Origin of the sequence: Amycolatopsis vastitatis (assembly GCF_002234595.1) — a bacterium.
GTDB lineage: Bacteria > Actinomycetota > Actinomycetes > Mycobacteriales > Pseudonocardiaceae > Amycolatopsis > Amycolatopsis vastitatis.
Window position 1 is genome coordinate 56,760 of the sequence record NZ_NMUL01000051.1, and the last position, 54,532, is coordinate 111,291.

The 54,532-nt window shown below is 68.2% G+C and carries 45 protein-coding genes (1 of these 45 running past the window's edge); 14 read left to right on the forward strand and 31 right to left on the reverse strand.

The window, feature by feature from the left end:
* A protein-coding gene (locus CF165_RS40060) for an MFS transporter (RefSeq protein ID WP_093952805.1) crosses the window boundary here: on the reverse strand, positions 1–949 show its 5' portion. The gene continues 353 nt to the left of window position 1, outside the view; 949 of the gene's 1,302 nt are visible here — the first part of the coding sequence; it begins with the start codon at positions 947–949; the stop codon falls past the left edge of the window.
* A 161-nt stretch (positions 950–1,110) separates the two neighbouring features.
* A complete protein-coding gene (locus CF165_RS40065) occupies positions 1,111–2,274 on the reverse strand; it encodes a LacI family DNA-binding transcriptional regulator (protein WP_276209761.1) in 1,164 nt (387 codons plus the stop codon).
* A gap of 147 nt (positions 2,275–2,421) precedes the next feature.
* Between CF165_RS40065 and CF165_RS40070 the strand changes: the two genes are divergently transcribed.
* Positions 2,422–4,611 (forward strand): alpha-L-rhamnosidase-related protein, encoded by a 2,190-nt coding sequence (locus tag CF165_RS40070; RefSeq protein ID WP_240522006.1) that lies wholly within the window; start codon positions 2,422–2,424, stop codon positions 4,609–4,611.
* Between the two features lie 34 nt (positions 4,612–4,645).
* On the forward strand, positions 4,646–7,630 hold the full coding sequence (locus tag CF165_RS53005; protein WP_240522007.1) for a glycosyl hydrolase: 2,985 nt from the start codon (positions 4,646–4,648) through the stop codon (positions 7,628–7,630).
* A 104-nt stretch (positions 7,631–7,734) separates the two neighbouring features.
* Here the strand turns inward: CF165_RS53005 and CF165_RS40080 are convergent, their stop codons facing one another.
* From CF165_RS40080 to CF165_RS51430, 6 genes are all read right to left on the reverse strand, one after another.
* Positions 7,735–10,101 (reverse strand): beta-glucosidase, encoded by a 2,367-nt coding sequence (locus CF165_RS40080; protein WP_093952806.1) that lies wholly within the window; start codon positions 10,099–10,101, stop codon positions 7,735–7,737.
* Entirely contained in the window at positions 10,098–10,268 is a 171-nt protein-coding gene (locus CF165_RS40085; RefSeq protein ID WP_143268783.1) for a twin-arginine translocation signal domain-containing protein, read from the reverse strand. Before CF165_RS40085 ends, CF165_RS40080 begins: the two co-directional genes overlap by 4 nt.
* Before the next feature lie 25 nt (positions 10,269–10,293).
* Positions 10,294–11,913 (reverse strand): carboxylesterase/lipase family protein, encoded by a 1,620-nt coding sequence (locus CF165_RS40090; RefSeq protein WP_093952808.1) that lies wholly within the window; start codon positions 11,911–11,913, stop codon positions 10,294–10,296.
* A gap of 19 nt (positions 11,914–11,932) precedes the next feature.
* Complete coding sequence (locus tag CF165_RS40095; RefSeq protein WP_093952809.1) at positions 11,933–14,629, reverse strand: alpha-L-rhamnosidase; 2,697 nt, start codon at positions 14,627–14,629, stop codon at positions 11,933–11,935.
* Between the two features lie 85 nt (positions 14,630–14,714).
* Complete coding sequence (locus CF165_RS40100; protein WP_093952810.1) at positions 14,715–14,912, reverse strand: LuxR C-terminal-related transcriptional regulator; 198 nt, start codon at positions 14,910–14,912, stop codon at positions 14,715–14,717.
* Positions 14,913–14,960: 48 nt separating this feature from the next.
* Positions 14,961–15,101 (reverse strand): hypothetical protein, encoded by a 141-nt coding sequence (locus CF165_RS51430; RefSeq protein WP_205661107.1) that lies wholly within the window; start codon positions 15,099–15,101, stop codon positions 14,961–14,963.
* A 207-nt stretch (positions 15,102–15,308) separates the two neighbouring features.
* Between CF165_RS51430 and CF165_RS40105 the strand changes: the two genes are divergently transcribed.
* Together CF165_RS40105 and CF165_RS51435 are read left to right on the forward strand one after the other, a co-directional pair.
* The gene (locus CF165_RS40105) at positions 15,309–16,307 is read left to right on the forward strand and encodes a LacI family DNA-binding transcriptional regulator (RefSeq protein WP_093952811.1); all 999 of its coding nucleotides are present in this window, start codon (positions 15,309–15,311) and stop codon (positions 16,305–16,307) included.
* Positions 16,308–16,325: 18 nt separating this feature from the next.
* A complete protein-coding gene (locus CF165_RS51435; RefSeq protein ID WP_158226901.1) occupies positions 16,326–16,487 on the forward strand; it encodes a hypothetical protein in 162 nt (53 codons plus the stop codon).
* Between the two features lie 569 nt (positions 16,488–17,056).
* Here CF165_RS51435 and CF165_RS40110 read toward each other — a convergent pair.
* From CF165_RS40110 to CF165_RS40125, 4 genes are read right to left on the reverse strand one after another with little or no spacing between them, the layout of a single operon-like run.
* Positions 17,057–17,974: a hydroxymethylglutaryl-CoA lyase gene (locus CF165_RS40110; RefSeq protein ID WP_093952812.1), complete on the reverse strand. Its 918-nt coding sequence runs from the start codon at positions 17,972–17,974 to the stop codon at positions 17,057–17,059.
* The gene (locus tag CF165_RS40115) at positions 17,971–19,194 is read right to left on the reverse strand and encodes an acetyl-CoA hydrolase/transferase family protein (RefSeq protein WP_093952813.1); all 1,224 of its coding nucleotides are present in this window, start codon (positions 19,192–19,194) and stop codon (positions 17,971–17,973) included. The genes CF165_RS40110 and CF165_RS40115 overlap by 4 nt, the downstream gene beginning before the upstream one ends.
* Positions 19,191–19,763, reverse strand: a complete 573-nt coding sequence (locus tag CF165_RS54140; RefSeq protein WP_205661108.1) for a beta-ketoacyl-[acyl-carrier-protein] synthase family protein — start codon at positions 19,761–19,763, stop codon at positions 19,191–19,193. Before CF165_RS54140 ends, CF165_RS40115 begins: the two co-directional genes overlap by 4 nt.
* On the reverse strand, positions 19,763–20,929 hold the full coding sequence (locus tag CF165_RS40125) for an acyl-CoA dehydrogenase family protein (protein ID WP_093952814.1): 1,167 nt from the start codon (positions 20,927–20,929) through the stop codon (positions 19,763–19,765). The genes CF165_RS54140 and CF165_RS40125 overlap by 1 nt, the downstream gene beginning before the upstream one ends.
* Positions 20,930–21,776: 847 nt before the next feature.
* On the opposite strand from CF165_RS40125, the gene CF165_RS40130 reads away from it, so the two are divergent.
* Positions 21,777–22,556, forward strand: coding sequence for a FadR/GntR family transcriptional regulator (locus CF165_RS40130; RefSeq protein ID WP_205661109.1), 780 nt, complete (start codon positions 21,777–21,779; stop codon positions 22,554–22,556).
* A gap of 768 nt (positions 22,557–23,324) precedes the next feature.
* On the opposite strand, the gene CF165_RS40135 is transcribed toward CF165_RS40130, so the two are convergent.
* The 8 genes from CF165_RS40135 to CF165_RS40170 all read right to left on the reverse strand — a co-directional run bounded on the left by CF165_RS40135 (position 23,325) and on the right by CF165_RS40170 (position 33,312).
* Positions 23,325–24,131: an alpha/beta fold hydrolase gene (locus tag CF165_RS40135; RefSeq protein WP_093952815.1), complete on the reverse strand. Its 807-nt coding sequence runs from the start codon at positions 24,129–24,131 to the stop codon at positions 23,325–23,327.
* Positions 24,132–24,569: 438 nt separating this feature from the next.
* Complete coding sequence (locus tag CF165_RS40140; protein ID WP_093952816.1) at positions 24,570–25,748, reverse strand: thiolase family protein; 1,179 nt, start codon at positions 25,746–25,748, stop codon at positions 24,570–24,572.
* A gap of 105 nt (positions 25,749–25,853) precedes the next feature.
* On the reverse strand, positions 25,854–26,774 hold the full coding sequence (locus CF165_RS40145; protein ID WP_093952817.1) for an alpha/beta hydrolase fold domain-containing protein: 921 nt from the start codon (positions 26,772–26,774) through the stop codon (positions 25,854–25,856).
* Between the two features lie 33 nt (positions 26,775–26,807).
* On the reverse strand, positions 26,808–28,448 hold the full coding sequence (locus CF165_RS40150) for a flavin-containing monooxygenase (RefSeq protein WP_240522008.1): 1,641 nt from the start codon (positions 28,446–28,448) through the stop codon (positions 26,808–26,810).
* Between the two features lie 51 nt (positions 28,449–28,499).
* A complete protein-coding gene (locus CF165_RS40155; protein ID WP_093952818.1) occupies positions 28,500–30,038 on the reverse strand; it encodes a class I adenylate-forming enzyme family protein in 1,539 nt (512 codons plus the stop codon).
* Positions 30,035–31,375 (reverse strand): MFS transporter, encoded by a 1,341-nt coding sequence (locus CF165_RS40160; RefSeq protein WP_093952819.1) that lies wholly within the window; start codon positions 31,373–31,375, stop codon positions 30,035–30,037. The genes CF165_RS40155 and CF165_RS40160 overlap by 4 nt, the downstream gene beginning before the upstream one ends.
* Entirely contained in the window at positions 31,375–31,575 is a 201-nt protein-coding gene (locus CF165_RS40165) for a hypothetical protein (RefSeq protein WP_093952820.1), read from the reverse strand. Before CF165_RS40165 ends, CF165_RS40160 begins: the two co-directional genes overlap by 1 nt.
* Before the next feature lie 114 nt (positions 31,576–31,689).
* On the reverse strand, positions 31,690–33,312 hold the full coding sequence (locus tag CF165_RS40170; protein WP_093952821.1) for a class I adenylate-forming enzyme family protein: 1,623 nt from the start codon (positions 33,310–33,312) through the stop codon (positions 31,690–31,692).
* Between the two features lie 202 nt (positions 33,313–33,514).
* Between CF165_RS40170 and CF165_RS40175 the strand changes: the two genes are divergently transcribed.
* The 7 genes from CF165_RS40175 to CF165_RS40210 all read left to right on the forward strand — a co-directional run bounded on the left by CF165_RS40175 (position 33,515) and on the right by CF165_RS40210 (position 40,500).
* Positions 33,515–34,162: a TetR/AcrR family transcriptional regulator gene (locus tag CF165_RS40175; RefSeq protein WP_158226903.1), complete on the forward strand. Its 648-nt coding sequence runs from the start codon at positions 33,515–33,517 to the stop codon at positions 34,160–34,162.
* A 243-nt stretch (positions 34,163–34,405) separates the two neighbouring features.
* The gene (locus tag CF165_RS40180) at positions 34,406–35,116 is read left to right on the forward strand and encodes a nitroreductase (RefSeq protein ID WP_093952823.1); all 711 of its coding nucleotides are present in this window, start codon (positions 34,406–34,408) and stop codon (positions 35,114–35,116) included.
* Positions 35,113–36,042, forward strand: coding sequence for a MaoC/PaaZ C-terminal domain-containing protein (locus CF165_RS40185; RefSeq protein WP_276209762.1), 930 nt, complete (start codon positions 35,113–35,115; stop codon positions 36,040–36,042). Before CF165_RS40180 ends, CF165_RS40185 begins: the two co-directional genes overlap by 4 nt.
* A gap of 234 nt (positions 36,043–36,276) precedes the next feature.
* Positions 36,277–37,377, forward strand: a complete 1,101-nt coding sequence (locus CF165_RS40190) for a CaiB/BaiF CoA transferase family protein (protein ID WP_240522009.1) — start codon at positions 36,277–36,279, stop codon at positions 37,375–37,377.
* Between the two features lie 579 nt (positions 37,378–37,956).
* The gene (locus CF165_RS40200; protein ID WP_093952826.1) at positions 37,957–38,277 is read left to right on the forward strand and encodes a carboxymuconolactone decarboxylase family protein; all 321 of its coding nucleotides are present in this window, start codon (positions 37,957–37,959) and stop codon (positions 38,275–38,277) included.
* A gap of 118 nt (positions 38,278–38,395) precedes the next feature.
* Positions 38,396–39,382, forward strand: coding sequence for an aldo/keto reductase (locus CF165_RS40205; RefSeq protein WP_093952827.1), 987 nt, complete (start codon positions 38,396–38,398; stop codon positions 39,380–39,382).
* A 260-nt stretch (positions 39,383–39,642) separates the two neighbouring features.
* A complete protein-coding gene (locus CF165_RS40210) occupies positions 39,643–40,500 on the forward strand; it encodes an aldo/keto reductase (protein WP_205661110.1) in 858 nt (285 codons plus the stop codon).
* A 648-nt stretch (positions 40,501–41,148) separates the two neighbouring features.
* On the opposite strand, the gene CF165_RS40220 is transcribed toward CF165_RS40210, so the two are convergent.
* Positions 41,149–41,880, reverse strand: a complete 732-nt coding sequence (locus CF165_RS40220; protein ID WP_093952829.1) for an SDR family NAD(P)-dependent oxidoreductase — start codon at positions 41,878–41,880, stop codon at positions 41,149–41,151.
* Positions 41,881–42,163: 283 nt separating this feature from the next.
* Complete coding sequence (locus CF165_RS40225) at positions 42,164–43,042, reverse strand: helix-turn-helix transcriptional regulator (RefSeq protein ID WP_093952830.1); 879 nt, start codon at positions 43,040–43,042, stop codon at positions 42,164–42,166.
* Positions 43,043–44,012: 970 nt separating this feature from the next.
* Here CF165_RS40225 and CF165_RS40230 point away from each other — a divergent pair.
* On the forward strand, positions 44,013–44,885 hold the full coding sequence (locus CF165_RS40230) for a helix-turn-helix transcriptional regulator (RefSeq protein ID WP_093952831.1): 873 nt from the start codon (positions 44,013–44,015) through the stop codon (positions 44,883–44,885).
* Between the two features lie 187 nt (positions 44,886–45,072).
* Here the strand turns inward: CF165_RS40230 and CF165_RS40235 are convergent, their stop codons facing one another.
* The 6 genes from CF165_RS40235 to CF165_RS40260 form a co-directional block, all read right to left on the reverse strand.
* Entirely contained in the window at positions 45,073–45,522 is a 450-nt protein-coding gene (locus CF165_RS40235; RefSeq protein ID WP_093952832.1) for a nuclear transport factor 2 family protein, read from the reverse strand.
* Between the two features lie 75 nt (positions 45,523–45,597).
* Positions 45,598–46,740, reverse strand: a complete 1,143-nt coding sequence (locus tag CF165_RS40240) for an SMP-30/gluconolactonase/LRE family protein (protein ID WP_205661111.1) — start codon at positions 46,738–46,740, stop codon at positions 45,598–45,600.
* A gap of 1,270 nt (positions 46,741–48,010) precedes the next feature.
* A complete protein-coding gene (locus CF165_RS40245) occupies positions 48,011–48,382 on the reverse strand; it encodes a DoxX family protein (protein ID WP_093952834.1) in 372 nt (123 codons plus the stop codon).
* A 9-nt stretch (positions 48,383–48,391) separates the two neighbouring features.
* Positions 48,392–49,069, reverse strand: a complete 678-nt coding sequence (locus tag CF165_RS40250; RefSeq protein WP_093952835.1) for an SDR family NAD(P)-dependent oxidoreductase — start codon at positions 49,067–49,069, stop codon at positions 48,392–48,394.
* A gap of 33 nt (positions 49,070–49,102) precedes the next feature.
* Positions 49,103–49,537, reverse strand: coding sequence for a nuclear transport factor 2 family protein (locus CF165_RS40255; RefSeq protein WP_093952836.1), 435 nt, complete (start codon positions 49,535–49,537; stop codon positions 49,103–49,105).
* Positions 49,534–50,427, reverse strand: a complete 894-nt coding sequence (locus tag CF165_RS40260; RefSeq protein WP_158226904.1) for a dioxygenase family protein — start codon at positions 50,425–50,427, stop codon at positions 49,534–49,536. The genes CF165_RS40255 and CF165_RS40260 overlap by 4 nt, the downstream gene beginning before the upstream one ends.
* A 91-nt stretch (positions 50,428–50,518) precedes the next feature.
* Between CF165_RS40260 and CF165_RS40265 the strand changes: the two genes are divergently transcribed.
* Positions 50,519–51,199, forward strand: a complete 681-nt coding sequence (locus CF165_RS40265; RefSeq protein ID WP_093952837.1) for a TetR/AcrR family transcriptional regulator — start codon at positions 50,519–50,521, stop codon at positions 51,197–51,199.
* Positions 51,200–51,542: 343 nt separating this feature from the next.
* Here CF165_RS40265 and CF165_RS40270 read toward each other — a convergent pair whose 3' ends face one another.
* The 3 genes from CF165_RS40270 to CF165_RS50665 form a co-directional block, all read right to left on the reverse strand.
* Entirely contained in the window at positions 51,543–52,592 is a 1,050-nt protein-coding gene (locus tag CF165_RS40270) for a tyrosine-type recombinase/integrase (RefSeq protein WP_167441719.1), read from the reverse strand.
* Positions 52,589–53,149, reverse strand: a complete 561-nt coding sequence (locus CF165_RS40275) for a hypothetical protein (RefSeq protein WP_093952838.1) — start codon at positions 53,147–53,149, stop codon at positions 52,589–52,591. Before CF165_RS40275 ends, CF165_RS40270 begins: the two co-directional genes overlap by 4 nt.
* Before the next feature lie 607 nt (positions 53,150–53,756).
* The gene (locus CF165_RS50665; protein WP_143268787.1) at positions 53,757–54,227 is read right to left on the reverse strand and encodes a hypothetical protein; all 471 of its coding nucleotides are present in this window, start codon (positions 54,225–54,227) and stop codon (positions 53,757–53,759) included.
* Positions 54,228–54,532: the final 305 nt, after the last annotated feature.

Below are 54,532 nucleotides of genomic sequence, written 5' to 3' on the forward strand. Positions count from 1 at the left end.
CGGCGATCAGCAGCTGGCAGGCGGTGAAGACGGCGACACCGAAGGCGAAGAACCGGCTGCGCCACTTCGTATCGGCGATGCGGGTGAACACGATCGTACCGACCAACCCGATCAGCGTGGTGCCGAACGACAACCCCGTGGCCACGGTCTGCGTCGTGCCACCGACCGTGACGAGGAAGTAGGTCTTGAAGGACCCGAAGGTGTTCGCCACGAGGGTGAAGAACAGGTAGAAACCCGCGGTGAGGGCGATCAGCACCAGCGACGTCCGGTTGCGGAGCAGGGTCGCCAACGGCACGGCCTTGGCGGGGTCGACGCCCACCGTCTCGTGCCGTTCGAGGGCTTCCTCCTCGAGCCGGTGGAACGGTGGGTAGAAGGCACGGAAGGCGAAGGTCGCGACCGCCAGCACGGCGAGCAGGCCGAAGATCATGCTGATTCCGGGCACGCCGAGCCCGGAGACGGCGAAGCCCAGGAGGGTCGCCACCACGACGCCGACCGTCCACATGACGTGCGTGAAGGCGACGAGCCGGCCCTGCGTGCCCTCAGGGGCGCGCTCGGAGAGCACCGCGAGCGAGATGGGCAGGTCCGCGCCGGCGGCCACGCCGAGCACGATCACGCCGGCGACCAGCACGGAGGCGTTCTGGGCCAGCGCGATCGTCGCGGCCGCGGCCGCGTAGAGCAGGATCGTCAGGGAGAACATCCGGCCGCGGCCCACCAGGTCGGCCAGCCGGCCGCCGACCAGCGAACCGACGGCGATGAACAGCGTCAGGGCCGAACCCAGCACGCCGACGGTCCAGACATCGAGGTCGAATGCCTTCTTCCACAGGGCCAGGCCCAGGCCGACCGAGATGATCGCGCCCGAGTCCAGCAGCGACGCCATGCCGGCGGCGACGGCGAGCATCCAGTGTCTGCGGTCGAGCCCGGTGGGCGGCTTGGCGGTGTTCGCGGCCATGGGGTCTCCTTCTTCGTCGAAGCAGCGCGCCGGCCTGGTAACACGTTTTACCTCGGCGGCGACGGGATCACACCACATGACCTCCTATAACTGTCAAGTCCTACAGAGCAACTTGGTAAAACGATTTAATCTGCCGGTGCGCTACCCGCTGCGGGAGTAGCTCACTGCCGGACGGTCGACGCCCGCACGACCAGCTCGGGCGAGAACTCGATCTGCGGCCGGGGCAGGTGCGGGGTGCCGCGCTCCCCGGCCGAGCCGAGCGCGTCGATCTCGGCGAAGAGCAGGTCGGCCGCCGCCGTGCCCAGCTCGGCGTGCGGCGTCCGGATGGTGGTGAGCGGCACGATCGTCGATCGGGCGAACTCGATGTCGTCGTAGCCCACCACGGCGATGTCGGACGGTACGCTGACGACCTTCGAGGACACAAAGGCCTGGACGACGCCGATGGCGAGCAGGTCGTTCGCGCAGAACAGCGCGTCGGGACGCTCGGAAGGCGGTCGTCTCGCGATCGCGTCCGCGCAGGCGATCCCGGCCTCGACCGAGCGCTCGGGCACCGGGATGACTTCCAGGGTGACGCCGGGGGCCGAGTGGACCGCCGACAGCGCGCCGTTGAGCCGGTCGGCCACCTGCTTCAGCGCGAGCGAGGACGAGACGAACCCGATGCGCTTGCGGCCCAGCTCGACGAGGTGGGCGGCGGCCAGCTTGCCGCCGGCGACGTGGTCGATGGACACGGACGCCTGCTCCGGCGATTCGGCGTGGCGCGCACTGAGCACGCTCGCGATGCCGAACGAGCGCATCCGGGCCAGCTCGGCCTCGACGTTGCCGACCGGCGCGATGATGACCCCGCTGACCAGCTGCTTGGCGAACAGCTGCAGGTAGCTGCGCTCGCGCTGCTCGGAGCCGGTGTCGTTGGCCATCAGCATGTACATGCCCTCGGCCGAGACCCGCCGCTCGATCGCCGCGGCGATCTCGGGCGTAGTGGCTCCGGCCAGTTCGAACGCGATGTAACCGATCACCGGGCTGACGCCGGTCCGGAGGGTGCGGGCGGCGTCGTTCGGCACGAACCCGAGAGCATCAACGGCCTGCTGGATCCGCTGCCTCGTCGCGTCGGACAGCTTCCGCGGCTTGTGGAAGTAGTTCGACACCGAGGCAGGCGACACCCTGGCCAGCTCGGCGACGTCGCGAATCGTGACCCTGTTCAGCCGACTGTTCCTCTCGCACGCCCATGGACTCGCGGCCCATGTTAGTGCAGACGCGTGAACGGCGGCCCGCCGCTGACCAGGGCGGAAGCCGCGGGCGCGTCCGGTATCGGACAAACGCTTGCCCATCCCGGCGACGCGTCCGCAAGATGCCCTCCTGGCCTTGTCTCCGGCCGCCCCCGCAACCCTCCACTCAACGGGGAGAGGAAGGCATCGGAATTGAAACGATTCACTTTGACGAGAGCGACACCGCTTCGCCGTCTGGCGACCGTCGGAATGCTCACCGCCATCGTTCCCGTACTCGCCGCCACGCCCGGTCAGGCTGATCAGGCTTTCGCCCGCCCGGACGCCGCGGCGTGGAAGTCCTACGTGCTCGGGCCGTCGAGCTCCGACGTCCACGCGAATCGAGTGGACGGCCGCGGCGACGTCAAGCACCCGCAGTCCCTCGTGAGCTCCCACGGGCCGGCGACGACGCTCACCACGGTGGCGGGTGGCACGCCCGCTTCGGTGCTGCTGGACTTCGGCAAGGAGATCGGCGGCACGCCGTACCTCGACCTCACCCGCGTCACCGGCTCCCCCACGCTCACCCTGGTCACCGCCGAAGCCCGCCAGTACATCCGCACCCCGGCCTCGACGACGGTGCCGGCGGCGGTACCCACCGGGACGACCCAAGTTCCACTGGCCTCCGCGGCGAACCTCGAAGTCGGCAACACGATCACGTTCACGGCCGCGGGAGGTACGCCGGTCACACGCACCATCGCAGCCTTCGACGCCACGGCCCGCACCGTGACCGTCAAGCCCGCGCTGCCGGCCGATCTCCCGGCGGGTACCGCCGTCAAGACGTCGCCTGGAGCGCCGAGTTCGGACGAGTCCCGCGGCCTCGCCGGTGTCGGCGGCCCGGACACCTTCCAGCCCACCGCGCCCGGCCGGCTGACCGGCGGGTTCCACGGGGGTTTCCGGTTCGCCCTGCTCACCCTCTCCACCCCCGGCAGCGTCAGCCTTTCCTCGCTGGGCGTGACCTTCCAAGCGTTCCGCGCGACCCCGGCCGACTACCAGGGCTGGTTCCTCTCCAGCGACGACCAGCTCGACCGGATGTGGTACTCCGGTGCGTACACCCTGCAGATGAACCTCAAGGCGCCCGGGGTCAACGGGCTCCCGGACGCCCGGATCTACGACGGCGCCAAGCGCGACCGCAGCATCTGGACCGGTGACCTGCTCGTCCAGATCCCCACCCTGCTGACCAGCCTCGGCACCGCCGGGGCGCCGTATGTGAAGTCCTCGCTCGACACGTTGCTGGCGACCCAGCGGGCCGACGGCGCGTTCCCGGGCTCCCCGGACTTCTCGAAGCGCACCAACCCGGCGGGTTCGCCGCTGTTCTACTCGAACAACTACTCCGGCTACGGACTTCGCGCCTTCGTCGACTACTACCGCTACACCGGCGACAGGGCCTACGTCACCGCCGCGCTTCCCGCGCTGCGCAAGGAACTCGCGTACAACGACAGCTTCCTCAACGCGAACAACCTCGTCGTCTCCAACGACGGCGACTACTGGCAGGCGACCCAGACGGGGGAAGTCACCAAGTACAGCATCGACTACTACATCGTCCTGCGCGAGATGTCCTGGCTGGAGCGCACCGCCGGTTCCCCGGCCCTGGCCGACGGCGACGACGCCAAGGCCGACGCCATCAAGACCGCGGTCATGAGCAAGCTCTGGAACCCGACGCTGGGCGCGTACGGGCAAAGCAGCACCAAACCCGACGTCGTCGTCGAGGACGCCAACGCCCTGGCGCTCCAGTACGGCTTCGTCCCGGCCGGTCAGGAGGCGAGGGTCCTCGCCGCGCTGAAGACGCTCTGGACGCCGTACGGCGCCATCATGGGCCCCGGCCTGCAGGACCCGACCGGGCACACGATCGAGCCGTTCGGCAACGGCATGGAGACGGCCGGCCGATTCTCGACCGGGGACACCGCCGGGGCGCTGGAGCTCATGCGGCGCACCTGGGGTCCCATGGTGGACAAGCAGAACCCGCTCTACACGGGAGCTTTCTGGGAGTTCAAGAACAGCACCGGCGGCGTCAACCGCGCGACCGCCAGCCTCGCGCACGGCTGGGCCGCGTCCCCGTCAGTCCAGCTGACCGAGCAGCTCCTCGGGGTCAAGCCGGTCGGTGCCGGCTACCAGACCTGGAGCATCGCACCCAACCCCGGCACGGTTCGCTCGGCCGCCGGCGCGGTCCCGACCGCGTTCGGCACCATCAAGACACAGTGGACCAACGACCCGCACTCCGGCCGGTTCACACTCACCGTGCAGGCCGCCCGCGAACACTTCGGGCACCATCACGGTTCCCGTCGGTCGCGGCTCGGTGGTCACCGTCAACGGCTCCAGGGCGAAGTCGGCAAGCGGTTCAGCAACCTTTGCCGTGCCGGGTGGCACTTACCGGATCACCGTGTCCCAGCGCTGATGGAGGTGTGACATGCGCTTGTCCGCAACACCGAGAAAACACTTCGTGTCCCTCGTGGCCGTCGGCGTTCTGGCCGCGTTGACCATGGTTCCCGCGGCCGCCGCGGGACCGGAGCCCGACGCGTCGATCGCAGGCACGGATTCTTTGCAGACTCTCGCCGGCGGCCTCTCCCCCACCCAGTTCGCCCACCCGGACAACCACTTCAAGCCGGCCATGCGCTGGTGGTGGCAGAAACCGCTCGACGACACCGAAGCGCTGCGCGAACTGCAGGTGATCGCCGACGCCGGGTTCGGCGAAATCGAGATCGCGTTCTCCGCCGGAGCATGGGCCACCGACGAACAGCGCACCATCCTCGGCCACGTCCTGGACAAGGCCGCGCAGCTCGGCATCAAGATCTCGATGACCATGGGGGCGGCGTGGCCCGTCCAGACCCCCAGCACCGGTGCCGGGTCGGGCTTCGCCTCCCAGGAACTGCAGTACGGCCGCGTCCACCTGACCGGCGGGCAGAGCTTCTCCGGCCCCGTCACCCCACCGATCGACGCGGCCCAGCTGCCCCAAGCCCGGAAGCTGGTCGCGGTCACCGCGGCCCGGGTGGTCGACGCCGGCCCCGACGTGACGACGCCCGGGCAACCACCGGCGAAGTCCACCGTCCTCGATCCCGCGTCGCTGACCGACCTCACCGCCCAGGTCAAGGACGGCAACCTCACCTGGCGCGCCCCGGACGGCGGCAACTGGGACTTGTTCGCCTTCTGGTCCCGGGAAAACAAGGGCAACTACACGAACCCCTTCGACGCGGACGCCTCGCGCAAGGCCGCCCAGGACCTCGACCAGATCCAGATCGGCCAGGACAACGCGCCGAAGCTGAGGAAGGCGGGCGCGGACCTCTTCGAGGACTCCCTGGAACTGCACGGCACGTCCATCTTCTGGACCCCCAAGATGGAGAGCGAGTTCCGCGGCCGCCGCGGCTACGACATGGCCAAGTACCTGCCGCTTATGTTCGTCCAGGGCGAGTCGGACTTCCCGGTGCCCCCGAAGGAGCCGAACGCCGACTTCGCGCTGTCCGACGGGTCGGCGGGCAAGATCCGTCACGACTACTACGAGACGCTGACCGACCTCTACATCGGCAACCACTTGCAGGTGTTCCAGGATTGGGCGAAGCAGTACGGCATGCAGTACAAGGCCCAGGCCGCCTACCTCCAGGACCTGGAGCCGATCCGGAGCTTCCGGTCCCTGCAGAGCTTCGGGGCCCGGTCGGAAACGGAGTCACTCGACGCCGGTGAGAACCTGCCCATCTCGACCGACGATCCGGCGTGGCGGAACTCCCTCGCCTTCCAGCAGACAATCGCCTCCAGCGTGCACCAAACGGGCGGCGACCTGCTGAGCGTCGAGCTCGGCGCGTTCTTCAAGCCCGCGTACAGCATGAACCTCGACAACTACCGCGACCTGATGGGCAAAGAGTGGGCCGCGGGCGTGTCGCAGCCGTTCATCCACGGCTTCGCGCTGCAGACCGCGGGTGCGGCGTGGCCCGGAACGACCCGCTTCGGCGAGACGGTCACCGACAGCTGGAACGACAAGAACTTCCCGCAGTGGTCGAGCTGGGCCGCTCTCAACGGCTACTTCGCCCGCGGAACCAGCGTCCTCGAAACCGGGACGGCGAAGACCGACGTCGCGGTCTACAGCGACTCGTTCCTGTCCCCGCGGGGGAACCAGTCGCCGTTCGACGCTCATCGCCTCGAAGAACAGGGCTTCTCCGTCGAATACCTCGACCCGCAAGGCCTGGCGCGAGACTCCCGGCCGGCCAATGGTGAGCTGTTCCCCCGCACCAGTGGTTACCACGCCTTGGTGGTCGACCAGCGGGCGATCGGTCACGACGCGGCGGCGGCGATCCTGCGTGCCGCCCACGCGGGCGTCCGCATCGTGTTCGTCGGCGCACTACCCGATCACGACACGACTTTCGCTTCGGGCGGTCGCGGCGACGCCGACGTCAAGAACAGTGTCGCCGAGACGCTGAAGCAGCCGTCGGCGGCTCGGGTGGCGTCCCAGAACGACGTCGCGGGCGCGTTGAAGCGGCTCGGTCTGGCGCCTCGGATGGCCTCCGGCGGTACCCAGGTCCTGTCCCAGTGGCGCGAGGTCAAGGGCGGGGCGTACGCCTACCTCTACAACCCCAGCGACCACCCGGTGACCTTCACGCCGTCGTTCGGCGTCCAGGGCGTGCCGTCCGAGATGAACCTCTGGAACGGCACGGTTTCCCCACTGGCCCAGTACACCACGGGCAACGGGCGCACTGCGCTGCCGATGACGCTGCAGGGTCGCGAGGGCAAGGTGATCGCGATCGACAAGGACGCACGGTCCGCGGTCCACGTCGTCGGCTCCAGTGCGCCCGAGGGCGGGCAGCTGGCGATCAGCGGCGGGAAGATCGTGTTCCGGGCCACCGAGTCGGGAACGCAGGCGTTCCAGCTGTCCACCGGCCGCACGGTCGACGTCACCACCGAAGTCCCTGACTCCGACCGGCCGCTGTCCGGGCCGCCGTCATCCCGTCCGTCGGTGATCGAGCCGTGGAGCCCGTGGTCGCTGTCGGTCAAGTCGGTGACCCCCACGGGCGGCGCGACGGTGACGGTACCCAGCGGTCTAGGCGACTCGCAGTTCCAGCAGTTCCGGCTCAAGGACTGGCGGGACATCACCGACCTGTCCGGTGAGTCCGGGGTGGGCACGTACACGGCGAACACAGTCTTGCCGGACGGCTGGCGCAATGCCGGCGGCGTGCAGCTGGACCTCGGGCACGTCGACGGGACGGCCGACATCTCGGTCAACGGCCAGCTCGTCGGCAACCAGATCACCGACGGCAGGCAGTGGGACATCGGGCGCTGGCTGCATCCGGGGACGAACACCGTCCAGATCACGGTGCGGACGACGCTGCGCAACGCAGTGTCCAAGTACAACAAGAAGTCGACGGCGAGCCAGCCGTACGGTCTTCGAGGACCGGTGACGTTGACGCCGTTCCGCGACGCGGTGGTCTTCGGCGGGAGGTAGCCGAATCCGTGCAGACTCCGAGGAGGCGCCGATCCTGCGCCTGCTCGGCTTTACGAACCGAAGCGGCGCCGAGGAGTCCTCGGCGCCGCTTCGTCCGACACGGTTCAGGACAACGCGATGCGCCCTCGGAGCGGCAGGTCAGCCGACGAAGTGCCCACTCCGACGGTGTAGTTCCCCGGCACCACCGTCCACCCGGTGCTCGAGTTGAGCCACACCGCGAGTTCCTCCCGCGGCACGTCAAGGGTCACCGTCGTGCTCTGTCCCGGCTTGAGCGTCACCTTCGAGAACGCCTTGAGCTGCGGAGCCGGCTCCCGAGCCGCGTCCGGAGCCGCGACGTAGAGCTGGACGACCTCGGACCCGACGCGGCGGCCGGTATTGGTGACCGACAACGAAGCTCGCAGCCCGAAAGGCGTACGAGACACCCGCAGCTCGCCGAGCCGGAAGCTCGTGTACGACAGGCCATATCCGAAGGGGAACAACGGCTTCTCCCCGGAGTGCCGATACCAGCGGTACCCGATCGCCAGCCCCTCGTCGTAGAAGACGTGCACCCCGTCGCCCGGGAACTCGACACCCGTCTTCGCCGGTCCCTGCCGGTCGGTCGCGGGGAACGTCTCGGGCAGCCGGCCACCCGGCTCGGCGTCACCGAACAGCATCGCCGCCACCGCGTTGCCCTGTTCCTGCCCCGCGTACCAGTTGGTGATGACGCCCCGCACGCTTCCCAGCCACGGCATCAGCACCGCACCGGAAGTGTTCAGCACCACCACCGTCCGAGGGTTCGCCGCGGCGACCGCCGCGACGAGCTCGTTCTGATCGGCCGGCAACGCCAGCGTCGAGCGGTCCATCCCTTCGCTGGTGACGTCCGCGAGAACCACGACGGCCACGTCGGCGGCGCGCGCGGCCGCGGCGGCTTCCTGGTGCAGCTGGTCGTACCCGGCCTGGAAGCCGAGCACCAAGGACGTGCGAGGAGCGCGGCCACCGGGTACGGGCGCGGCCGAGACGTACGTGACCTCGATGGCGTGGTCGCCCGCGGTCAAGCCGACGAACCCGTTTTGCACGGATTCACGGCCCGGCGTATACGTGAGCACGACCTTGCCGTCGATGGTCAGCGTCGTGAGCCCACCGGCGGTGAGGCTGAACCGGTAACCCCCGGCAACGTCGGCGTGGAAGGTGCCGGTGTAGCGCGCCGACCAGCCGTCCGTCTGGCTCGCGACGGCCGCCGGGGTCGCCGTGACGTTCAACTGCGGAACGGTCTCGGTGCCCAGGGGGTCGCCGGTCAGGTCCGTCGACGCGTAGTACGTCGCCGTCAGCCCCGCGCCGAACGCCGAGGGCGGGACAACCGGCAGCGCCGCGATCCCCAGCGTCCCCCGCGCGTAGGTCACCGGGATCGACCCGGCCCGGGCGCGGATGCCGGCCAGCGGCGTCACGACCGGGCCGTGGGAGGTGACGCTGCCGGAGCCGCCGCCGTGGGTCTGGGCTCCGGCGTCGGCCGCGTCGCCGATGACCGCGATGCTACGCGGGCGCGCGAAGGGCAGGAGACCGTCGTTTTTGAGCAGCACGCTGCCTTCGACGCCGATCCGGCGCGCCAGGTCGAGGTGCGCCGGGGTCGAGACGACGGTGTCGACGACCGCCGCCGGGTCGGGTAGCGGGTGGTCGAACAGCCCGACGCGGATCATCGGCGTCAGCACCTGGGTGACCATCGTGTCGAGCTGTGCCTCGCCGACGGCGCCGGAAAGCACCGCCGCCTTGAGCGCGTCACCGAGGTAGGTGCCGCCGGGCATCTCGGTGTCCGAGCCCGCCTTGGCGGTCTGGACGGTGCTGTGGGTGCCGCCCCAGTCCGACATGACCCAGCCGTCGTAGCCCCACGCGTCGCGCAGCACGTCCTGGACGTTGATCCGGTTCTCGTGCGCCCAGGTCCCGTTGATCTTGTTGTAGGACGTCATGACGGCGCCGACCCCGGCTTGGACGGCGGACCGGAAGCCCGGGTAGTAGATCTCCTGCAAAGCGCGGTCCGAGACGACGACGTCGATCGAGTTGCGCAGGATTTCCTGGTTGTTGGCGACGAAGTGCTTCACCGTCGCGATGACGTGGTTGGCCTGGACACCGCGAATCGTCGCGGCCGCGAGTTGCCCGTTCAGGTAGGGATCCTCGGTGTAGGTCTCGAACGAGCGGCCCCAGTGTGGCACGCGCAGGACGTTGATGCAGGGCGCCAAGGCGACGTTGTGGCCCTTGGCCGCCTGCTCGGCGCCATAGGCGTTTCCGTACGCCGTGGCGGTGTCCGGGTTCCAGGTGGCGGCCAGCGCCTTGGAGTCCGGCCACTGGGTGACACCGACGGACCCGTTGCCGGCGCCGCTGGGACCGTCGGCCAGCCGCAGCGCCGGGATGCCGAGTCTGGTGTTGGCGGGGATGTGGCCGGTGAAACCCTTCGTGGCCGGGATGCCGTGACAGTAGGCGATCTTCTCGTCGAGAGTCATCCGGCCACCAGTTGCCGGGCCCGGCCGGCGGCCGCCTGCACCTCCGGGGGCAGAGTGGGAGCGGCGGGCACCGCCTCCGCCACTGCGGGCGGGGCGACCGCGGCGACCCCGGCCGCGGCCACGCCCGCTCCCGACCACTTCAACATCGACCGACGCGTGACATCCATCTGCACACTCCTTTGTGGTGTGGGATCAGGCGTGGTTCTGCCAGAACAGCCTTTCGTCCTTGTCCGGATCGTTGACAATCTTGCAGTCGGCGTCGAGCCACATCGTGGACCGGTTCTTCGGCGTATAGGCGGGCCATGCCGGCACGTCGCTCGCGTGAGGACGGTCGTTGTGTGCGAACCCCGCCCACAGTGCGCTCATGTGCCGCGAGGTCGCGAACTGCCCCGGTGGTCGATCTGCCGAGTCGGACGTGTTGGCGAACTTGAGGTTGATGTCCGAGGCATGTGGTGAGCCGAGGGGGAAATCGGTGCCGGGCACCAAGGTCGGGTTCTTGTAGGCGAGCTGGTACATGAACACGGGGGCCGCATGCTGCGCTGCTTTGGCCTCCGCGATCTTGATCGCGTCGCGCCAGATCGGCGAGGTCGTGATCGCGAAGTAGAGCTGAGCCGGCGTCGCGTCGGGCCTCGACCTGTGGAACGTGCTGATGATCTCGTCCAGCTCAGCGCCCTGGTAGGTCTTGCTCAGCTCCCGGCGCAGGCCGGCCTCATCGATGCGGAAGATGTCCGGCGGACCGAAGAGGCTGAAGAACACCGTTTCGTCGCGGCAGGTGCCGCACATCAGCGGCTTGCCCGCCGAGAAGGGCGCCACGCCGTCGGCGAAGGGGTGCCGCGGGATGACGGTGCCGTCGACGAAGGCACCGAAGCCGGGCAGCGGGTCGGGGTCACCCCAGGGCGCGACGCCGCTCGCGGCCTCGGACTGCTGGATCTCGAGCAGCCTCGCGGCCGGAATGTCGTGCAGCTTGGGGATGTCGGCCGTGCTCAGTCCCAGGAGCTCCAGGGTGCGCCTGGCCCGGGCGGTGGCGCCGTCGCGGGTGGGGAAGCGCAGCGGCGCGGCGCTCTCGATCGAGGCTTTGCGGAACAGCGGCGCGGCCGCCGGCATCGTGTAGACGGCCGCGGTCTTGGCGCCGCCACCGCTCTCACCCCAGACCATGACGTTGTCCGGGTCGCCGCCGAAGTTCTCGATGTTCTCCCTGGTCCAGCGCAGCGCCGCGAGGATGTCCAGCATCCCCTGGTTGGCCGCGTAGTCGCCGCTGGCGAGGTCATCGAGGAACAGGTAGCCCAGCAGGCCGAGCCGGTGGTTGGACTCGACCACCACCACGTCGTAGAGCTGCGCGAGGTGGGTGCCGTCCTGCCCGGTGGCGGAGCCGGAGCCGATCATGTAGCCGCCGCCGTGGTTGTAGAACATCACCGGCCGACGGCGGCAGTCCGCGGCGGGGGTCCAGATGTTGAGGTAAAGGCAGTCTTCGGACGGCGCGGGCATCCGGCCATTGCCACCCGGGCCCATCTCGCCACCCGCCGCCTGGAATGCCGGGTTGGGGAAGTTCACCGCGTCGCGCACGCCGTGCCAACGTTCAGGCGGCTTCGGGGCCTTGAACCGCAGGGCGCCGAGCGGCGGCGTGGCGTAGGGGACGCCGAGGAACTTGACGATGCCGTCCTCGCGTTTCCCGCGCACCTTGCCGTAACGGGTTGCCGCCTCGTCCGTTCTCGCCGTGCCCAGCGCGAGTGCCGGAGACGACATGCTCATCCCGGCGATCACGGACAGCGAGCCGCCGATCATCGCCCTGCGGGTCATCCTCGAGCCTGACATCGGACCTCCTTGTCGAACGCTACTTGGCGGAGAAGGAGAACTTCCCGGAGCCGACGGTGTACACGGTCTCCTTGTCGCGGCCGGGAACGTGCACGGTCGCGGTGGCGCCGGGTGGCACGGTGACCTCCAGCCGGAAGCCGTGCGCGGACTTCGTCCAGCTGCTGCTGACCGTCCCCAGCGGGGTCCGGTAGCTGCCGGACGCGTGCGTCAGATCCCCGACGGGCGCCGGGGCGATCGTCAGGCTCCGGTAGCCGACCGAGCCCGGCGTCTGTTGGATCCCGGCCACCCCGCGGACGAACCACGCGTCGACGGCGCCGAGGAAGTGGTGGTTCTGTGATCCGCCACCGGCCAGGTCTTCGGACAACGTGGTGTGGCCGCTGGCGATCAGGTAGCCGTAGCCCGGCGAGGTCGGGTTGACGACCATGTCGTAGAGGACGTCGTTGCGGTTCCCGGCTTGCAGCGCGCGGAAGAGCGGGCCGAGGGCGACCGAGCCGGTGGTGATGTGGTTGCCGGCCCTGCGCACCGACGCGACGAGCCGGTCGAGCACGGCGGCGCGGTCGGCGGGTGCGACCAGGCCCGCGTCAAGAGCCATAGCGTTGGACGCTTCGCTATCGCTGCCGTAGTGGACGCCGGCTTCGTCGACGTGGCGGAAGCGGGCCGTGAACTCGGAAGCGAGCTGAGCCGCCAGCGCCATGTACTTGGCGTGGTCGGCGGTCTTGCCGAGAACCTGCGCGATGTTCGCCATGTCGTTCGCCGCCGTGTAGTACCCGGCCGTGATGGCCAGCTGCATCGGCGTGGTGTTGTCCGTCGCGGACCAGTCCCCCAGCCCCGGGATGTCGCCCTTGTTGGCTGCCTTGTTCGCGGCCTCGTAGTCCAGCCAGGCGACCATGTTGCCGTAGTACGTCGCCATGGTCCGGGTGTCGCTGTAGGTCAGGTAGAGCTGCCACGGGATTCGGATGATCGCGCCACCCCAGTTGACCTCGTCGAGGAACTCGATGGTGCCCTGCGGGTACTGCAGCTTGACCGGGGCAACGCGGTGGAACTCCGGCGCGATGTTCGCGATCAGGCCCGGTGATTCGTCACCGGGCCGCCGCTGCGCGGTGGCCATGTTGCGCACGAGCTGCGGCTGGTACGCCGACATGTCGTAGTCGGTGAGCAGCGCGTCGATGTTATGCAGGTTGTCGCCGGTGTACGGCCCCTTCTCCCGGTCCGGGCAATCGGTCAGGACCGACGTCATGTTGCTCTGGATCGACCGCTCGGTGATGGCGTGGATCTGGTTGAGCAGGTCACTGGACGAGGTGAACTCGCTCGCGCTCGGGTTCGCCGCGTAGACGACGTCCATGGTCACCGTGTCCCGGCCCGGCGCGGTGCGCAGGCCGCTGACTTGCAGGTAGCGGTAGCCGCTGTAGGTGAACTGCGGATGCCACTTCTCGACGCCGTGCCCGGACAGGGTGTAGCGGTAGGCGATCTGGTTGCCGGGTTTCGCTCCGGTGCTGCCGACGTCGAGCGTGCCGTCCGCAGCGAGCTTCTCGGCCGGGATCATGGTGACGGTGTCACCGGTCCGTCCGGCGACCGACAGGCTCGGCCATCCGGACCGGTTCGCGCCGAAGTCGAGGATGAAGGAGCCGTCGGCGAGCTTGCGGACAGCGGTGGGCTTGATGTTCTGCGCGACCGTGATCGGCGGACGCGGGTCGGCGCGCAACGGCGTCGTGTCGCGGGGGGTGGTGGTCTGCGACAGCTTGACGACGCTCGCCTGCTGCCATCCGGTGCCGTCTCCGCGGCGGGCGTCGTACTCCTCGCCGCTCCACCACGATGAGAACGTCGTCGGCCCGAGCGCGGTGCGCCAGGTGCCGTCGCTGGAAACGACCTCGCGGTGCCCGTCCTGGTAGGTGACCTCGAGCTGGGCGATGACCTTCGGTTCGCCGTACACGGTGTACTGCTCGAGGGTGTTGCCGAAGAAGTACCGGCCCGGGGTCTTCACCCGCTGGTAGGTGCCGCTGCCGGTCTGCAGGCCGATCGTGTTGTTCCCCGGCCGAAGAGCGCGCGTGAGGTCGTACGTGCGGTAGCCGACCTCAGCGGAGTACGTGGTCTGGCCCGGCTCCAGCACGGCGTCCCCGACCGGCCGGCCGTTCAGCGTGGCGGCGTACATCCCGAGGCCGGTGGTGTACAGGCGAGCCTGCTTGACCGGCCCGTGCACCGGGAAGGCCTTGCCGAACACCGGTAACGGGGCTTCCTTGCCGTCGGCCTGGGTGTAGTCGTAGGACGGGTTCTCGATCCAGCGGGCCGACCAGTCGGACGCCGACAACAGTCCCATCTCCCAGCTCGACTCCGCGCTCCACGGCGACACGCGTCCGGCGGTGTCCCAGGTGCGGACCTGCCACCGGACGTGGTCGCGGGCACGCAGCGCCGGGCCGCCGTAGGCGATGTTCGAGGTGCCGCCCGAGCGCACTTTTCCGCTGTCCCACTGGTCTCGCGGCCGCGACGGCGTGTCGACGATCGTGCGGATTTCGTAGGCCGCCTGGCCCGCCGAGCCGCGCGGCGGCAGCCAGCTGAGCAACGGCTTGGCCGCGTCGATCCCGATCGGAGCGACGAGGTTCTCGGTCCTCAGAGAGGTCGGCTGGGCGGTCCCGCCCGGGGTCGCGGCGGCCACGGCCGGTCCGGACACGGCCAGCAGCAACGCGGTGGAGAGCGTGAGGATGAGACGCCGGTGGTTCATCGGCTGTCCTTTCGGCCAGGCGGACTGGCTCGGTGCTCGGGCAAATCGGCCACGGGCGGTGTCCTGGCCGGTTTCCGGGGACGGTTCAGATCAGCCCGCGGCGTGCGGCCCACACCACGGCCTGGATGGGGGTCGCGAGACCCAGGCGGTCACAGATCGAGCGCATCCGGCGCCGAACGGTCCGGTCGGACAGCTCCAGCCGCCGCGCGATGGAGTCCAGCGGCAGTCCTTCGGCAAAGAACGCCAGCAAGGCGACCTCCTCGCGGTCGAGCACAGCGTTCACCGGACTACCGCCCTCTGCTCACGCCGCGACGGCGATGACGTACGGAACTCACGGCCCGTACGCGCCCTCCACTTGGGTCAGCAGGCCGGCGCCGCGATCGGCCGGCAGCGGGGCAGCGACCGGGTCGAACGACAGTTTCGTGGCTCCGCGGACCGCCGACAGGGGGCCGCTGCCCGGATCCCAACGCATCATCGCGTCCTCCGGATTAAAAGGTTTCAAAACCTCGCGTCGTGACGCTACTATGGCCTCAAAGGCGAAGTCAACGTTGGACAGCATCCCGCGGTAAATCGTTTTTCCCCGCGCCCTTCCACGGCTTCGTACGTTTCAAGCAAGAGGATCATGATGACGGTGCCGGAGACCACCGGATCAGGCCCCGCAGGCAGCCGCGCCGCCCGGATGAAGGACGTCGCTGCCGCCGCGGGGGTCTCCGTGGGCACCGTGTCCAACGTGCTCAACCGGCCGAACCTGGTGAGCCGCGCGACCCAGGCCAAGGTCGAAGCCGCGATGGCCGAACTGCGGTTCGTCCGCAACGAGACGGCCCGGCACCTCCGGGTCGGGCACAGCCGCGTGCTGGCGTACGTGATGCTCGACGGCCGCAACCCGTTCTTCACCGACGTGGCCGGAGGCATCGAGGACACCGCGGACGAAGCCGACCTGCCGCTCTTCCTCTGCAACAGCGCCAACCTCGCCACCCGCGAAGCCGCCTACCTCACCCGGCTGGAGCAGCAGCGGGTGCAGGGCATCCTGATCACCCCGGTCGACCCCGGTTCCCCGCAGCTCGACGAGATCACCCGGCGCGGCACGCCCGTGGTGATCGTCGACCGCACCCGGAACTCGGACAGCCACTGCTCCGTCGCCGTCGACGACGTCGTCGGCGGCGCGATCGCGGTCCACCACCTTCTGGAGCAAGGACACGAACGTATTGCCTTCGTCGGCGGCCGGCTGGGCATCGGCCAGGTCCGCGAGCGCCGGGAGGGCGCACTACGTGCCTTGGCGGCGGCAGGCTTCGGGCCGGATCACCTCGTCGACCTCACGACGTCGCAGATGGCCGTGGCGGACGGCGGGAACGCGGGCCGCCGCCTCGCCGGTCTCCCCTCAGCGACCCGCCCGACCGCGGCGTTCTGCGCCAACGACCTGCTGGCGCTCGGCCTGCTCCAAGCGTGCGCCGCACTGCGCCTGCGCGTCCCCGACGACCTCGCGATCGTCGGTTACGACGACATCGAGTTCGCGGAGGCCGCCGCTGTCCCCCTCACGTCGGTCCGCCAGCCGCGGCGGCAGCTCGGGCGCACGGCCGCCGAACTGCTGATGCAGGAGACCGGAGACCCCGCCCACGAACACCGGCAAGTGACGTTCACCCCCGAACTGGTCGTCCGTGCGTCCACCCACCCGCGGTAGCTGCCCCCGGAGACCTCGATGCGGCACGTTCGGATCGGTACGACCCCGGTGAGCGAACTGGCGCTCGGCGGAGCGGGTTGGTCGCTCGCCGACCACCCCGATGTCGACGTCGCGATCGCGACCATCCACACGGCCATCGACCACGGCGTCCGCTCTGGACACCGCCCGGGCAGGTCGTGATCGCCTGGCTCACTTCGCTCGCGCCCAGGCCGTCGAACGACACCGGCGCGATCCCATCGCCGGGCCGGTCGACACCGAGTCGCCAGAACCCGCCGTCTCCGTTGAGAAACAGGTGCCGGCCGTCCAGTGACCATTCGGTGCCTCGAGCAGGACTTGGTCGGTCCCGTAGAGGACGCTCGGAATCGCCTTCGCCTGCCCACTGATCAGCACCTGCGCACGTTGTGATGGAGCCAGCGTGCGGACCACCGGTGATCTCCCGCTCTATCGAGACGATGTCGGGCACGATAGGTCAGGCGCATGCTGACGTACAACGCCGTAATTGAGCCGGTTCACGACGCATTTGAGCTCGTCCCCAGATCCGGAACGAGCCTCTCGTTCTTCGCTTGGCACCCCCACCGCAGGCGGCCTACACTCGCCAATCAGATAGCTGAAGCTATTTCCTATACTTGACCTTGATGAGCGGACCGACGTGTGGTCCGCTCCGCTCGCCCAGGGTCTGTGCGATGCCCTGCCCAATACCTGGCGCACCGCCCGTAACAAGCGTGACGCGGTTGCTCATGTGCTTCCCCTCAGTTCCAGTTGACGGGTCCGGCGACGATCGAATGGCTGGTGAGGCTGCGCCCCAAGACGTCCTGGGCGGCGCGCGCGGCGTCGATGAGCCCGGGCAGTGACAGTCCGGTGTGGACACCCATCTCGTGGAACATGCTGACCAGGTCCTCGGTCGCGATGTTGCCGGTCGATCCGGGCGGGACGGGGCAGCCTCCCAGCTCGCCGAAGCTGGACTCGAAGCTCTCGCAACCAGCCTCCAGTGCAGCGAAGGCGTTCGCCAGCCCCTGGCCGCGGGTGTTGTGGAAGTGCGCGGTGACCTCGACGTCGGGCAGCCGTTCCAGTGCGGCGGTGAAGAACTTCGAGACGTAGGCCGGGTTCGCCATGCCAGTCGTGTCACCGAAGCCGATCTCGGTGGCTCCCGCCTCCGCGAACCGCTCGGCGAGACCGAGTACCCGGTCGAGCTCGACCTTGCCCTCGTACGGGCAGCCGAACGACGTCGCGATCACGGCTGCGCAGTCCAGGCCCTCGCTGGTGATGCGGGCGGCCATCTTGTCGTTGTCGGCCATGGTCTCGGCGACGGTGCGGTTGACGTTGCGCTTGTTGTGCGTCTCCGAGGCCGAGACGAAGATCGCCGCCTCGTGGAACTTCTCGCGCACTTCGAGGGCGTTGTCCAGGCCCCTGCTGTTCGGAATCAGCACGGTCAGCCGCACGTCGTCGGGTACGTCGATCCGGTTGAGCACCTCGACGCCGTCGGAGAGCTGCGGGATGACGTCGGGGCGCACGAAGCTCGCGACCTCGATCCGCTTGAGGCCTGCGCGGGCCAGCGCGTTGACCAGCCGCACCTTCTGCTCGGTAGGGATGTGCTCCGGCTCGTTCTGGAAGCCGTCGCGCGGGCCGACCTCTCGGATGTGCACGCTGCTCGGTCGCCGGGTGGTCATGAATGGGCTCCTCTCGACAGGGCTTCCCGGTGCTCGGGCGCGGCGATCGCGATCAGCCGCCGTGCCCGTTCGGCGAGGTCGCAGCCCCGCAGGTGCGCGGCGCCGTACTCGGTCACCACGACGTCCACGTCGGACCGGGATGTGGTGACTGTGCCGCCGCGCAGCGCCGGGACGATGGTGGAATGCGTGCCGGAGCGGGCCCGCACGGTGATGATCGACCGGGTACCGGTCAGGGAGGCGGCGCGGCTGAAATCGGCCTGGCCGCCCACCGCTCCGATGTAGACACCGCCGCGGACCTCGGCGCCGACCTGGCCGGTGAGGTCGACCTCGATGGCGGAGTTGACCGACACCAACGACCGCAGTCGGGACAGTGTCTCCGATGCGTGGGTGTAGCTGGCCGGCCGGAAGTGCACCGGGAGGTCCGGCAGCCGGTCGTACAGCTCGGCGGTGCCCAGGGCGGCGCCGGTGACGATGACGCCGGTGTCGATCTCCTTGCGGGCGCCGGTGAGCGCACCCTTCTCCACCAGCCGCAGCACCCCATCGGAAATAATGCCCGAGTGGAAGCCGAGGTCTTGGTGCCCGGCCAGGCGGTCCAGCACCACCGAAGGCAGCGATCCCACGCCCATCTGCAGCGTGTCGCCGTCGTCGATCAGCTCGGCCACGTGCCAGGCGATGGCCTGCTCGATGTCGTCCGCCGGCTTGGCCGGGGCTTCGGCGAGCGGCCGGTCGGTCTCCACCACCGCGGCGAACCGCTCTAGCGGAATGCGCACTGTGCCGGTGGTGGCGGGCATCCGGCGGTTGATCTCGGCCAGCAGTACCGGCGTGTGCTCGACGGCGTCGGCGGCGTAGTCGGCGCCGACACCGAGCGAGCACAACCCGCCGGCGTCCGGCGGCGACACCTGGACGAACCCGACGTCGCTGGGCAGCGCCCGTTCGGCGAACATCCGGGGCAGTGCCGAGTAGTGGCACGGGACGACGGTGAGCCGGCCCGCCCGGCTGATCCGGCGCAGCTCGCCGAGCGCGCCGTAGGACACCAGCGACAGCTGCTCCGGCAGCTCACGGGTGAGCCGCTGGTCCCAAGTGAGGCCGCAGAACGCCCGGTGCGGGCCCAGCTCGCCGATCTGGTCGAGCAGGGCGTGCACCAGGGGCGTCGGCTCGGCGCTGGCCTGGCCCCACCAGATCCCGGCGCCGGGCGGCACGTGGCGGGCGAGCTCGATCATCGGTCGAGCCGCCGGATCGAGGTGGCGGTGCCCACACCCCCACCGCAGCACATGGTAACCAGGCTTAGCTCGGCGTCACGGCGTTCCAGTTCGGCCGAGATCGTGGCCACCGGCCGCGAGCCGGTCGCGCCGACCGGGTGGCCGAGGACAATCGCGCCGCCGTTGACGTTGACGCGGTCCATGTCCGGCTTCAGCTCGCGCTCCCAGGCCAGGATGGCGGAGCTGAACGCGTGGTTGACCTCGAACAGATCGATGTCGCCGACCGTGAGCCCGTTGCGCTCCAGCAGTTTCCGGGTCGCCGGGATGGGACCGGTACGCATGAGAACCGGGTCGACCCCCCGTGAGTGCCGCCGCCTGCTGCGCCGCCGCGGTCGCGGCGGCCGAGTCGCGCACGTCGAGCGCGCGGTAATCGGCCGCGTCGCCAATGCGTGCCGCGTCGCCTTGGCGGCCTGCTCGTCGATGTCGGTGACAAGGACGCGTTCCCCTGCCGCGGCGAACGGCCGGGCGGCGGCGCCGATACCATCACCCGCCCCGGTGACGAGTACGGATCGGTCGTCGAGCCGGAACATCAGTAGCTCCTCGGCAGTCCGAGCACGTGTGAGCCGAGGTAGTTCAGGACCATCTCCTGGCTCACCGGCGCGATCTTGAGCAGGCGGGCCTCGCGGAAGTACCGCGCGACGTGGTATTCCTCCGAGTACCCCATGCCGCCGTGGGTCTGCAGTGCACGGTCCGTGGCTTGGAAACCGGCGTCGGCACACAGGTACTTAGCCGTATTCGCCTCGCGTCCGCACGGTTTACCGTTGTCGTAGAGCCAGGTCGCCTTGCGCAGTGCCAATTCTGCGGCGTCCAGCCGGGCCAGCGAGTCCGCGAGCGGGAACTGCAGGCCCTGGTTCATCCCGATCGGGCGGCCGAACACCTCGCGTTCGTTGCCGTAGCGGACGGCGGCGCGCAGGGCGGCCCGGCCGAGTCCAAGGGCCTCCGCCGCCAGCAGCATCCGCTCGGGGTTGAGACCGTCGAGGATGTAACGGAAGCCCTGGCCCTCCTCGCCGACGCGGTCCTCCACCGGGATCCGCAGGTCGTCGATGAACAGCTCATTGGAGGTGACCGCGTTGCGGCCCATCTTCCGGATCGGGCGGATGTCCACCTTCGACCGATCGAGGTCGGTGAGGAACAGTGTGAGTCCGTCGGTCTTCTTCTTGACGTCCTCGAACTTCGTCGTTCGGGTCAGCAGCAGGATCTTCTCCGACTCCACAGCCTTGGAGATCCACACCTTGCGGCCGTTGACTACGTACTCGTCACCCTCGCGGCGCGCGAACGTGGTGATGCGGGTCGTGTCCAGGCCCGCGCCCGGTTCGGTGACACCGAAGCACACGTGCAGGTCGCCGTTGACAATCCGCGGTAGCGTGCGCCGCTTGAGCTCCTCCGAGCCGTGCACGATCACCGGATGCATCCCGAAGATCGACAGGTGCATCGAACTGGCCGCGTTCATCCCGCCGCCGGACGCCGACACCTGTTCCAGCAGCAGCGCGGCCTCGGTGATGCCGTAGCCGTGGCCGCCGTACTCCTCCGGCGTGGTTATGCCGAGCCATCCGCCCTGGGCGAAGGCGTTGTAGAACTCGGTGGGGAACTCCTTCGCCGCGTCCTTCTCCAGCCAGTACTGGTCGTCGAATTTCCCGGCCAGTTCGGCCACCGCCTGGCGAATGGTCGCCTGGTCCTCGGTCAGTGCAAAGTCCACCGCGTTCTCCCACCGGGTATCGGGTTTGGACTAACCATAACAAAGGACTGACCAAAGCTACAGAGTTCTCCGTCACGCGGCCGCGACCCGAGGAAGCGGCGAACGTGTCGTCGAGGCCTGCCGACCGAACGACTGGTCCAGTGCGGCGGTCGCAAGACGACAGCCTTGACGCCGTGCGCGCTCACGCGAAGCACTGGCCAGCCGAACAGCTGATCCATCCTCGCCGCGGCGGAGTACGCGAAACCCTTGCGCGTCGTGCTGATCATCCGCCACAGCGCGGTCCTGGCCACCGCCGTGCCGATCAACCACTTCAAGGCCCTGATCGTCTTCGATCGCGAAGATCAGCGGTTTGCGTTGCTCGGCAAGTCCAGAGGACCCATGAGACCGAACTGGCCACCTTGGTCCAGCAGATCGCTCCCGACCTCGAGCGAACCACCCCCAAGAACGCGTCTGCGGATCTAAGACCAACCTCGCAGCGACTTGACGCGACATAGCAGCCTCGGGGGCCGAGCGGCGAGTTGTTCCGCCGCCGGCGCGAGCCCGAGCAGTCCCTGGCTTGGCCGCCCTGAGATGCCGGCGATCCGACATCGAACCAGCACTCCTCGGCGAACCGGCACTCGAACTCCCCAGCGTCACGGCGTCAAGCCGGCCACCACCGCCTCAGCGGAGGCGAACCGGCCGAGTCAGCCCCGGGACGAGTCCCGGAAAAGCCCCTGGTCTTCCGTCTACGTCCAACGCATGCTCGTGCATTACACCGATGACGACACGACTGCAGGTTCAATACATCGCGAACCGATGAAATGATATCTTAGGTCAGACCTTTAGGCCACGGCATGAGGAGACTGACATGGCGGGCACGCGCCCTGCGGTGAACAACGCCGCCCGCTCCGCGGTACGCCTGAGCCCGATGGAGGTGCCCAAGGCGTCCGACGTGCTGGCCGACGACCTGCGGGAGCGCATACTGGAAGGTGAGTTCGAAGTAGACACCGCGCTGCCGACCGAGCGGGAACTGGTCGTCCAGACGCAGATGGGCCGCACCACGGTGCGCGAAGCCCTGCGCATCCTCGAGGTCCAAGGCCTGGTGCGGATCAAGGCCGGCCGCGGCGGCGGCGCGTTCGTGCAGCGCCCGGGGCGGGACTCGATCACCAGTTCGGTGAACCTGCTCATCCGCGGCCAGAAGGTCCGGCTGGCGGCATTGCTGGAGACCCGCGAGGCGATCGAGCCCTACTGCGCCAAGCTGGCCGCGCGGCACCGCACCGAGGCCGACCTCGCCCGCCTCGACACCGCCAACAAGGCCATCGCCGACGAGAACAGCAGCCTCGCCGACTTCCTGCATGCCAACGTCGACTGGCACGTCGCGGTCGCCACCGCCAGCCACAACGAGCTGCTGACCGGGCTGATGACCGCCCTGTCCACTGCGATCTACGCCGCCACCGAGAACGAGGCGTTCATCGACGACGAGGTGCGGCGCACCACCGCGCGGGCGCACAAGTCGATCACCGCGGCCATCCGGGCCCAGGACCCGGACGCCGCGATGCGCCGCATGGGCCGTCACGTGCACGCCTACGCAGAGGCTGTTCTCGAGGTCGACGAACGCACCGAGATCCCGGTCCCCGGCGAAGGCTGAGCCGTCCGGCTCACGCCCACCGCGGCAGCCTCGGCGACCGCCGGTCGGCCAGCGCCGGCGGCCGATGCTGATCGATCCGTGGGCAAGGTCCGCGGCGACGTGGCGCACGACAGGCCGCGGCGCTGGTTAGTAGGAGTTCCGAGCGCACCCCCGCTAGACGGTGGAGCGAGTGCAACGGCCCTGGGCCGGCAACCGCCCGGGTGCACCGGCCGCGGCTGCTGGAACCGGGCATGTGGTTTCAGTACGACTACGACACCGGCCCGGCCGTGCAGGGGTTGGCGACGCAGTTGTTTGGGCGCGGCTGGCGTAGTGCCGGTTCCGGATGATGCTGCCGCTCCTGGTCAAGACAGAGCCGTCGGTGATGGCTGCGCCCAACCAGGCGCGCAAGCGCTCAGATGCGGGGACGAAGCTCAACTGCTGATACACGCAGGCAAAGCCAGCCGCGCGTGCACCCCGCGGCCGGCGGCGATTCCGTACCGAAGATCGCCATCCGACCTGACGTCAGCCCGTACGGCCGTTCATCGATCTCGGTGCCTTTCTTCTGTCAGAAGCGAATCCAAGGATGCCTGGCGGAAGCCAATGTCAAGAGGCGGGTCAGCAGCAGCGCCTGGGCTATGACCCGCTCGCGTGCATCGGGCAGCTCGGTGAATTCATCCTCATGACCTCAGACGACAGACCGAGACACGTCGTGCTACGCTGAAAGCGCTGGCTGCCGGGAGCTCCGGAGGCCGGCGCTGGCATACCCGATCAAATCAAAGCCTCTCGCCGTCAATGCCTCGCCGCCATGATGTCGGCCAGCAATTTGGCCGTGCCCTCGGGCGACTCCGACGGGAAGTGGTGGCTTCCCAGGTCGACAAGCACGAAGTCGACGCGGTTCCCCAGATAGGCCATTGCTTCCTGCGTGACCATCTCTCGCACTCCGATCTCGGTGATCGGTTGCTTCACATCAGCCAGGGCCTCTTCCATGTTCCAACCCACCAGGCCCTCGAACGCGCGCGTTCCTGCGGGTTGGCGCACAGCGACCATCTTCTCGAAGTACCGGTCCTTGAGGGCGGGGGCGGTGCGCTCCGGCGAACCCGCCTCGACCATGCTCCGTACCAAACCAGGGAAGTCTTCGCGAACTGGCTGAACCAGCGCGTCGGCCGCTTCCTCGTCTAGCGCTCCAAATAGGAAGGTGTAGTGGAGCGCGTCGAGGGTGATCACGTGCTCGACGATGTCGGGAAGCAATCGCCCGACCTCGACCGCCACCGCGCCGCCAAGAGAGTGCCCCACGACCATGCACTTGTGGACCGACTCTGCGTCGAGTACCGCCGCCACGTCACGCGCGAACTCCGCGATCGTCCAGACGTCCCGAGTGGACCGTGACTCCCCGTGCTCGGCAAGATCGATCGCGATCGCTCGAATTGTGTCCGGCAGGTAACTGGTGACGCCGTCATAGTCGTTGCGGTTGCAGGCCCAACCATGGATGAGAGCCACCGTTGGCCCGTCAGCGGGACCGCTAACCGTGTAACGAATGGTTGTGTCGATCGACCGCTGAGTCTCACGGTTCGCTGCACTTCTGTTTGCAACAGTCATTGGTACTCCTCGATTTCGTGCCGTCATTGGCACGGAATATCACGCGCTAGCGCGACGCTAGCCACAGCTCGACGACAAGTCAATGGAAGTGGAGCCCAGACAGCTAGCGAAGGTCAACCACTGGCTGCGCCAACGCGCACTGAACCTATTGCCACGCCACTCTCTCCAGATTGGTCAAGCACGGGATTGCGAGGACAACGGGTCCCAAGTGGCGACTCCAGGGGTTCCATTAACACAATTATCGCGTCGCCCCGTGGATCAATTCCCTGGCCTCGCCCATGCCCTTGACCAGTTTCCCGGGTACCGCCCCAGTTCAACAGGCTGCCCCCGCTCGGAGACCTGCATCGGCCCAGCACGAGGCATGTAGCCCCCGCGATCGACGCAGACGGAATCCCGCAGAGACCGGAGCCGGCCCGGAGAGCCAGTTGCCGACACGGGTCAGAGCCGTTCGACGACCATGGCGTTGGCCATGCCGCCCGACTCGCACATGGTCAGTAGTCCGTAGCGCCCGCCGACACTTTCCAGGCCGGTCAGCAACGAGGACAGCAAGCGGATCCCCGAAGCGCCGAGCGGGTGGCCCAGAGCGATCGCACCACCGAGCGGGTTGAGGCGGGCCGAGTCGTAGCCGAACTCCGCCTGCCAGGCCAGCGGCACCGAGGCGAAGGCTTCGTTGAGCTCGACGTGATCGATGTCGTCCAGCGTCATCTTGGCGCGGTCTAAAACCTTCTGCGTCGCCGGGATGACGCCGGTCAGCATCAGAACGGGGTCGTCGCCGACGACGCTCGACGCTGCGATTCGCGCGATCGGTCGCATGTTCAGTTCCGCCGCGCGCTCCTCGCTCATCACCAGCACCGCCCCGGCGCCGTCCGTGACCTGGGAGGAGTTGCCTGCGGTGATCTTCCAGTCGATGTTCGGGTGCGCGGTCCGGTTGGCCTCGGACCCGAACGCCGGAGCCAACGCAGCCAGCGTCTCCACCGTGGTCCCCGGCCGGATCGTCTCGTCGGCCTCGACCACCACGCCGTCCGGTCGGGTGATCGGTGCGATGGAGCGGCCCAACAGCCCGGCTTCCTTCGCGCGCTGCGCCCGCGCGTGGGACTCGACGCTGAGCTCGTCGAGCATCGTGCGGGAGAGCGCGTACTTGTCGGCGACCAGCTCCGCCGACACGCCCTGGTTCACCATGCCGGGGAAACGCGCCCAGGCCCCCGGGCCGAAGGTGTCGGCGTCGCCGCGGTTGCTGCCGATGGGGATGCGGCTCATCGACTCGACACCGCCGGCGATGGCGATGTCATAGGCGCCCGCCATGACGCCCTGGACGGCGAAGGCAAGCGCCTGCTGACCCGACCCGCACCGGCGATCGATCGTGGTCGCGGGGACATGCACGGGAAAACCCGCGGACAGGCTCGCGTACCTCCCGGGCGTGGCCGCCTGCTCCCGCACCTGCGTGACGCAACCGATGATCACGTCCTCGACGGCGGCCGGATCGACGCCGGTGCGGTCGATGAGAGCGCGGAGGGTCTGCGCGAGCAGCTCCACCGGATGGACGGACGCGAGCGAGCCCGACGCCTTCCCCTTCCCCATCGGGGAACGGACGACATCGACGAGAACTGCGTTGGGCATTTTGCCTCCTGGTCGAGCAACGATGTTCGGCTGAGCGGGCGGCCGCGCCGGAGCGAGCCGACAGGGGTGTGGACAGGGGTGTGCGTCCGCACGACGGACGCCAGGTCAGGGCGCGTCCCGCACGCTGTCGAAGTGCGTCCGGAGAAAGGCTCCGGCATCGGCGACCGACTGCTCCGCCTCATCGATCAGCCCGCAGTACAGCTGCCACACGTGGGCCATCGCGGCCCTCATGTCCAGCGTGCAGTCCACTCCCGCTGCCCGGAGCACGTCGGCGAGAAGTCGGGCGTCCCCGGCCAGGACCTCGTCGGTGGACGCCTGGATCAGGACCGGCGCCGCGCCGCGCCAGTCGGCCTCGACGGGGGACACCAGCGGATCCGATGCGCTCGCTCCTGCCCTGAGGTAGGCGTCCCGCGCCTGCTCGAGGAAGCGGAGCCGCACCACGGGATCGCGGTCCGCGTTCTCCTGGTACTCCGCGCTCCGCATCGTCAGGTCCACCCAGGGGGAGAACAGAACGGTGCAGGCCGGCCGGATCCCGGCTTCGAGGAGGCGGAGGGTGAGGGCCGCAGCCAGGCCGCCTCCTCCGGAGTCGCCGACGATCGCGACCTCCTCCGCGCCGACACCCGCCTCCTTGACGGCCCAGTCCCAACCGGCGTGGGCATCGTCGAGCCCGGCCGGATAGGGGTGCTCCGGCGCCAGGTGGTAGTCGGGCACCAGTACCGCGGCATGGCTTCGGGCCGAGAGCCAGGAAGCCAACGCGCGGTGGGTGTGTCGCGAGCCCATGCAGAAGCCTCCGCCGTGGAGCAGCAGCACCATACGGTTGGTCGCGACCTCGGGCGCCCGGACGATGGAGCCCGGTACCCCGTCCGCGATCGCGACCTCATCGATCGCTGACCCCGGGTACACCTTCGCGCGGCTCAGTCCTCGCTCCATGGCGTCGCGTTCCTGCTCCCAGTCGACCCCGTCGGGCGTGTCGGGAGCACGGTGGGCGAACAGACGCGCCTGAAGCTCGTCGGCAGTCAACCTCACGACGTCGACCTCCGCGGAGCCGTCGCCGGCGCGTCAGGAGATCGCATAGCTCTGGTAGCCGCTGGCGGCCTCTTCGTCGCAGATCGTGCGATAGCGTCGGTAGGCGCCGAAGTAGAAGAGCGTACGGCGTTCGCGGCCCGGGATGTTGCTCCCGGTCCACCAGCTCTTGCCACCCAGCGGGATGACTGTCCGGTCGACCTGCTGGTTGATGTGCTCGGCCCAGTGGACCTCGGCGTCTTCGTGCACCTCGACGACCTTGGCGCCGCTCTCTCGGACGCGCGCGATCAGGTCGGCGAGCCACTCGACGTGCTGTTCCATGAGGATGGCGTAGTTGATGAACATCGAGCCCGGGCCGCCGACCATGAAGAAGTTCGGAAACCAGGAGGTGGCGAATCCGAGGTGAGTTCGGGGGCCGTGGGTCTCCCACTTGTCGGCGAGTCGTTTGCCGTCTCGTCCTCGAAGGTCCATCCGCAGGTAAGGGCCCGTCACAGCGTCGAACCCGGTGGCGAGGATGAGGACGTCCAGCGGGACTTCGCCGGACTCCAGCCGCACCCCGGTCTCCGTGATGCCGACCAGGGCGTCGCGGCGCAGGTCCAGCAGCGTGACGTTGTCCCGGTTGAACGTCTCGAGGTAGTTGGTGTCCACGATAGGTCGGCGCGAGCCGAGGGGATGGTCGTTCGGGACGAGGCTCTCCGCGGTCACCGGGTCGTCAACCCGGGCACGGATCTTCTCCTTCACGAAGTCGGTGACCAGCTTGTTCGCCTCCGGGTTGGTGAGGAGGTCCTTGTACGAGCCCCACAGGAACTCGAAACCGCCCCGCGCCCACATCTCCTCGAGAACGGCCTCCAGCTCCTCGCTGCTCACGTCGAGGGCCGACTTGCCGTTGTGCTCCCACGGGAACCCGCCCAGAGACCACCGGGCCTTCTCGAACAGCGCCGGACGCTGCCGCTGAATCTCGGCCCAGGTGGCGTCGTCGTACTCGTGGTGCCGAGCGGGGATCGTGAACTGGGGCGTCCGCTGGAGGACGTAGAGGTGCTCAGCCTGCTGGGCTACCTGTGGAATCGTCTGGACGCCGGTCGAGCCCGTCCCCAGCACGGCGACCCGCTTGCCCGCGAGATCGACGCCCTCGCGCGGCCACGCGCCGGTGTGGACCAAGGTCCCGGCGAACTTCTCGAGGCCGGGGATCTTCGGCGCGTATGGAGCGGAGGCGAGCATGCCCACGGCTGAGATCAGGAACTGCGTGCGGAGGGACCGGCCGTCCGCCGTGTTCACGGTCCACGTCGAGCCGGACTCGTCGAGCGTCGCGCCCGACACTCGTGTGCCGAACTCGATGCTCCGCTTCAGGTCGAGGCGGTCGGCGACGAAGTCGAAGTACCGGAGGAGCTCGTCCTGCTTCGGGTACTTGCCGCTCCACCGCCAGTCAGCGATGCGCTCGTCCTGGAAACCGTAGCTGTACACGACGCTCTCGGTGTCACAGCGGGCGCCCGGATAGCGGTTCATGTACCAGGTGCCGCCGACCCCGTCCTGTTCCTCCAGGACCAGTACACGCAGCCCGAGGTCGTCGCGAAGCTTGTACAGCATGTACAGCCCGCCGAAGCCGGCCCCGATGACGATCGCATCGTAGTCCCGGGCGTCCGCACCCGAGCCCGAGTCGGACCGAAGATCGTTCTCCACTACTACTCCTTCATTCACGATCGGCGCCGAAGTGGGCGACCGAGCCGTCCTCTAGGTCGCGATTCCCACATCGGTCGGGAAATAGGAACCCAGATCCGCGAGGATCTTCTTCTTCTCGAACTTGCCCAGGTCGCCCTTGGGGATCTCCGCGACGACACCCACCAGTTTGGGGATCTTGTACCGCGCCAGCCGCGCTGTGCAGTGCTCCAGGACCGCATCCGGGGCGATCGCCGCCCCGGCGACCGGACGCACGATCGCCGCGGGAACCTCGCCCCAACGATCGTCCGGGACACCGAGGACGCAGACCTCTTGAACCACCGCGAGCTGGCTGATGACGGCCTCGATCTCGGCGGGGTAGATGTTCTCGCCGCCGCTGATGATCAAGTCCTTCGACCGGTCGAGGACGTGTAGCCTGCCCGCGGCGTCGAACTCGCCCATGTCTCCGGTGGCGAGCCATTCGGGGCCGAACGTCTCGGAGGTCAGCTCGGGTGCGTTGAAGTACGCACTGGCCGTCACGTCGCTCTTGACCAGGATCTCCCCGAGCCCGCCGTCCGTGAGGTCCTCGCCCTGGGCGCCGACGACGCGGATGCGGGTGGACCTGCCGGGCCTGCCGACCGCGGTCGGCGCCTTCCGCGCGTCGTCCCCGGCGTTCCACGTGAGGCAAGGCGCCTCGGTGAGGCCGTAGGCGGACCCGAACGGGACGCCCAACCACTCCACAAGGCGCTCGGCCGACGAACGGCGAATGGGCATCCCACCCCAGAACCCCGCCTTCAAAGTCTTGCTGTGGAGCGAGCGCGACTGGGCCGCCTGGCGGAGCATCTCCCACATCGTGGGTCCCAGCACGGCGTGGGTGACGGTGGTCCGCAGCGCCTCCAGCATCTCCGGCGCGTCGAACTTCCGCGACAACCGCAGCGTGCCACCGACGAGCCAGACCTGTGCGCCGATGCCCCAGAACGACGCGCTGGTGAAGGAGAACTCGAAGGCCCAGACGGAGTTCTCGTCTTGGGGAATGGCGGCCAAGGTGTCGCGCGAGACACTGATATTGCTCGCGTACGTGCGACACACCCCCTTGGGAGTGCCGGTGGTGCCGGACGTGAAGTGGATGACCTGAATGTCCGTCGGCGACACCCGGACACCGGGATCGGCCGACGAGCGGGAGGTGATCGCGTCCGCGAGGGTGCGCCCGCCCATCGCCCTCGGCAACAAACGACGCCCGGCGTGGCCGGCGAAGAACGCGGAGACGCTGTCGGCGAACTCGGGATCGTGCACAACCAGATGTGGATCCGCGAGACGCAGCACCTGCTCGAGCTCGACGGCGTTGAGCCTGCGGTTGATCGGCATGAGGACGAGGCCGGCTTTCGCGCACCCGAGGAGGAGCATCAGGTGGTTGACGTCGTTGTACATCAGCGTGGCGACGCGGTCGCCCGGATGCAGGCCCTCCTCGAGGAGGAAGTTCGCGGCGCGCGAGGAATAGTCGTCGATTTCCGCGTAGGTCCACGGCGTTCCGTCGGTGACGACGGCGATGCGATCCGGATAGAGCTTCGCGGCCGAGCGGATCGCCTCGCTCCAGGTCGATGCGCTAACACTCATGTGAGCACCCGGTCCTTGGTCTCGGGCATGGTCGCGTAGACGATGAGGCTGATGGCTGCGGCGACCGTGATGTAGAGCCAGACCAGCCCACCCAGCCCGCTCGAGTTCATCCAGGTCACGACGTACGGGACGGTTCCGCCGAACAGCGCGATGGACACGGCGTAGGGCAGTCCGATGCCGGTGGTGCGCACCTCGGCGGGAAACTGCTCCGCCATGACCGCTGCACAAGTGCCCGTGTAGCCGACGATCAGTAGCATTCCGATGATCTCGATGACCAGGAGCCCGGCGAAGCTGTTTCCCACGAAGTGCAGGGCGGGCCAGGTGAAGACGACGAAGCCGGCTGCGAAGGCGACCAAAGCCGGCTTGCGGCCGACCCGATCGGCGAGCAGCCCCCCGAAGGGCACTGCGATCACGTAGATGCCGAGCGCGATCGTGTTCGCCAGCAGGGCCTCACGCAACGGGAAACCCGTGGTCAGGTGCGCATAGGCGGGCATGTAGGAGACCCACATGAAGAAGGCGACCCCGGGCAGGATCGTCATGCCCATGACACGAAGGGCTGCCCGCGGGTGGTCCCGCACTACTGCCGCGAATGCATTGCGCCGCGGTCCTGGCCGCTTCGTGGCCTTAGCGAACGCTTCCGTCTCTGAGATCGAGAAGCGCAACCAGAGCGCAACCAGCCCTAGTACGGCACCGGCACCGAAGGCGACTCGCCATCCCCAGCTCTGCAATGCTTGCTGGTCGAGCACGCCGGTGAGCAGGGCTCCCATCCCCGCCGCGAGCAACGTGCCCGCACCGACCGAGACCTGTTGCCAGGATCCGGCGAACGCACGACGGCCAGGAGCCGCCCACTCCACGATGAACGCCACCGAGGACCCGAACTCACCACCCGCAGAGAAGCCCTGGATCAGCCGCGCGAAAAGCAGGAGCAGGGGTGCCAGGATGCCGACCTGTGTGTAGGTCGGAGCGATCGCGATGACCGCAGAGGCGCCCGACATCAAACCGACGGTGAGTACCAGGCCATTCTTGCGACCGTGGCGGTCGGCGAAGATCCCCAGCAGCGCTGCGCCGATCGGCCGCATCACGAACCCTGCCGCGTAGACCGCGAGCGTCGACAGCAACGCTGCCGTCGGATTCCTGGGCGCGAAGAACTGGGTCGCGAAGATCGGGGCAAAGGTCGCGTAGATGGCCCAGTCAACGAACTCGACCATGTTGCCGACAGCACCCGCGATGACCGCTTTCCGCTGTCGCGGGGTGAACTTTCGGCGTTTGGTCGCCGGCTCATCGCGATGCTGCCCCACCGCGGGTTCGCCAGAGTGCAGGACATCTTCGGTGGCCATCAGTGGGGCCTCGGCATTCCGACAACATGCTGCGGAACGTCACCCGTGTAGGCCTCGAAGGGCGGCGCGGCATGACTGTTGGCTACCGGGACCGCTTGCCCCTCTCCCCCATCCGGCGCGATGTCGTACTCCGTGAAAATCGTGTTTCCCGGCCATCCGGCATCGGCGAACGCGCAGTACTGAGTCAGTTCACGGGCCATGTCTTCTCCTTTGAAGTGGCGACGTTCTCAAGAAACCCGCTGTGCCAAGGCATCATCAGGTGAGCCGTCCAACCGGGACCTGGTCAGTCGGGCGGGCCGGGACGGCGGATCAGGTCAGACCCGTCTGGCCTGTCCCGCCCAGAGCTGGTCCGCGAGGACTCTTTTCTTGACTTTCCCGCTCGGCGTGGTCGGGAAGCTCGCAACGAGATGGACCTGCTTCGGCACCTTGTACCCGGCGATCGACGAGCGGCAATGCTCCACGATCGCTGCGGACGTCAGGGGCGTCCCGGTGTCGGCGATGACGAAGGCTGCCACCTCCTCGCCCCATTTCTCGCTGGGTGCGCCGACCACCGCGACGTCCCGGACGCCGGGGAGTCTGGCGATCGTGTTCTCCACCTCACGCGGGTAGACGTTGAACCCGCCGGTGACGATCATGTCCTTCTTGCGGTCGACGATGTAGAGGTAGCCTTCGCGGCTGAGGTAGCCGATGTCTCCGGTGGTGATCCACCCGGCCGCGTCCACGACCTCGGCCGTGGCGTCGGGCCGGCGCCAGTAGCCGCGCATCGTCTGCTCCCCGCGCACCTGGATGTCACCCGGCTGGTCGGCGGGTGACTCCTGGCCGTCGAGGTCGACGATGCGCAGCTCGACGTGGGCTGTCGGCCTGCCAGCGGACGCCAGGCGCGAGAGACCGCCCGAGTCCACGATGTCGGCGGAGTGGTCCGCAGGGTGAAGCGCCGTCAGCGGAAGCGGTGCTTCGGACGCCCCGTAGAATTGGATCAGGATCTGGCCGAACGCGTCCTGCGCGTCGCGGGCGCGATCGGGGGCGATTGCCGAGCCCGAGTAGATGATCGCCTTCAGGCTCTGGGTCCGGACCTCCCGCCCGTCCCGACGGCGTCGGAGAACCTCGGCGGTCAGCATGTTGAGCTGGGTGGGAACGAGTACGAGCACGGAAGCGCGCGACTCGTCGATCGCCGCCAGAATCCGGTCCACGTCAAAGGTCGCCGCGAGAAGATTAGCGCCACCCGCGGCGAGGACAGCCGTGCCGACGCACCCGCTGAAGTGGCTCAGCGGCGCGCTGTGCAGCACGACGTCCCCTGGCCCGATGTCTGGCATCTCCTCCAGCAGATTGCGGACCATGGCGCCGACGGCCAGACCGGTGTGCTGGACACCCTTGGGCGTGCCCGTCGATCCGGACGTGTAATAGAAGAGGGTGTCGTCCTCAGGCTTCGGGTTCGGTAACGAAGCCGGTGCGGGACGCGCGAGCAGTTCGTCGTAGGTCACCGTCGCGTGCGCGGACGGCCCGATGCTCACGATCGCTCGGACCGAGGACGGCAGCCACGCGATCCCCGTCTCGTCGAGCCACTTGCCCTCGGCGACGACCACGGTCGGCTCCGCGTCCGCCAGGATCTGCGCCATCTCCTCGACGTGCAAGCGCATGAGCAGGCCGATGCGGACGAGCCCGCTGAAGTAGGCGGCGTGCTCGACGACGGTCCACTCAGTCCGATTCGAGGCCGCGATCGCGATGCGGTTGCCCGGAGTGCAGCCAAGCTCGACCAGGCCGGCGGCCACCCGGCGGACCGCTTCGGCGAGCTCGCCGAAGGTGAGTACGCCGTGGGAGTCCACGACGGCGAGGCGGGGCTCGTACGCCTGGTAGCTCCGCGACAAGAGGTCGGTGATGGCAGGAATGTCGACACTCCTTCGTCCAGCCCCGTCGAGGTGGTGACCTACTGAAAACATCGGTGATCCTCAGCGCAGGGGCATCTCTCTAATGAAAGTTAGATAGGCAGGCCTCCAGTGTCAAGAGTGACCGGTCGGGGCAGCCCGTGTCTGTCCTCAGTAAAGGCCACGGACAAGGCAAAGTGTTATGACGGCGGACCCTCGATGTCGTCGCCGTCTAGACTGATGATCCATCTATCATGCTGTCGATTGGGGAGGCATCGTGGTCTCTGCGTCCACAAGGCGAGCCGACGAAGAGGACGCTGCAGCACAGCCTGGCCGTGACACGCGGACTCGAATCCTGGAAGCCGCCGCCGAGGTGCTCCGGAGCAGGGGTTACGGGGGGACACGGATGGCGGAGATCGCCGAGCTCGCAGAGTTGCAGGCGGCGACGATCTACTACTACTTCCCCAACCGTGAAGACATGATCGAGAGTGTGATCCGCGAGGGTGAAGCCCTGATCATCGCCCGGGCGAAGGAAGCTCTCGCCGCTCTCCCCGACTCCGTGTCCCCGCTCGACAAGATCTGTACGGCCGCGACCGCTCACCTCGACGCCGTCCTGTCGATCTCCTCGTTCTCGGCTGCATCGACGCGGAACTTCAGCCATCTCCCCCAGGAGATGCAGGACCGCCTGATGGTGCAGAGGCGTGAGTATGGGCGGCTGTGGAAGCAGCTGTTCGACGAGGCTCTCGAGAGCGGCGCAATCGGCGGCGCCATCGACTGGCACGTCGCCTACCAGTTGCTCATGGGGTCGTTGAACTCAGCGGCCGAGTGGTGGACGCCCGAGCGGACCCCGAAGTCAGAGCTGCTGGAGACGACCGTCCGCCTCATCCGCCGGGCGTTCCAGCCGCCGTTCCGGAGCGCCGGATGACGCCGGCACAGGAGACGAGCAGACCTTAACGGAGGTCGCCTTCCGCAGCTGTCTAATATCCGTTAGACTGGCTCCAGATCATGACCGGTCAGCCCGGTGCCCCGACTCCGACCCAGGACGTCAGTACCGCAGTCGCGGACGTTGCCGATACGGAAGGTCGCGGGCCAGAGGGAGCAGTCACGCCCGGGGAATCTGCCGTCCAGCAGGTTCGCGTCGAGTGACAAAGATGAGTTCGGAGGGCCCATGAGCACAAGCTTTGGTAGGGAACGGAACGCGACGCTCGACAGGGCCGCTGTGCTGGAGGAGATCCTTCACGAGCGGCACAGCTGTCGGGCGTTTCTGCCCGACGAACTCGACCGGGATACCGTGCGCCGCCTGCTGACGATGGCGCAGCAGTCCGCGTCGTGGTGCAACTCCCAAGCCTGGCAGGTGATCGTGACCAGCGGCGAGGGGACGGAGCGGTTCCGGAAGGCCCTCTACGAGGCGGCGCAAAGCCGCCCGATGAGGACGGACGTGCCGGAGCCCAGCGAGTACGTCGGCGTGTACCAGGACCGGCGACGGGCCGCCGGCTACGCGCTCTACGCGAGCGTCGGCATCGAGCGCGGCGACCGAGGGCGTCGAAACGAGCAGATGCTCGAGAACTTCCGGATGTTCGGTGCGCCCCACCTAGCCGTCATCACCTCGGAGCGGCGCCTCGGCCCGTACGGGCTGGTCGACTGCGGTGCGTACGTGTCGACGTTCCTGGCCGCGGCGCAAAGTCTGGGGATCGCGACCATCGCCCAGGCGGCCATCGCTATGCAGTCGGACCTGGTCCGGGAGTACTTCTCCATCCCCGATGAGCGGGACGTCGTCTGCGGGATCTCGTTCGGCCTTTCCGACACCGACCATCCCGTCAACGGCTTCCGGACCGAGCGGGCATCGGTCGACGAGGCCGTCAAGTGGGTCGCCGAGTGACAACCGAGGGCGCTCCCGGGCCTACCGCGGGCGGGCGACCCGGGCTCCCCGACCTGTCGAAGATCGGGGTCTGGTGTGATCCCCGCCCGTTCACAGTGGACGAGAGCCGGCTCGCGGCGTACGCGGAGGCCACGAACGACACCAACCCGGACCGCACCTCCGGGAAGTACGCGAACCCCGTGTTCGCCGTGGTCCCCGCCTGGGACACGGCCTTCGAGATGCTCAAGGGCACTCTCGATCCCGAGCTCTACTCCCGTTCGCTGCACGGCGAGCAGGACATCCGGCTGTCTGCACCGATCACGGCCGGTATGCGGCTATGGACGCGAGCGGCAGTGGTGAGGGCAGCCCCGGCATCGACAGGCATGACACTGAGTGCTCGAGCCCTGTCCGTGGACGACGACGACCGTCCGGTTGTCGACCAGATCTTCACGATGTTCATCAGGGGGGCGTCGCTGCCCGCGCCGGCCGGAGAGGACATCGACCAAGCCAGATCCCCGGCTGGATCCCTGACTCGTGAGGTTGGTGGGGTTCCCGCGGCTCGCCGCCTGGATGCCGACCAGTCGCTCCGCTACTCGAAGGCGTCCGGTGACACCGAAGCGGTCCACCTGGACGTCGAGGTGGCGAAGTCGTTCGGGTTCCCCGATGTGATCAACCAGGGGAACTGCACATTCGCCATCGCGGCGCAGGACGTGATGCGAGTTGTGTGCGACGACGACGTTTCGCGCGTCCGCCGGATCGCAGTGCGGATGAGCAGTCCGGTTCTGCTCGACGACACATTGACGACGCGGATCTACGCCGACGACACGTCCTCGCGCATTTTCGGGTGGGAAACCGTCCTCGGTGACGGCAGGCTGTGCCTCAAATCGGGCCTCATCGAGGTCGGGCCCCCTCCTGACAGCACCTTTGGCGACTCAACTCACCGTTGACGAGCACTCTCATAGCTGAACTGGATGGTTGCGGAACACGCAACACTCTGTCGAATTTCCGTTCGATGGACGGTCCCAGGCGATCGCGACACATAAGGGAACGAGATGGCCCTGTTCGGGCTCGTCCACGACGAGTGCCACAGAGGGTCGCACTGGGACGCGCTGTCAGAAGAATTGCAGCACAGAAAGCACCGGGACTGCCTCCCGGGAAATGGCTCGAACAGGAAGGCATCCGTGACCCTCCGCAACGGACCTCTCGCCGGCGTACGCGTCGTTGAACTCGCCGGAATCGGCCCCGGCCCGCACGCGGCGATGATCCTGGGCGATCTGGGGGCCGAGGTCGTTCGGATCGAGCGGCCCACCGACAGAGAATCACAGGCGGTCGACTTCACCCTGCGCGGCCGCAGGCGCGTGACGGCGGACCTGAAGTTGCGCGAAGGCAGAGAGAGCGTTCTCCGGCTCGCTGAGAAGGCAGACGTGCTACTGGAGGGTTTCCGTCCCGGGGTCACCGAACGGCTGGGCGTCGGCCCGGCCGAATGCCATGCCCGGAACCCTGCGCTCGTCTACGGCCGGATGACGGGCTGGGGGCAGGACGGCCCCATGGCCGCTCGAGCGGGACACGACATCAACTACATCTCGCTGACCGGTGCCCTCCACGCCATCGGCCGCGGTTCCGGCGAGCGCCCGGTCCCACCGCTCAACCTCGTCGGTGACTTCGGCGGCGGTTCGATGCTGCTGGTCATCGGGGTGCTCGCTGCGCTTCTCGAGGCTCGCGGCTCTGGCCAAGGCCAGGTCGTCGACGCGGCGATGATCGACGGCACCAGCATCCTCGTGCAAATGGTGTGGTCGATGCTCGGCCAGCAGACCTGGCAGGACGCCCCCGGCGTCAACCTACTCGACGGATACGCCCCGTTCTACGACACCTACACGTGCGCAGACGGCAAGTTCATGGCCGTTGGCGCCATCGAACCGCAGTTCTACGCTGAGCTGCTGAAGGGCCTCGAGATCGACCCGGCAGACCTCCCGCCGCAGCTGGACGTCCCGTCCTGGCCGGCGGTCAAGGAGCGCTTCACCGAGATCTTCGCCGCCCGGACACGCGACGAGTGGACGGCGATCTTCGAGGACACGGACGCCTGTGTCACACCGGTGCTGACGTTCGGCGAGGTGCCGACCCATCCCCAGCTCGCCGCCCGGAACACGATCGTCAGCCCGGACGGTGTTGCGCAGGCCGCGCCCGCCCCCCGGTTCTCCCGGTCCACGACCACGGTTGCCGGCCCGCCCGGGGAGGTCGAACCCGTAGCCCAGGTTCTCGCTGACTGGACTGGTAGGCGGTGAGAATGAAGCCGGTCTCGGCGGACCTGACCATGGAGCGATGCCGCCCAGCCGGGGAAGAAGCCCGGGCCGGCGGGGATGGGTCCACACGGCTTCCTGGCGCGGCGGGTCGGGTGCGCAGGGCGGCCAGGTCGTACAGGTGGGCGCGTCGGCGTCATCAAGCTGGAGGGCGTTCGCGACGGCGTTCAGGACTTTCTCGGACGCGCACGTAGTAGTCCATGCTCACACCAGCCAGCGCAATTTCCTCACGGCGCAGTCCCGGCACCCCACCGGTTGCTGCCGAAGCAGGCAGCCCGGCCGGCTGGGGAATCTTCGCGCGCCGGGTGGCGAGGAATTCGCGGATGTCGTGAGCGATGTCCCTACCTCCAGCGTAGAGCCGCCTCGCCGCACGTGGGAGGCCCTGTCAGTACCCCTAAGGACAGTGCCTTTCGCACGCGGATGACGTGCTGTTTCCTCGATATCAGCGGCAGTCGGCCGGAGCCCGGAACAGATCGGGGCCGGCGCCGCGGCTGTCGGGCAGGCCCCGCTCGCACCGAGTGGATCTGCCGCATACATGCCCGCATCACGGCAAGGAGCCATCGCATGACGAAGCAGTCCGCACCCCCGGAGCTAGCCCAGATCGCGCCGAAGCTGGTCCAAATCACGAATGACGTGCTGTTCGCGGACGTGTGGGAGCGCCCCGGGCTATCCCCCAGGGACCGGAGCCTGGTCACGGTGAGTGTTCTGGCCGCGCTCTACCGCAGCGAGCAGCTCCCGTACCACCTGGGCAAGGCCCTGGAGAATGGGCTGAGCATCGAGGAACTGTCCGAGGCGATCACGCACCTGGCGTTCTACGCCGGATGGCCCAACGCCATGACCGCGAGCACACTGCTGAAGAAGATCGCAGACGAGCAATCCGCCTGACCAGCCCCGGTCCATCCCCACCGCGACGGCAGTGCCGCACTGCCCGTCGACGGCGGCTGCACACGCCAGTGAACCCGTCCCCTTCCCGGGTGCGGACCGAGATGCAGAGGAGATCGAAATGCACACACGTACGTTGGGCCAGGGCCTTGAGGTCTCGGCCATCGGCCTGGGCGCCATGGGCATGTCCCAGGGCTACGGCCCGAACCCGGGCAGCCGCGACGACATGATCGGCGTGCTGCGCGCCGCCGTCGACCGGGGCGTCACCTTCTTCGACACCGCCGAGGTCTACGGGCCGTACGTCAATGAGGAACTGGTGGGCGAGGCGCTGGCCCCCGTACGGGACCAAGTCGTCATCGCGACGAAGTTCGGCATGCACATCGAAGACGGCGCGATCGCCGGTCTCGACAGTCGGCCGGAGCATATCCGGCGCGTCGCCGACGCCTCCCTGCGCCGCCTGCGCACCGACACCATCGACCTCTTCTACCAGCACCGGGTGGACCCCGACGTTCCCGTCGAGGAGGTCGCCGGAGCGGTAGGCGAACTCGTGAAGGCGGGCAAGGTGCGCCACTTCGGACTGTCGGAGGCCGCGGCGGGCACCATCCGCCGCGCCCACGCCGTGCATCCCGTCACCGCGGTCCAGAGCGAGTACTCGCTGTGGACCCGCGATCCCGAGCCGGAGGTGCTGCCGACACTGGCCGAACTCGGCATCGGGTTCGTGCCGTTCAGCCCGCTCGGCAAGGGCTTCCTCACCGGCACCGTCGACTCTGCCACCAACTTCGCCGAAGGTGACGTCCGGGCCACGATCCCGCGCTTCAGCGAGGACAACCGGACTGCCAACCAGGCACTGGTCGACCAGGTAGCCGCGCTGGCCCAGGCCAAGGACGCCACCCCGGGGCAGATCGCTCTCGCCTGGCTGCTCGCGCAGCAGCCGTGGATCGCTCCCATTCCCGGAACCCGCCGCATCGAGCGTGTCGAGGAAAACACCGGTGCGACCCGAGTCGGCCTGTCCGCCGACGAGCTGGCGGATCTCGATGCGTTGGCGTCGCGCGTCGGCGTGCAGGGCGACCGCTACAACGAGATGCACATGGGCCTCGTGGGCAAGTAGGCCCGCGTCGAAACCGGCCATACATCACCAAACGCCGAACTCAACGCACCCCACGACCCCAACCTCCGGCGCGGCCCCATCCGCCTCAGCCGGCTGCTCACCCACTCGGGCCCGCAGCACCGCTGAACCGACGGTCACCCGTATGGGGCCGGACCCCGCAAGGTCGGCACCGCGATGTTCCCCCTCTCCATCAGGAACTGCCGACCGGCCGCGCCACCGCACCGTTCCCCGCGACAGCACGACAGAAAGACGTATCGACCATGTCTCAGAACATCCCCAACGTCACACTGAACAACGACGTCGAGATACCGATCCTCGGCTTCGGTGTCTTCCAGGTTCCGGCCGAGCAAACCGAGCAGGTCGTCACCCAGGCGCTCGAAGCCGGCTACCGCCACATCGACACCGCCCAGGGCTACCAGAACGAGGACGCCGTCGGCCGCGCGATCGCCAAGAGCGGCATCCCCCGGGACGAGCTGTTCATCACCACCAAGCTGTGGATCCAGGACGCCGGCGAGGAGCGCACCAAGCGCGCCTTCGACACCTCGCTGCGCAAGCTCGGCCTCGACCGTCTCGACCTGTACCTGATCCACCAGCCCTTCGGCGACATCTACGGCTCCTGGCGGGCCATGCAGGACCTCTGCCGGCAGGGCGCGACCCGCGCCATCGGTGTCTCCAACTTCCTCCCCGACCGGCTGATCGACCTCATCGACCACAACGAGATCACCCCGGCGGTCAACCAGATCGAGACCCATCCGTTCTTCCAGCGGACGGTCGACCAGGACGTCATGGACAAGCGCGGGGTGCGGCTCGAATCCTGGGGCCCGCTCGGCCAGGGACGCGACGACCTCTTCACCAATCCCGTGCTGAGCGGGATCGCCGCCGCGCACGGCAAGACAGTCGCCCAGACCGTCCTGCGCTGGCTCGTCCAGCGGGACATCGTGGTCATCCCGAAGTCGGCCCGGCCCGAGCGGATGGCCGAGAATCTGGACATCTTCGACTTCACGCTTTCGCTGGAGGAGATGGCCCGGATCGCCACCCTGGACACCGGCGCCAGCAGTGTCATCGACCACCGGGACCCCGACGTCGTCGCCTGGATGGGCAGTCGTCGCTTCGACTGACCGCCGCCGGCGGGCTCGCCGCGTCTTGTCGTCCTACCCGAGCGGCGAGTTATCTCCTGTTCGGTGAACTCGGTACGGGACAGGCGTACTTCCTCGACGTCGAAGCGGCCTGGACCTGTCGGAGCGCAGTGCGGTCGATGTGATGCTCGTCGCGCAGCCGGCCACAGTGCCGCGTGCGCGGGCGAGGAGGGCCAGGGGCGCAGTGCGGTGTTGTGGGCGTCGCACCGCAGCGCCCGGCCCTCCTCGGGGTCGGCGCCTTCATCGCCGGCGCGCAGGATGCGAGGTATTTCTCAGCCCGCAGCGCGCCGGTCACCGGAGCTGATCATGCCCCCGCCCGGCGGGAGGTGAGCGAGCCCTGCCAAACATCCGGCACCGCTGGTATGCGCGTTCTGTGGCTACGCGTGCTGGAAAAGTATCGAGTCCACAAAGTCCGTTTCACCAGGCATTTCCACATGGTGACGTCCGGGTACAGCAATGTCGACACGGAACCGCAGGCGCCCCGGGCCGGTGCGGCGAGCTGGGAGCTGACGCGCCCTCTCGGACCGTGAGCGGAGCGTGGCGCCGGTGGGCGCGATCACGACTGACGGCTTTGCCGAATCCCGACAGGGAGAACCGCCGGTTGTCAGCAGTCTCCCGACGCGCCACAGCTCAAGGGAGAGTGACACCGGTGTAACGAGCCAGCGAATAGACGAGTTCTTCCTGGAATGCCTCGTCCCCAGTGGCCGGAGCCGGCTGCTGGCGTGCTTGGTGGAACCAGTACCGTCCGGTGACCTGCACTTCGGGGTCGTCGCTTCCAACGAGCCATGCCTGGGTGACGTGACCGAGACGGAGGTCGTCGCTGGCCGCTGCCCCGCCCATGCGGGTGGGCACCCACCCGGGGTCGACAACGTTGGTGAACACGTCCGGCCACGTGCGGGCGATGAACAGCGCCAGCGCCGTGACGAACAGCTTGCTGTCGGAGTAGGAGTGCGTCCGGCGCGCGCCTGACCAGTCCACGTCCGTGAGGTCCGGCCGCCCGCCTCGGTGCATTCCACTGCTGATGTACACGAGCCGTGCCGGCCGCTCGATGAGCGCAGTCAGCACGTACGGCGCCACCACGTTCACCGGCAGAAGCGATGCACCCTGCTCGACGCCCGCGTTATGGATCACCGCGTCCATCCTGCCCAGGCGGTTCACGCCCTCGGCGACAGCCCGGACGTCGTCCATGCGCGCCAGGTCCCCGACGACGACGTGTGCTCCCTTGGCGACGAGGTCGTCGAGCGCGTCTGCGCGCCGGTCGTTTCGGGCGTGCACGACGAGCTCGTGACCGGCCGAGATCAGGGCCTCGGCTGCGCTGCGGCCGAGCCCCTCCACGGAACCTGTGACGAAGATGCGCGACATGAGATTTTCCTTCCTATTGCTGCGTGAATCGATGCCGTAGCTGGGATATCGCCCGAGCGTGCGGTCAATTCGAGGCAAAAGCGGTCAGAGGCGGCCGGCCCTCATACGGCCATTCCGACGTCCACGAGGCACTCGACCTGGTAATGAAACTCGCCTCATCCGAGGACAAGAACGCAACCAGGGAAGTGACTTCTTCCGCCTTGCCGAAACGACGAAGCGGGACTCCCACTGTCCGAGACAGCGTTACCAGACAAGAAGCTCAGAGGACGGGCAGGAGCCGGTTTCAGCGCTCGGTGCCGGGCCGCGCGGCGGCAGAGTCCTGCTCCTGGGTGGCGGCCCAGCTGGCCAGGAGCTTCAGGGCGTCCGCGGCCGGCGTGCCCGGTCCGGCGCTGTAAACGGTGATGGAGAGTCCTCCCTCGCCGGGCAGGTCGAGAGTCTCGTGGACGAGTTCCATGTCGCCCACCGCAGGGTGGTGGAACCGTTTGACGCCTTCAGTGAAGACGTGGACGTCGTGCGCGCCCCACAGGATGCGGAAGGCGTCGCTGCGGGTGGACAGCTCACCGATCAGGTTCGACAGCTCACGATCGTAGGGGTGCTTGGCGACGGCGACCCGCAGGGCGCCGACCCCGTCGTGGGCCACGCGTTCCCAGTCGGGGTAGAAGCGGGTGGAGCGCGGGTCGAGAAAGACGTAGCGGGCGGTGTTGGCGGGGTACTGCTCGAGGGCCTCGTGGTGCAGGGCACGGGCGAGGGGGTTGGCCGCCAGGATGTCCAGGCGGTTGTTGTGCACGTAGGCGGGCTGGTCGTGCAGCCCTTCGATGATGCGCAGCACGCTGGGCCGCACGGTGGGCGTCTTCGGGCGGCGGCGTACGCGGGGCGGCCCCGTGTTGGCCGCGCGGGCCAGGACGTGGAGATGATCGCGCTCGATGTCGTCCAGGCGCAGAGCCTGCGCGAGGGCGTCCAGAACGCTGTCGGAGACCCCGCCGAGGTTGCCGCGCTCCACGCGCGTGTAGTACTCGACGCTCACCCCCGCGAGCGCCGCGACCTCGGCGCGGCGCAGCCCGGGCACCCGGCGCTGCCCGTACACCGGCAGGCCCGCCTGCTCAGGCGTGATCTTGGCGCGTCGGGACTTCAAGAATGCGCTGACTTCGTCCCGGTTGTCCATGCGTCCAGCATAAGAAACCGAATGGGCAGGTGGGGGTCCCTGCCAATACCCGTCACAGCGTGAACTCCCTCGCGCGGATGAAAGCCGGTTCTCTGTCCATTGCCCACCATCAACGTGCTCCTGACCGGATTCATCGGCTCGGCAGTGCTGCGGCCCTGGTCGCCGACGGGCACCACCCCTACACGCCCTCCGCGTAAGAGCCGGGCCACAGCCCTCCCCGGCTTCCATCCTCATATCCCCCGAAAGAGTCTCGTGTCCGCTTCCACCAGCTCAGCGGTGCGGCCCACCACCCCTCGCGGGGCATGACCCGCTCGTTTACCCTGCGGTTCGCGTTCGCCGGCGGCCTTGCCGTCGGCAATCCGTACTGGGTCCTGGGACCTGATCGACTTCATCGCGGACGACCTGCACGCCTCTCGGGCCGGCGCGGGCTGGCTGATCACCGTAATCCAGATGGGCTACGCCGCCGGAATCGTGCCGCTCGGCGACGTCCTCGACCGCCGGCCGCCTGATCCCGCTCATCACGCCGGCCTCGGCTCTCGCCCTCGCCGCCTGCGCGCTCGCCCCGCCCTTCGGGGCATGGCCGGGGCGATCACCCTGCTCGGTGTGACGACCGTTTCCGGTCAGCTACTGACCCCGTTCGCCGACGAGCGGTGCGAGGATCTGGTCGGCGACCGTGATCACGTCGAGCGCCGTGTCATCGGGCCGGCGAGAGCGACGCCCAGCACGACGGCCCTGCCCTGCCGCCCCGGTCGATGGCCAGCCCCTTCCGCTGCACGCGGCTTCGTCGGCATGGTGATCCTTCCCCCGACGATGCGATGTGTCTTCGCCCACTACTGCGGTGCGTCGACAGCCGTGGCCCCTCAGAGCGAGGCACTCGACCAGGCGACGGCCGCCCCGGTTGCGGAGAGTCACGACCCGGGAGGTAATGGCAGGGACTCCCACCAGCCGACTTGTCTTCTACGCTGGTTTCATGGACAACCGGGACGAAGTCAGCGCATTCCTCAAGTCCCGACGCGCCAAGATCACGCCTGAGCAGGCGGGCCTGCCGGTGTACGGGCAGCGCCGGGTGCCCGGGCTGCGCCGCGCCGAGGTCGCGGCGCTCGCGGGGGTGAGCGTCGAGTACTACACGCGCGTGGAGCGCGGCAACCTCGGCGGGGTCTCCGACAGCGTTCTGGACGCGCTTGCTCAGGCTCTGCGGCTCAACGACATCGAACGCGATCACCTGTATGCGCTGGCGCGTGCGGCCAATTCTGGCCCGGCCCGCGTCCGGCATCGCCGGAAGAAGGCGGTCGTGCGGCCGAGCGTGCTGCGCCTCATCGAGGGCCTGCACGACCAGCCGGCGTACCTGCGCAACAATCGCATGGACATCCTGGCGGCCAATCCGCTTGCTCGTGCCCTGCACTGCGAGGTGTTCGAGGTGGAGCCGGTCAACACCTGCCGGTTCGCCTTCCTCGACCCCCGGGCCACCCGGTTCTATGTGGACTGGGAGCGTATTTCCCGGGCGGCGGTGGGTGTGCTGCGGGTCGAGGCCGCCAAGCACCCCTACGACCGTGAGCTGTCGAACCTGATCGGTGAGCTGTCCACCCGCAGCGACGCCTTCCGCACCATGTGGGGCGCCCACGACGTCCACGTCTACACCGACGGAACGAAGCGGTTCCACCACCCCGCGGTCGGCAACATGGAACTCGTCCACGAGATGCTGGACCTGCCCGGTGAGAACGGATTGTCCGTCACCGTCTACAGCGCCGATCCCGGCACACCGGCCGCGGACGCCCTGAAGCTCCTGGCCAGCTGGGCAGCCACCCAGCACCAGGCCGCCGCGCAGGCCGAGGGCGAGAACTGAGGCCGGCTCCGGCTACCTCCACGCATCGGTCAGCAATCCGGCACGCGATAACTGATCACCGCGGGAAGGCCCAGGTCAAAGACCTGAGCCTTCACGCTGGAACGGGTGTCGAGAACCGCGCTCTCAGCCTGGGAAATGACGGCGTTTGCGTATCCGCGTTCGTTTCATGGGCTGTGGTTGCATCGATTCAGGCGCTCTTGTGGTGGTGGCTCATATCTCCGATGCCGTCGCTGTGAACTGTCCTGGAGACGAAATGCCATTCGCCGTCGGTCAGGGCAAAAGTGTCCTCGTAGCGGCCCTGGTAGATGGGCTGGAGGGGGAAGCCCTCCACGACCTGAAAGCTGATCACATAGGACATGCTGCGCGCGGTCAGACCGTCGTCGGCAACATCGGTGATGAGATTGCCGACCATGTGGCGGGTGCCCAGTTTGTCGCCATACACGATGATGGGCTCTTTCAGGGCGGCAAGATGCTCGGCCTTGCCGTGACAGACGATTTCCGGAGAGAGCTGCCACCTCGCGTTCTCGAACAGCGACGCCGCGCCTTCGAGGTCGGCGCCGTCGAGCCGGTGACAGTAGGTGTAGATCAGGCGGGCGATCTGGTGTTCCGCCTCGCGGCGGTCTTCACGGGAGATCATGTCGTACGCTCCTTGATTCGTGGGGGCGGGATGCCTTGGTATGTCGGTGATTGCGAATCAGCGGTGCCCAGGGGTCTAGGGCGTGAGCAGGCGTCCGAGGTTGATGGCTGCGCGCTGCAGTTTCGCGTCGTGGGGCGCGTTGAGGCCGGCATTGGTGATGTACAGCCGGTTCCCGCTCACCGCGGTGGAGGTGGGCGACGCGAGTCCGTCCAAAGTAGTCAGTGCGGTCTTGGTGGTGCCGTTAGGGTAGACCACGGTGATCTTGTCCGCCGGGTCGTTCTGTGCGGCGAACACCACGTCAGAGTGCTCGTTGAGGAAGCTGAAGTCGTCGGCGTTGGCGAGCGCCCTGGTCACGGTGTGGATCCGGCCGGGGGCGCCGTCGCCGGTGACCGGGATCTTCGACAGCGTTCCTTTGTTGAAGTTGGTGACCCAGACGGCGCCGTTGTGGAAGCGCAGGCCGTTCACGCCCAGCTTGAGGGTGGCGTCCGGGTCGGAGTCGAGGGCCGGGTCGGTCAGCCAGGCGGTCGCCCGGCCCCCGGCGGCGGGCACGGCCCAGATGGTGCTCTTGAGACTGTCGGCGGCATACAGGGTCCGGCCGGCGGTATCGAGGGCAAGACCGTTGGGGAGTCCGTCGGTGGGCAGGGCGGCCAGCCGTTGGGGGCTGCCGCCCACAGGCAGCTTCCACACGCCGGAGCGGGAGGCGTTGTCGGACTGCAGGTTGTAGTAGACGGTGCCGTCGCGGCCGCGCGTGTTGCCGGTGATTTGGTCGCCCGCATGGCCGGTCGCCAGCGTGGTGCGGTGGCCGGACGGCGTGAGATTCACCAGTGTCGGTGCCTTGTTGGCCACGGATCCCAGCATGGAGAGCGTCACCGTGTTGTCGGGGTTGACGGTGATGTTCTCGGGCGCGTCGCCGGAGGCGTAGTCGAACGCGGACACCGTCCTCACCTGGGTGACGACCGGTTGTGTCGGTGCGTGCCCGGTGCCGGCGGATGCGGACGGGGCCGAGATGAGGGCAGCGGCCGTCACGGCGACCGCGGCGGCACAGGTGGTGAACCGCTTGTTCATGAATGACTCCTGGTTAGGGGCTTTTTTGGGGGCCAGCGGCCTGGCAACAGCTATCAGGGCTAGGGCCGGTATCACCCCGGCCACAGGCCGGCTTGCGCGCGCTCGCCGCTGTGCTGCACGGTCACTGCGTTCGCAGGTCAGCACGGCGTTCATGTGGTCGATGTGCCAGGACGTTGCGTAGTGTCGGTCCGGCTCGGGAGCCTGGCCGGGGGTAGCAACGCGCTCACCACCGCGGGGGTGGTCTCCTCGGGCGTGCGCTGGAAGACGCCGAGGCCGAGCGTGGCATGTCGATGCCGTTGTTCAGCTCGATCATCGGATTCTTGCCAGTCATGGTGATCCTTCACTTCAGGAGACCGTTCGATGCCGGGAAACCGGCCCCGGCCCCGCGGCGGGGCACTCATCCATGCAATCGGAAGCGCATCTGAGATGGGAGTCTTCGCTGTGAGGGGTACCAGCAGGGACCCCCAGCAGGCTGCATCAAGTCTCGGCTCTGGCCGCCGCGTTCGGCACGGAGCGGATCCTCTACGGCAGCGACTACTGCTGGACCCCGGTGCTGGGCTCTTCGCTGCGGCCGAGGGCCGGTCGCTCTACGTCGTCGGTGCAAGCGCCCCCGCCGTCCGACGGCCCACACCACAAGCCCGAGCCGGCACAGCGCCGCGCCGCCATCGACGTTGCCACCACAGCCGCCCGCCGACCACAGCGCGGTCGCGGCGGCCGAGCCGATCGCCCGCTGACTAAGTTGCACGCCACGAAAGGCCGTATTGAGGCGGGAGCGGGCCTCAGGAGCGAGGGCGTACAGGCGTACCTCGTTGAGATGTCGAGGCCCTGGATGCCGATGTCGAGGAGGACGATCGCGAGGAGCAAGGACCCCACCGAGCCGCCGTCGCCTGCGACACCTGCCAGCGCGAAGGCCGCAAGCGCCAGTGCCCAGCCCGCCCCTGTTGCGGGCAGCGACGGTCGCGTAGAAGCCCGGCGCGCTGCGCGGCAACGAATCCGGCAAGTCCCGCGGGGCAGAACAGACCTATACCGAGTAGTCGAACGGCGGTGCGCTGAGCAGGAAAGGTGAGTGCTGTCCAGAACATCGTGAACACACCAAACGTGATCGCCTCTCAGGACCAGTGCCCAGCGGGCGCCCGCTTGCACGCCGCGGTGCGCTCACGCCTCGGGGATGGTGATCCCCAGTCTGGGCGATCGGCCGCCGAGGACCGCTGCACACCGTCCTAACATGACAGCCGCTGCCGCAGCTTCCTCACGATCTTCCCGCGTCACACCCTGATCATCGCGAGGCGGGCCGCGACCTTCACCAGTACCTCGTCCGGACCGGGCTCAGGTCCGGGAACCTCAGCGACCTCGGGGTGGCACCGAAGTCGGCCGTGATCAAAGCACGCATGTGTATTTCCTTCACGTATTGGTGATGATCGGGTCAGAGGGCGTAGGGGCCGAATCGGCCCCAGGCGACCACGGTGGCCAGGGCGAGCAGGACGGCGTTGAAGGCGATCGCGGCGGGTTCCTTGCGGCGAGCATGGGTGAGCGCGGCGAGGAGCATCGTGCCGGCCAGGCCGGTCGCCGCGAGTGGGGTGAAGATGGGCGCGATGCCGGTGGCTGCGGGCAGGATCAGGCCCAGTGCGCCGGCGAGTTCCACCACGCCGATGAAACGGACGGTCGCTGGCGAGAAGTCGGCCACCCAAGGCAGCCGGTCGGCGAGTTTGTCCTTGGGTTGGGTGGCTTTCATGACACCGGCCATGCCGAACATAGCGGCGAGCACGGCCTGCACGATCCACAGGAAGATGTTCATAGTCTCGATTCAGCCCGCGTAGACGAGTTCGGCTTGGTCGCGGCGTTCGTAGAGATCCCAGTACCGGGTAGCGATGGTGTCGGCGTCGGCGGAAAGGAAGCCTGCCGGGGCGTTCGCGCCGATCCAGACGTTGATCGCGACGTGTGCGGCGTAGACACCTTTGTCGGCGAGGACGTTGTTGAGGTTGAGGACCCAGTTGCGCAGGGCGGCCTGGGCGGCGTTGACATTGCCGAACATCGGGTTCGGGGTGACCGAGCCACCGCCAGTGGTGAACAGCAGCGTCCCGGCACCTGCGTCGAGCATCGCCGGCAACACCGCGTTGGCGGCGGTCACGGCGCCGTAGAGGTTGTACTCGAGCTGCGACTGCAGGTTCTCCGGCGTCACGTCCAACGGTCCGGCGATCTCGATGTCACGGGTGGCGGGCGAGTACTCAAGGACGTCAATGCCACCGCTGCCGCCGAAGTGCCGCGCGGCGGCCTCCAACGCCGCGGTGAGCGAGGGACGGTCCATGACGTCGGCGGTGAAACCCGCCGCGGTGATGTCCCGCTCCGCGAGGCGATCGACGAGGTCGTCCAGCTTCTCTTTGTTGCGGGAGATCAGCGCGACGTCGAAGCCGTGGTCACCGAAAGTTGTGGCGATGGACAGCCCCAGGCCAGGGCCCGCGCCGACGATGACGATGGTGGGCACGATGAGTTTCCTTTCCTAGCGGTTACCGGGTGGTCAGTCGGTCGCCGGGACGAGGATGTCCTCGGCGACACGGTGGGCGATCTTCCAGCGGCGGTCGTGGACCGTGTACCGATCGGTCACCTCGACGATGTGGCCGGCGTGCGTGGCCGGGTGGCGGGCCAGGCCCGCGTCGGCAGGCGTGGGACCGGCGTAGGCGGTCAGGTAGGAGACGCCGTGGGCGGTGTGTTCCTGGATGGTGTGGATGTGCAGGTTGGTGACGAGGTGGCGCACGGTCAGTTCCGGGCCGGCGCGGGAGTCGAGGGCCGTCTTGATCTCGGCGTGGCCATGCAGCACCTGGCCGTGGACCTCGTAGACCGCGTCAGGAGTGAACAAAGCCAGCACCTGGTCGTACTCGCGCCGGTCGTAGTGGTGGGCGAATGCGGTGTTCAGACGGGTGAGGATCCAGGCCGCGGCGTCGCCGGAGCTCACACTGTTTCCTGTGGATGGACGGCGGTGGCGGGGCTGGTGCGGGTCCTGACCACGAAGTCGAAGACGGCGGTGTTGAAAGGCCCATCGAAACCGTGGGCCGCGACGTCCTCCGGGGCCTCGTGCCGAACCACAGTCGCCTGCAACGACGGCGCGGCCAGTTTCGGGCCGACGAAGTCGACGGGAATGACCGGGTCGCCGGCGAAGTAGACCTCGCCCCGGAACGAAGAGACCAACTCTGGGTGGTGGATCTCGTAGTGGATGTGAGCAGGGCGATAAGTGCTGCGACCGATCGCTGCGACGGCACGAGCCACGTCGTCGAGCCCTTCGCCCTGCACACCGGGATAAGGGGCAGGGGTGACGGTGGTGAAGGCGTAACACCCGTCGGCGTCGGTGAGCTGGCGGGCCCGCAGGTTGTACCTGGGTTGCCCGTCGTCCCAGATGCCGGAGTACATGCCGTCGTTGGAGGCGTGGTAGATCACCAGCTCCGCACCGGCCAGAGGAGCACCGTGGCCATCCAGCACGCGGCCGGACGTGACCAGCGGGATACCGGGTTCGTCCGGACGCATGGGCAGCACGCCGGGATTGCTGATCAGCGGCGAGCCGGGCACGTAGGTGGGGCTCACGACGTCGTCCGAGGGCGTGTATCCGTCCTGGCCGCCCTGGAAGACCTCACTGAACAACGGCATCGCGACCAACGACAACGGAACACCAGTGGCGTCACGCAGCTGCTCCAGCAGCGTGGTCACCGTGTTGAGGTCGTCGAAGGTGAGGCCGTGCTCGTCACGCATCCGGGCCAGGGCGTCCTTGAACGCCTCGACCAAACGCACCGCCCGGGGGTTGACCAGGACAGGATCAACAGCTTCCCACGGAGCAGGGGTGCTTGCGGACATGATCGCCTCCATAAGTGGAACGGCCTTCCCGTTTCGATATCGAGAGTAACACCACAAACGGGAAGGGTGTTCCACTTGTAGTGTGGGGTGCATGACACCGCCCGAAGCGCCAGTTCCGCAGGACGAACCGGCCCTGCGCGCCGACGCCGAGCGCAACCGCGAGCGCATCATGGGCGCCGCCCGCCGCCTATACGCGACCGAAGGTCTGGGTGTCTCGATGGCCGCGGTCGCACGCCAGGCCGGCGTCGGCAAAGCCACCCTCTCCCGCCGCTTCGCCACCCGCGAGGAACTCATCACCGCCGTGTTCGCCGACCGCATGGACGCCTACGCCGCAGCCACCGCCGAGGCACTGGCCGACCCCGCTCCCTGGCACGGGTTCACCCGCTACCTCGAAGCCGTCTGCGCCATGCAGGCCGCCGACCGCGGCTTCGCCGACGTCCTGACCATGACCTTCCCCGCGGCCAAGGCCCTGGAAGCGCGCCGCGCCGAGGCCTACAACAGGTTCCTCGAACTCATCGCCCGTGCCCGCGCCACCGGCTACCTACGGACCGACTTCACCCCGGAAGACCTCGTCATCCTGCTCATGGCCAACGCGGGCGTCATCGCCGCCACCGGCGACGCCGCACCCGAAACCTGGCGCCGCCTCGTCGGGCACATGATCCGCTCCTTCGCCACCCCGGACGCCCCGCTCCCGCCGCTGCCCCCGGCGCCAGCCCCCACCGCCCTCTACCGCGCCATGATCCGCTTCGCACGTCCCGAGATCGACCGCTGAGACACCGCAACAACACGCCGACTCACGACAGTCTTATCCGTACGGACCTGTAAACGATCATTAACAACTCGGCCCCCGCTGACTGGCAGTGAGAAAGTCAGGAGTTCGAGCCTCCTTGGACCACGGAATTCAGCCGAGGCATCCCCTCGTAACTGCGGCCGATGAGGGTCAGCATGAACAGGTGGACCTGACACCGGATGGCGCCTGCCAGGCCGGAGAATTCGACCTCGCGCAGCGGTGCACCAGGGGCATCACCCCCTCGCCCGTCCCACGACCGAACGAATACACGACCGGTCGACGGCCATGACGTCCCCGTGCCGCACTCCGGATCGGCTCGCCGGATCTATGAGGCCCGATCATGATGTCGCCCGCTGGCCAGGTCTCGCCCGCGGCGTTCTGCGAGTGGGTGGGGCTCGCCTGTCATGGCTGCCAGAGCAGCGGCGACTTCGTGGAGATCAGCCCGGACGTAGGTGGTCGTGGTGCCAGCGTCGCTCTTGCCGGTATGTCCCGCGTACTCCCGCGCGACCCCGTAACCGAAGTTCCGCTCTACCCAGGTCAGGGTCGTGTGTCGCAGCCAGTGCGTGGTGACTCCCTGCCTAGCTACCCACGGCAGGTGCTTGCCCAAGCGGGTCCACAAGTAGTCGTAGCGCCGAGCGGTGATCGGCCGGCCACTGCGATACCTCAAGAGCTGGTCACTCGAGGTCGCGCCACGCTCTTCTGCGTGCAAGAGGAGATGACGCATCAAAGTGGGAGACACCGGTTGCCACCGCACCGTCTCGCCCTTCTCATGCAACCGAACGAGACACTGCTCGGAGTCGAGATCGTCGGGACAAAGTGCGAGTGCTCCACCCCGACGGCACGCTGTCTCGGTGTGCAGCCGCAGAATGAGCAGGTCGAGTTCCGGATCGTTTCCGGTCGCCGCGGCGACGTCGTTGATCTCGGCGAGCCGCTCGTTCGGCAACGCTCTTCGGGTACTGGCCAGCCGTCGAGGCTTGGGGACGCGTGTCGCAGGGTTGTCCGCCTCGGCGATCAGCTGATCGGCAACGGCGTGCCGGTACATACACCGGAGGGCGGCGATCAAATGCTCAGCCGCGCTTCGTCCTCCACGTGAATTCTTCCGGACGACAACGCGAGCCTTGACCTCCTCGGCAAGCTGCCTGACCTCCAGTGGCGTCGGTTCGTCGATTCGCCGATCGCCCCAGGCCTCGACGATGCGTCCCCAGTACGTGCCGTAGGCGCGACGAGTACCTGGCGGGACGGCACTTGCGACCCGCGAAATGTAGTCACGGATGGTCGGTAATGGGTCGGTATCCCGACCCACCGCGAGCAGTTGCTCGGGGGTGACCCCAAGGCTCGCGAGCACGAGCCGAGCAGCTTCGACGTCAGCGCTCATCGTGGGATCCGGCTCTCGGCCCGAAGTGCCTGGTGGTACGCCCGCAACATCGCGTCGAGAGCAGAATTCGTGTACACCGCCAGCAGACCGTGCGGTGCAAAGGCCGCGACGAGAAGGCGTCCGCCGGGCTCAAGTCGACACAGGTGCCGGATCCGCGCGGGGAGACGAACATGCCCCTGACCGGTGATGGTGTCCGGGCCGTCGCAGCGCCGGACGATGATCAGCTCACCGTTGATCGTGCCGATGGAGATCCGCGAGAGTGGCGGCCAGCCGAGGACGCGCAAAGGTGATCGATCGGCGAGGCGCCCTCGAGTGTCGATGGTCGTCACGGCGTAGAACGTTGCGGTCCGGGGCGCGCGGTCAATGAGCGCGGCAACCGGCAGGTTCTGCGGTGGCTGGACGGTCGGCACCTGGGCCGGATCGCCGATCTTCGGCTCGATGCCCCGCCTGGGGAGAGTTGTCGTCCGCACGCCGTCAACGAGCTGTTCCAACACGACCGTCGGACTCAAGGCGAACGACAGCCTGTCAGGCCTGGCGCGCCGCGGTTGCGTGCTCATGCCGCCCTGCTTCCCGACATATCCGAGCCGCTCCGATCGCCGCGCTGCTGCCGACGGCAAAAATTCGCGTGGTCATGCCGCTCGCCTCCAGCCGAGGTTCTCGACGCCGTGGCCGGCTGGCCGGAGGACCTGCGCGGCAGCCGGTTCGACGTCGTGGGCGAGCCCTTAAGACGAGCACTTCGAGGTGAGCTGTGACCGCGATCGGGATACCGGCGGCGTGTGCTCGGCACGTAGCACGGCGTTCGGCTGGTGAGACGCGGGTAATGAGGCGGCTGCCGCGCAGTTCGGCCATCAGGGCGCTGCACCGATCGACCGACACCAGCCCAACCGAGGTGCCGGCCACGATGAGCGGTGTAGTCAGGTCGAGCAGGGAACCGGTCGACGTGGCTGCCGGGCCGGCTGGTGACGCAACCATTCGGCCGCCGCAGGTGCCGCGGTGTGAGGCGGTGCCGGGTGGTGTGGACCCAGCGGCGCAGGCGGTTGGGTCGGTGCGTACGGCTGCACGCGGGCATGACAACCCCTTCTTTCCGGGTGATGGGGATGTGGGTGAAGCGCGGCGCCGCGAGACAGGGCTCCGGCGAGACGGCTCACCCACAACACCGCGAATTCAGTGACGCCGGCTGGTGCCGGTGCGGCGACCGCGTGCGGTGGGCACGAGACGCGTCGAGCCGGTGCCCGGGCGGACGGTGCGCCCCGAGCAGGCAGGAGCTTGCGGTGGTGTGCTGCCCGCCGCGCGGCAGGTGCAGTGCAGGTGGGTGAGATCCTCGAGCAGCAGCCGGAGCGCCTGGGCTGCCTGTTGCGGCATGACCCCATTGCCCAGTGCGCGCAGCTGCGCGGTGCGAGGCAAGTCGAGATGGTCGGCGGTGGCCCAGCCCGGCGGGAGGCCCATGAGCCACTCGACGAAGGCGGGTGCAAGGACGGGGCGTCCGTGACGGCCGGGTTGGGTCGGGTAGGGCGCGAGGCGGCCGGTGATGAGTTCCCAGCGGCGCACTGCGGCGGCGTACTCGCCCCAGTCCACCGGCGTCCGTTTACCGCGTGCGGCGCGACGTGCGCGTGGTACGTGGTCGGCGTTCGGCACGGTCACTCCTCACCCTTCCGCGCGCTCGTCCTCGGGCGGGACGTAGTGACGGCGACGGCGACCGAGGGCAGCATCAGATCGCCTTTCGAGCCGCGCTGCGCGGGGCATCCCTTCGTCCCGTCGGTCGCCCGGGGCGTGGGCAGCAGGCGTAGAGTGTCCAAGAGGGACGGGCCTCCTTGTCGTGAGGCAGCGGAGATTCCGTTGGAAGAACCATCGTGCGCGGTCGGTGTCGGCAACAGCGCCCCACGCGCCGGGGGAAAGACAGCTACGAAGCCCCCCCCCCCCCCGCCCCCCCGCCGCGCTGC

Coding starts and splice junctions, on each gene's coding strand:
- CF165_RS40140 (WP_093952816.1), bottom strand. CDS start 25,748: ATGCCCAACGCAGTTCTCGTCGATGTCGTCCGTTCCCCGATGGGGAAG.
- CF165_RS40065 (WP_276209761.1), bottom strand. CDS start 2,274: ATGGGCAAGCGTTTGTCCGATACCGGACGCGCCCGCGGCTTCCGCCCT.
- CF165_RS40220 (WP_093952829.1), bottom strand. CDS start 41,880: ATGTCGCGCATCTTCGTCACAGGTTCCGTGGAGGGGCTCGGCCGCAGC.
- CF165_RS40160 (WP_093952819.1), bottom strand. CDS start 31,375: ATGGCCACCGAAGATGTCCTGCACTCTGGCGAACCCGCGGTGGGGCAG.
- CF165_RS40270 (WP_167441719.1), bottom strand. CDS start 52,592: ATGAGCGCTGACGTCGAAGCTGCTCGGCTCGTGCTCGCGAGCCTTGGG.
- CF165_RS51430 (WP_205661107.1), bottom strand. CDS start 15,101: ATGCGTTGGGATCCGGGCAGCGGCCCCCTGTCGGCGGTCCGCGGAGCC.
- CF165_RS54140 (WP_205661108.1), bottom strand. CDS start 19,763: ATGTTCCGGCTCGACGACCGATCCGTACTCGTCACCGGGGCGGGTGAT.
- CF165_RS40170 (WP_093952821.1), bottom strand. CDS start 33,312: ATGTTTTCAGTAGGTCACCACCTCGACGGGGCTGGACGAAGGAGTGTC.
- CF165_RS40165 (WP_093952820.1), bottom strand. CDS start 31,575: ATGGCCCGTGAACTGACTCAGTACTGCGCGTTCGCCGATGCCGGATGG.
- CF165_RS40115 (WP_093952813.1), bottom strand. CDS start 19,194: ATGATCGAGCTCGCCCGCCACGTGCCGCCCGGCGCCGGGATCTGGTGG.
- CF165_RS40110 (WP_093952812.1), bottom strand. CDS start 17,974: ATGACCACCCGGCGACCGAGCAGCGTGCACATCCGAGAGGTCGGCCCG.
- CF165_RS40200 (WP_093952826.1), top strand. CDS start 37,957: ATGACGAAGCAGTCCGCACCCCCGGAGCTAGCCCAGATCGCGCCGAAG.
- CF165_RS51435 (WP_158226901.1), top strand. CDS start 16,326: ATGCGGCACGTTCGGATCGGTACGACCCCGGTGAGCGAACTGGCGCTC.
- CF165_RS40260 (WP_158226904.1), bottom strand. CDS start 50,427: ATGTCCGCAAGCACCCCTGCTCCGTGGGAAGCTGTTGATCCTGTCCTG.
- CF165_RS40210 (WP_205661110.1), top strand. CDS start 39,643: ATGTCTCAGAACATCCCCAACGTCACACTGAACAACGACGTCGAGATA.
- CF165_RS40225 (WP_093952830.1), bottom strand. CDS start 43,042: ATGGACAACCGGGACGAAGTCAGCGCATTCTTGAAGTCCCGACGCGCC.
- CF165_RS40105 (WP_093952811.1), top strand. CDS start 15,309: ATGAAGGACGTCGCTGCCGCCGCGGGGGTCTCCGTGGGCACCGTGTCC.
- CF165_RS40085 (WP_143268783.1), bottom strand. CDS start 10,268: ATGGATGTCACGCGTCGGTCGATGTTGAAGTGGTCGGGAGCGGGCGTG.
- CF165_RS40275 (WP_093952838.1), bottom strand. CDS start 53,149: ATGAGCACGCAACCGCGGCGCGCCAGGCCTGACAGGCTGTCGTTCGCC.
- CF165_RS40135 (WP_093952815.1), bottom strand. CDS start 24,131: ATGACTGTTGCAAACAGAAGTGCAGCGAACCGTGAGACTCAGCGGTCG.
- CF165_RS40230 (WP_093952831.1), top strand. CDS start 44,013: ATGGACAACCGGGACGAAGTCAGCGCATTCCTCAAGTCCCGACGCGCC.
- CF165_RS40130 (WP_205661109.1), top strand. CDS start 21,777: ATGGCGGGCACGCGCCCTGCGGTGAACAACGCCGCCCGCTCCGCGGTA.
- CF165_RS40235 (WP_093952832.1), bottom strand. CDS start 45,522: ATGATCTCCCGTGAAGACCGCCGCGAGGCGGAACACCAGATCGCCCGC.
- CF165_RS40070 (WP_240522006.1), top strand. CDS start 2,422: ATGCTCACCGCCATCGTTCCCGTACTCGCCGCCACGCCCGGTCAGGCT.
- CF165_RS40240 (WP_205661111.1), bottom strand. CDS start 46,740: ATGAACGCCGTGCTGACCTGCGAACGCAGTGACCGTGCAGCACAGCGG.
- CF165_RS40245 (WP_093952834.1), bottom strand. CDS start 48,382: ATGAACATCTTCCTGTGGATCGTGCAGGCCGTGCTCGCCGCTATGTTC.
- CF165_RS40080 (WP_093952806.1), bottom strand. CDS start 10,101: ATGACTCTCGACGAGAAGATCGCCTACTGTCACGGCATCCCGGCCACG.
- CF165_RS40205 (WP_093952827.1), top strand. CDS start 38,396: ATGCACACACGTACGTTGGGCCAGGGCCTTGAGGTCTCGGCCATCGGC.
- CF165_RS40265 (WP_093952837.1), top strand. CDS start 50,519: ATGACACCGCCCGAAGCGCCAGTTCCGCAGGACGAACCGGCCCTGCGC.
- CF165_RS40155 (WP_093952818.1), bottom strand. CDS start 30,038: ATGAGTGTTAGCGCATCGACCTGGAGCGAGGCGATCCGCTCGGCCGCG.
- CF165_RS40180 (WP_093952823.1), top strand. CDS start 34,406: ATGAGCACAAGCTTTGGTAGGGAACGGAACGCGACGCTCGACAGGGCC.
- CF165_RS40090 (WP_093952808.1), bottom strand. CDS start 11,913: ATGTCAGGCTCGAGGATGACCCGCAGGGCGATGATCGGCGGCTCGCTG.
- CF165_RS40095 (WP_093952809.1), bottom strand. CDS start 14,629: ATGAACCACCGGCGTCTCATCCTCACGCTCTCCACCGCGTTGCTGCTG.